Source organism: Streptomyces sp. NBC_01116 (genome assembly GCF_041435495.1).
Taxonomy (GTDB): domain Bacteria; phylum Actinomycetota; class Actinomycetes; order Streptomycetales; family Streptomycetaceae; genus Streptomyces.
This window is the reverse complement of record NZ_CP108644.1, coordinates 1,662,699-1,720,099: the sequence shown is the minus strand read 5'-3', so window position 1 is coordinate 1,720,099 and position 57,401 is coordinate 1,662,699. Positions and strand designations below refer to the sequence as shown.

At 70.6% G+C, this 57,401-nt stretch carries 48 protein-coding genes, 3 rRNA genes and 1 pseudogene (2 of these 52 cut by a window edge); 33 read left to right on the top strand and 19 right to left on the bottom strand.

Going from position 1 to position 57,401, the window contains the following annotated elements:
- Positions 1-307, bottom strand: the 5' portion of a protein-coding gene (locus OG245_RS07405) for a DUF3099 domain-containing protein (RefSeq protein ID WP_371622737.1). Its footprint begins 71 nt before the window's first position; only the first 307 of its 378 coding nucleotides appear in the window; the start codon lies at positions 305-307; its stop codon lies off the left edge, out of view.
- 220 nt (positions 308-527) lie between these two features.
- Between OG245_RS07405 and OG245_RS07400 the strand changes: the two genes are divergently transcribed.
- Complete coding sequence (locus OG245_RS07400) at positions 528-806, top strand: GlsB/YeaQ/YmgE family stress response membrane protein (protein WP_371622736.1); 279 nt, start codon at positions 528-530, stop codon at positions 804-806.
- Between the two features lie 78 nt (positions 807-884).
- Here OG245_RS07400 and tyrS read toward each other — a convergent pair whose 3' ends face one another.
- The 3 genes from tyrS to OG245_RS07385 all read right to left on the bottom strand — a co-directional run bounded on the left by tyrS (position 885) and on the right by OG245_RS07385 (position 5,133).
- A complete protein-coding gene (gene tyrS, locus OG245_RS07395; RefSeq protein ID WP_371622735.1) occupies positions 885-2,156 on the bottom strand; it encodes a tyrosine--tRNA ligase in 1,272 nt (423 codons plus the stop codon).
- 62 nt (positions 2,157-2,218) lie between these two features.
- Positions 2,219-3,613: a metallopeptidase TldD-related protein gene (locus OG245_RS07390; protein WP_371622734.1), complete on the bottom strand. Its 1,395-nt coding sequence runs from the start codon at positions 3,611-3,613 to the stop codon at positions 2,219-2,221.
- Positions 3,610-5,133 carry a TldD/PmbA family protein gene (locus OG245_RS07385; RefSeq protein ID WP_371622733.1) on the bottom strand — a complete coding sequence of 508 codons (1,524 nt, stop codon included), beginning with the start codon at positions 5,131-5,133 and terminating at the stop codon, positions 3,610-3,612. Before OG245_RS07385 ends, OG245_RS07390 begins: the two co-directional genes overlap by 4 nt.
- Before the next feature lie 217 nt (positions 5,134-5,350).
- Between OG245_RS07385 and fabG the strand changes: the two genes are divergently transcribed.
- From fabG to OG245_RS07370, 3 genes are all read left to right on the top strand, one after another.
- Entirely contained in the window at positions 5,351-6,070 is a 720-nt protein-coding gene (gene fabG / locus OG245_RS07380; protein WP_371622732.1) for a 3-oxoacyl-[acyl-carrier-protein] reductase, read from the top strand.
- A gap of 5 nt (positions 6,071-6,075) precedes the next feature.
- Positions 6,076-6,843, top strand: coding sequence for an enoyl-ACP reductase FabI (gene fabI / locus OG245_RS07375; protein ID WP_003969986.1), 768 nt, complete (start codon positions 6,076-6,078; stop codon positions 6,841-6,843).
- Between the two features lie 187 nt (positions 6,844-7,030).
- Positions 7,031-7,402, top strand: a complete 372-nt coding sequence (locus OG245_RS07370) for a hypothetical protein (RefSeq protein ID WP_371622731.1) — start codon at positions 7,031-7,033, stop codon at positions 7,400-7,402.
- Between the two features lie 94 nt (positions 7,403-7,496).
- Here OG245_RS07370 and OG245_RS07365 read toward each other — a convergent pair whose 3' ends face one another.
- Positions 7,497-8,171, bottom strand: a complete 675-nt coding sequence (locus OG245_RS07365; RefSeq protein ID WP_371622730.1) for a FadR/GntR family transcriptional regulator — start codon at positions 8,169-8,171, stop codon at positions 7,497-7,499.
- A 160-nt stretch (positions 8,172-8,331) separates the two neighbouring features.
- Here OG245_RS07365 and OG245_RS07360 point away from each other — a divergent pair, with 160 nt between their 5' ends.
- The 4 genes from OG245_RS07360 to OG245_RS07345 all read left to right on the top strand — a co-directional run bounded on the left by OG245_RS07360 (position 8,332) and on the right by OG245_RS07345 (position 10,766).
- Positions 8,332-9,642 (top strand): CynX/NimT family MFS transporter, encoded by a 1,311-nt coding sequence (locus OG245_RS07360; RefSeq protein ID WP_371622729.1) that lies wholly within the window; start codon positions 8,332-8,334, stop codon positions 9,640-9,642.
- Between the two features lie 17 nt (positions 9,643-9,659).
- Positions 9,660-9,776: an SGM_5486 family transporter-associated protein gene (locus tag OG245_RS07355; RefSeq protein ID WP_007446146.1), complete on the top strand. Its 117-nt coding sequence runs from the start codon at positions 9,660-9,662 to the stop codon at positions 9,774-9,776.
- Positions 9,777-9,945: 169 nt separating this feature from the next.
- Positions 9,946-10,155 (top strand): hypothetical protein, encoded by a 210-nt coding sequence (locus OG245_RS07350; RefSeq protein ID WP_371622728.1) that lies wholly within the window; start codon positions 9,946-9,948, stop codon positions 10,153-10,155.
- A gap of 92 nt (positions 10,156-10,247) precedes the next feature.
- On the top strand, positions 10,248-10,766 hold the full coding sequence (locus OG245_RS07345; RefSeq protein ID WP_361867725.1) for a histidine phosphatase family protein: 519 nt from the start codon (positions 10,248-10,250) through the stop codon (positions 10,764-10,766).
- Positions 10,767-10,900: 134 nt separating this feature from the next.
- Here the strand turns inward: OG245_RS07345 and serB are convergent, their stop codons facing one another.
- Positions 10,901-12,196: a phosphoserine phosphatase SerB gene (serB, locus tag OG245_RS07340; RefSeq protein ID WP_371622727.1), complete on the bottom strand. Its 1,296-nt coding sequence runs from the start codon at positions 12,194-12,196 to the stop codon at positions 10,901-10,903.
- Positions 12,197-12,608: 412 nt separating this feature from the next.
- Here serB and OG245_RS07335 point away from each other — a divergent pair, with 412 nt between their 5' ends.
- Entirely contained in the window at positions 12,609-15,239 is a 2,631-nt protein-coding gene (locus tag OG245_RS07335) for an FHA domain-containing protein (protein ID WP_371622726.1), read from the top strand.
- A 76-nt stretch (positions 15,240-15,315) separates the two neighbouring features.
- Here the strand turns inward: OG245_RS07335 and OG245_RS07330 are convergent, their stop codons facing one another.
- The 3 genes from OG245_RS07330 to OG245_RS07320 all read right to left on the bottom strand — a co-directional run bounded on the left by OG245_RS07330 (position 15,316) and on the right by OG245_RS07320 (position 18,362).
- Positions 15,316-16,113 carry a transglycosylase SLT domain-containing protein gene (locus tag OG245_RS07330; protein ID WP_371622725.1) on the bottom strand — a complete coding sequence of 266 codons (798 nt, stop codon included), beginning with the start codon at positions 16,111-16,113 and terminating at the stop codon, positions 15,316-15,318.
- A 273-nt stretch (positions 16,114-16,386) separates the two neighbouring features.
- Complete coding sequence (locus OG245_RS07325) at positions 16,387-17,514, bottom strand: S-adenosylmethionine:tRNA ribosyltransferase-isomerase (protein ID WP_371627830.1); 1,128 nt, start codon at positions 17,512-17,514, stop codon at positions 16,387-16,389.
- Between the two features lie 113 nt (positions 17,515-17,627).
- Positions 17,628-18,362, bottom strand: coding sequence for an SDR family NAD(P)-dependent oxidoreductase (locus tag OG245_RS07320; protein ID WP_371622724.1), 735 nt, complete (start codon positions 18,360-18,362; stop codon positions 17,628-17,630).
- 242 nt (positions 18,363-18,604) lie between these two features.
- Between OG245_RS07320 and OG245_RS07315 the strand changes: the two genes are divergently transcribed.
- The 3 genes from OG245_RS07315 (at position 18,605) to OG245_RS07305 (ending at position 20,783) form a co-directional block, all read left to right on the top strand.
- Positions 18,605-19,750 (top strand): GAF domain-containing sensor histidine kinase, encoded by a 1,146-nt coding sequence (locus OG245_RS07315; RefSeq protein WP_371622723.1) that lies wholly within the window; start codon positions 18,605-18,607, stop codon positions 19,748-19,750.
- Positions 19,743-20,387 carry a response regulator gene (locus OG245_RS07310; protein ID WP_371622722.1) on the top strand — a complete coding sequence of 215 codons (645 nt, stop codon included), beginning with the start codon at positions 19,743-19,745 and terminating at the stop codon, positions 20,385-20,387. Before OG245_RS07315 ends, OG245_RS07310 begins: the two co-directional genes overlap by 8 nt.
- Before the next feature lie 144 nt (positions 20,388-20,531).
- Positions 20,532-20,783 carry a chaplin family protein gene (locus OG245_RS07305; RefSeq protein WP_371622721.1) on the top strand — a complete coding sequence of 84 codons (252 nt, stop codon included), beginning with the start codon at positions 20,532-20,534 and terminating at the stop codon, positions 20,781-20,783.
- Between the two features lie 477 nt (positions 20,784-21,260).
- On the opposite strand, the gene OG245_RS07300 is transcribed toward OG245_RS07305, so the two are convergent.
- Positions 21,261-22,046, bottom strand: coding sequence for a hypothetical protein (locus tag OG245_RS07300; protein ID WP_371622720.1), 786 nt, complete (start codon positions 22,044-22,046; stop codon positions 21,261-21,263).
- 122 nt (positions 22,047-22,168) lie between these two features.
- Between OG245_RS07300 and OG245_RS07295 the strand changes: the two genes are divergently transcribed.
- The 4 genes from OG245_RS07295 to OG245_RS07280 all read left to right on the top strand — a co-directional run bounded on the left by OG245_RS07295 (position 22,169) and on the right by OG245_RS07280 (position 25,548).
- Positions 22,169-22,966, top strand: a complete 798-nt coding sequence (locus OG245_RS07295) for an ABC transporter ATP-binding protein (RefSeq protein WP_371622719.1) — start codon at positions 22,169-22,171, stop codon at positions 22,964-22,966.
- A gap of 133 nt (positions 22,967-23,099) precedes the next feature.
- Complete coding sequence (locus OG245_RS07290; protein WP_371622718.1) at positions 23,100-23,528, top strand: NfeD family protein; 429 nt, start codon at positions 23,100-23,102, stop codon at positions 23,526-23,528.
- 166 nt (positions 23,529-23,694) lie between these two features.
- Positions 23,695-24,696, top strand: coding sequence for an SPFH domain-containing protein (locus tag OG245_RS07285; protein ID WP_371622717.1), 1,002 nt, complete (start codon positions 23,695-23,697; stop codon positions 24,694-24,696).
- A 78-nt stretch (positions 24,697-24,774) separates the two neighbouring features.
- A complete protein-coding gene (locus OG245_RS07280) occupies positions 24,775-25,548 on the top strand; it encodes a sulfite exporter TauE/SafE family protein (protein ID WP_371622716.1) in 774 nt (257 codons plus the stop codon).
- A 70-nt stretch (positions 25,549-25,618) separates the two neighbouring features.
- Here OG245_RS07280 and OG245_RS07275 read toward each other — a convergent pair whose 3' ends face one another.
- The 4 genes and pseudogenes from OG245_RS07275 to OG245_RS07260 form a co-directional block, all read right to left on the bottom strand.
- Positions 25,619-26,131, bottom strand: coding sequence for an HNH endonuclease (locus OG245_RS07275; protein ID WP_003970007.1), 513 nt, complete (start codon positions 26,129-26,131; stop codon positions 25,619-25,621).
- Positions 26,132-26,269: 138 nt separating this feature from the next.
- Positions 26,270-26,808: pseudogene (locus tag OG245_RS07270) on the bottom strand (YbhB/YbcL family Raf kinase inhibitor-like protein).
- A 431-nt stretch (positions 26,809-27,239) separates the two neighbouring features.
- Positions 27,240-28,697 carry an NF041680 family putative transposase gene (locus tag OG245_RS07265; RefSeq protein ID WP_371622715.1) on the bottom strand — a complete coding sequence of 486 codons (1,458 nt, stop codon included), beginning with the start codon at positions 28,695-28,697 and terminating at the stop codon, positions 27,240-27,242.
- A 140-nt stretch (positions 28,698-28,837) separates the two neighbouring features.
- Entirely contained in the window at positions 28,838-29,620 is a 783-nt protein-coding gene (locus tag OG245_RS07260; protein ID WP_371622714.1) for a sporulation protein, read from the bottom strand.
- A gap of 87 nt (positions 29,621-29,707) precedes the next feature.
- On the opposite strand from OG245_RS07260, the gene OG245_RS07255 reads away from it, so the two are divergent.
- The 6 genes from OG245_RS07255 to OG245_RS07230 all read left to right on the top strand — a co-directional run bounded on the left by OG245_RS07255 (position 29,708) and on the right by OG245_RS07230 (position 38,557).
- Positions 29,708-30,361 carry a DNA-3-methyladenine glycosylase gene (locus OG245_RS07255; RefSeq protein WP_371622713.1) on the top strand — a complete coding sequence of 218 codons (654 nt, stop codon included), beginning with the start codon at positions 29,708-29,710 and terminating at the stop codon, positions 30,359-30,361.
- A 686-nt stretch (positions 30,362-31,047) separates the two neighbouring features.
- Positions 31,048-32,573: ribosomal RNA gene (locus OG245_RS07250) — 16S ribosomal RNA — on the top strand.
- Between the two features lie 305 nt (positions 32,574-32,878).
- Positions 32,879-36,002 (top strand): 23S ribosomal RNA (locus tag OG245_RS07245).
- A 111-nt stretch (positions 36,003-36,113) separates the two neighbouring features.
- Positions 36,114-36,230, top strand: a 5S ribosomal RNA gene (gene rrf, locus OG245_RS07240).
- The 16S, 23S and 5S rRNA genes sit together here, the layout of an rRNA operon.
- A gap of 213 nt (positions 36,231-36,443) precedes the next feature.
- On the top strand, positions 36,444-37,793 hold the full coding sequence (locus tag OG245_RS07235) for a hypothetical protein (RefSeq protein WP_371622712.1): 1,350 nt from the start codon (positions 36,444-36,446) through the stop codon (positions 37,791-37,793).
- Positions 37,790-38,557 (top strand): hypothetical protein, encoded by a 768-nt coding sequence (locus tag OG245_RS07230; protein WP_371622711.1) that lies wholly within the window; start codon positions 37,790-37,792, stop codon positions 38,555-38,557. The genes OG245_RS07235 and OG245_RS07230 overlap by 4 nt, the downstream gene beginning before the upstream one ends.
- 70 nt (positions 38,558-38,627) lie before the next feature.
- On the opposite strand, the gene OG245_RS07225 is transcribed toward OG245_RS07230, so the two are convergent.
- Positions 38,628-39,908 carry a DUF1015 family protein gene (locus OG245_RS07225; RefSeq protein WP_371622710.1) on the bottom strand — a complete coding sequence of 427 codons (1,281 nt, stop codon included), beginning with the start codon at positions 39,906-39,908 and terminating at the stop codon, positions 38,628-38,630.
- 70 nt (positions 39,909-39,978) lie between these two features.
- Between OG245_RS07225 and OG245_RS07220 the strand changes: the two genes are divergently transcribed.
- Positions 39,979-41,010 carry an HAD-IIA family hydrolase gene (locus OG245_RS07220; protein ID WP_371622709.1) on the top strand — a complete coding sequence of 344 codons (1,032 nt, stop codon included), beginning with the start codon at positions 39,979-39,981 and terminating at the stop codon, positions 41,008-41,010.
- A gap of 240 nt (positions 41,011-41,250) precedes the next feature.
- Complete coding sequence (locus tag OG245_RS07215; RefSeq protein WP_050362315.1) at positions 41,251-42,054, top strand: ABC transporter ATP-binding protein; 804 nt, start codon at positions 41,251-41,253, stop codon at positions 42,052-42,054.
- A 122-nt stretch (positions 42,055-42,176) separates the two neighbouring features.
- On the opposite strand, the gene OG245_RS07210 is transcribed toward OG245_RS07215, so the two are convergent.
- Positions 42,177-42,524: an SCP2 sterol-binding domain-containing protein gene (locus OG245_RS07210; protein WP_371622708.1), complete on the bottom strand. Its 348-nt coding sequence runs from the start codon at positions 42,522-42,524 to the stop codon at positions 42,177-42,179.
- A 42-nt stretch (positions 42,525-42,566) separates the two neighbouring features.
- Between OG245_RS07210 and OG245_RS07205 the strand changes: the two genes are divergently transcribed.
- The 5 genes from OG245_RS07205 (at position 42,567) to OG245_RS07185 (ending at position 47,958) form a co-directional block, all read left to right on the top strand.
- Positions 42,567-42,977, top strand: coding sequence for a hypothetical protein (locus tag OG245_RS07205; RefSeq protein WP_371622707.1), 411 nt, complete (start codon positions 42,567-42,569; stop codon positions 42,975-42,977).
- 7 nt (positions 42,978-42,984) lie between these two features.
- The gene (locus OG245_RS07200) at positions 42,985-43,800 is read left to right on the top strand and encodes a TlyA family RNA methyltransferase (protein WP_371622706.1); all 816 of its coding nucleotides are present in this window, start codon (positions 42,985-42,987) and stop codon (positions 43,798-43,800) included.
- A gap of 20 nt (positions 43,801-43,820) precedes the next feature.
- The gene (locus tag OG245_RS07195) at positions 43,821-44,726 is read left to right on the top strand and encodes an NAD kinase (protein WP_371622705.1); all 906 of its coding nucleotides are present in this window, start codon (positions 43,821-43,823) and stop codon (positions 44,724-44,726) included.
- 95 nt (positions 44,727-44,821) lie between these two features.
- Positions 44,822-46,564, top strand: coding sequence for a DNA repair protein RecN (gene recN, locus OG245_RS07190; protein WP_371622704.1), 1,743 nt, complete (start codon positions 44,822-44,824; stop codon positions 46,562-46,564).
- A 296-nt stretch (positions 46,565-46,860) separates the two neighbouring features.
- Entirely contained in the window at positions 46,861-47,958 is a 1,098-nt protein-coding gene (locus OG245_RS07185) for a glycosyltransferase family 4 protein (protein ID WP_371622703.1), read from the top strand.
- A gap of 24 nt (positions 47,959-47,982) precedes the next feature.
- On the opposite strand, the gene OG245_RS07180 is transcribed toward OG245_RS07185, so the two are convergent.
- The gene (locus OG245_RS07180; protein WP_371622702.1) at positions 47,983-49,608 is read right to left on the bottom strand and encodes a PucR family transcriptional regulator; all 1,626 of its coding nucleotides are present in this window, start codon (positions 49,606-49,608) and stop codon (positions 47,983-47,985) included.
- A 132-nt stretch (positions 49,609-49,740) separates the two neighbouring features.
- Entirely contained in the window at positions 49,741-50,085 is a 345-nt protein-coding gene (locus tag OG245_RS07175; protein ID WP_371622701.1) for a MerR family transcriptional regulator, read from the bottom strand.
- A gap of 60 nt (positions 50,086-50,145) precedes the next feature.
- Between OG245_RS07175 and OG245_RS07170 the strand changes: the two genes are divergently transcribed.
- Positions 50,146-50,952, top strand: coding sequence for an aminotransferase class IV family protein (locus tag OG245_RS07170; RefSeq protein WP_371622700.1), 807 nt, complete (start codon positions 50,146-50,148; stop codon positions 50,950-50,952).
- A 65-nt stretch (positions 50,953-51,017) separates the two neighbouring features.
- On the opposite strand, the gene OG245_RS07165 is transcribed toward OG245_RS07170, so the two are convergent.
- Entirely contained in the window at positions 51,018-52,820 is a 1,803-nt protein-coding gene (locus OG245_RS07165; RefSeq protein WP_371627829.1) for a glycoside hydrolase family 15 protein, read from the bottom strand.
- Between the two features lie 442 nt (positions 52,821-53,262).
- Here OG245_RS07165 and OG245_RS07160 point away from each other — a divergent pair, with 442 nt between their 5' ends.
- The 3 genes from OG245_RS07160 to OG245_RS07150 form a co-directional block, all read left to right on the top strand.
- The gene (locus tag OG245_RS07160; protein ID WP_371622699.1) at positions 53,263-54,930 is read left to right on the top strand and encodes a CTP synthase; all 1,668 of its coding nucleotides are present in this window, start codon (positions 53,263-53,265) and stop codon (positions 54,928-54,930) included.
- 88 nt (positions 54,931-55,018) lie between these two features.
- On the top strand, positions 55,019-55,645 hold the full coding sequence (locus OG245_RS07155; RefSeq protein ID WP_371622698.1) for an NUDIX domain-containing protein: 627 nt from the start codon (positions 55,019-55,021) through the stop codon (positions 55,643-55,645).
- Positions 55,646-55,855: 210 nt separating this feature from the next.
- Positions 55,856-57,401, top strand: partial view of a tetratricopeptide repeat protein gene (locus OG245_RS07150; RefSeq protein ID WP_371622697.1) — the 5' portion only. It continues 587 nt past the right edge of the window; 1,546 of the gene's 2,133 nt are visible here — the first part of the coding sequence; it begins with the start codon at positions 55,856-55,858; its stop codon lies beyond the right edge, outside the window.

The window sequence follows — 57,401 nt, the reverse complement described above, 5'->3', positions numbered from 1 at the left end:
GCACCGGAGCGGCCTCCACCTCGGGCCGCAGCGGCATCTGCACGAACGTCGTCGGCAGCGAAGTCACGTTCTCCCGGCCCGCGTTGGCGATGACCACCGCCACATACGGCAGCAGCACCCCCAGCACCAGCGCCACGATCGCCACATGCCGCTCCACGTTCCACAGCACCGCGGCCAGCACCACCGACACCGTGCGCACCGACATCGAGATCACATAGCGTCGCTGTCGGCCGCGGACGTCGTCCGTCAGCCCCTGACGGGCGCCCGTGATCCGGATGACCTCCGTACCCGCGCTCTTCCGCAGCATGCTCCACCACCAGATCTCGTCGCCGGACGCTCCCGGACCGGGCCGCGTCCACGGTACGCCCGGCACCGGCCGGGCAGGAGACCGGGGCACGCCGTACGAGGGGCCGGGCGGTCCGCGGCGGGCGGGCCGGGTCCCCCGGACGGCCCAACCGGGCATGCGTCGCCGGGCCGGCGGGCCGAGACTGAGCGGACGCGCACTCCGCGCCGCACGAGGAGGCGAAATGAGCTGGTTGTGGGCAATCATCGTCGGACTGGTGCTCGGTGTGATCGCCAGAGCGATCCTGCCGGGCAAGCAGGACATCCCGCTCTGGCTGACGGCCGTGTTCGGCATTCTCGGCAGCATCCTCGGCAACGCCGTGGCCGGCTGGATCGGTGTGGAGGACACCAAGGGCATCGACTGGATCCGCCATCTGCTGCAACTGGCGGGCGCCGTGGCCGTCGTCGCCCTCGGCGACATGGCCTGGCAGTCCTTCCGCGGCAGCCGTAGACAACGAACCTGACCTCGCCGGGTCGCACAGCGCCGCGGCCGGACACGCCTTCCTCGCGTGTCCGGCCGCGGCACTGTGCTGCGTGGGAGGTCAGCCGACCGGGCCGACCTCCACCGCCGCCAGGTTCTTCTTGCCCCGGCGCAGCACCAGCCAGCGCCCGTGCAGCAGCTCCCCGGCGGACGGTGCGACCTCGCCGTCGACGACCTTCACGTTGTTCACGTAGGCGCCGCCCTCCTTCACCGTGCGGCGCGCCCCCGACTTGCTGGGCGCCAGACCGACCTCCACCAGCAGGTCCACCAGCGGACCCAGCTCGGAGACGGTGGCGCCCGGAACCTCGGACAGGGCCGCGCTCAGCGTCGCCTCGTCCAGCTCGGCCAGGTCGCCCTGCCCGAACAGCGCCTTCGACGCCGCGATGACCGCGGCGCACTGCGCACCGCCGTGCACCAGCGTGGTCAGTTCCTCGGCCAGCGCGCGCTGCGCGGAGCGGGCCTGCGGCCGCTCCTCGGTCAGCTGCTCCAGCTCCTCCAGCTCCGCACGGCTCTTGAAACTGAGGATGCGCAGGTAGCGCGAGACGTCCCGGTCGTCCACGTTCAGCCAGAACTGGTAGAACGCGTACGGCGTCGTCATCTCCGGGTCGAGCCAGACGGCGCCGCTCTCGGACTTGCCGAACTTCGTCCCGTCCGCCTTCGTCATCAGCGGCGTCGCGAGCGCGTGCACGACCGCGCCCGGCTCCAGCCGGTGGATCAGGTCGATGCCCGCGGTGAGGTTGCCCCACTGGTCGCTGCCGCCCTGCTGAAGGGTGCAGCCGTGCCGGCGGTACAGCTCCAGGAAGTCCATGCCCTGGAGCAGCTGGTAGCTGAACTCCGTGTAGCTGATGCCCTCCTGCGACTCCAGCCGCCGGGCGACCGAGTCCTTGGTGAGCATCTTGTTGACCCGGAAGTGCTTGCCGATGTCCCGCAGGAACTCGATCGCGGACATGCCCGCGGTCCAGTCCAGGTTGTTGACCATCGTCGCCGCGTTCGGGCCCTCGAAGGTGAGGAAGGGCTCGATCTGCCCGCGCAGCCGCTGCACCCAGGCGGCGATGGTCTCCGGGTCGTTCAGCGTGCGCTCGGCGGTGGGCCGGGGGTCACCGATCTGACCCGTCGCGCCCCCCACCAGGGCGAGCGGCTTCAGCCCGGCCTGCTGGAGCCGCCGCATGGTGAGCACCTGCACCAGGTGCCCCACATGCAGGCTGGCCGCGGTCGGGTCGAAGCCGCAATAGAAGGTGACGGGACCGTCCGCGAGAGCCTTGCGCAGTGCGTCCTCGTCAGTGGACTGGGCGAACAGCCCGCGCCACTTCAGCTCGTCGACGATGTCCGTCACGGTTCCGGTGCTCCTTATGACTGGCAGAGACGCTGATAGATGTACGGGTCAGTCTAGGCGGGTCACACCCCCGGGCTGACCGAGCTCATGTTGAAGTCCGGGACGCGCAGCGCGGGCATCGCGGCCCGGGTGAACCAGTCGCCCCACTCGCGCGGCAGCGTCCTCTCCGTACGCCCCGCCTCCGAGGCCCGGGACAGCAGGTCCACCGGCGACTCGTTGAACCGGAAGTTGTTCACCTCGCCGACCACCTCGCCGTCCTCGACCAGATAGACGCCGTCCCGGGTCAGCCCGGTCAGCAGCAGCGTCGCCGGGTCCACCTCGCGGATGTACCAGAGGCAGGTCAGCAGCAGCGCCCGCCCGGACGTCGCGGCGACCATCTCCTCCAGCGACCGTCCGCCGCCGCCCTCCAGCAGCAGGTTGTCGATGGCCGGGGCGACCGGCAGCCCGGTCAGGCCCGCCGTGTGCCGGGTCGTCGTCAGCCGCTCCAGCTTCCCTTCCCGGACCCAGTCCGTCGGGGCCAGCGGCAGCCCGTTGTCGAAGACGGAACCGCTGTCGCCGGAGGAGTGCGCGATCACGAACGGCGCCGACTCCAGACCCGGAGCGTGCGGGTCGCTGCGCAGGGTGAGCGGAAGCGGGGCGAGCCTCTCGCCGAGCCGTGTGCCGCCGCCCGGGGTGGAGAACACCGTACGGCCCTCCGCGGCGTCCCGCGCGGTCGACGACCAGAGCTGGTAGATCAGCAGGTCCGCGACCGCGGACGGCGGCAGCAGCGTCTCGTACCGGCCGGCGGGCAGCTCGACGCGCCGCTCCGCCCAGCGCAGCCGCTGTGCCAGCTCCGCGTCCATCGCCCCCGGGTCGACGTCCTTGAAGTCCCGGGTGGCCCGGCCCGCCCACGCGGAGCGCGTACGGTCCGGCGACTTCGCGTTCAGCTCCAGCGTCCCGTTCGGCTGGTCGTGACGCAGCCGCAGCCCCGTCGACGTCCCCAGGTAGGTGGAGGTCAGCTCGTGGTTCGCGAACCCGTACAGCTCGCGGCCCCCGGCCCGGGCGCGCGCGAAGGCGTCGCCGAGCGCCGGGGCGAAGTCGGCGAAGACCTCCGAGCCGGTCTCGGCGGGCGCGTCCGTGAAGTCGGGCGAGGAGGGCCCCCCGCTCACCAGCGGCTGCGCGTCCTCCGCCGGATCCGCGCCCCGTGCGGCGGCCTCGGCGGCCCGCACCAGCGGCTCCAGGTCCTCCGTGGTCACCGCGGACCGGGAGACGACGCCGGAGGCCGTCCCCTTCGCCCCGTCCACGGTCGCGATGACCGTCAGGGTCCGCCCCCGGGTCACCCCGTTCGTGGTGAGCGCGTTGCCCGCCCAGCGCAGGTTCGCGGACGACTGCTCGTCGGCGATGACCACCAGACCGTCCGTGGTGGACAGCCCCAGGGCCCGCTCGACGATCTCGTACGGCTTGCTGACGCGGCTCATCGTCCGGCCTCCTGCGTCGTGTTGAGGATGTTGACGCCCCGGAAGAGGGCGGAGGGGCAGCCGTGCGAGACCGCCGCGACCTGGCCCGGCTGGGCCTTGCCGCAGTTGAACGCGCCGCCCAGGACGTAACTCTGGGGGCCGCCGACCTTCTCCATCGAGCCCCAGAAGTCCGTGGTCGTCGCCTGGTACGCCACATCGCGCAGCTGCCCGGCCAGCCGGCCGTTCTCGATGCGGAAGAACCGCTGCCCGGTGAACTGGAAGTTGTGGCGCTGCATGTCGATCGACCAGGACCGGTCGCCGACCACGTAGATCCCGCGCTCCACCCCGCCGATCAGGTCCTCCGTCGACAGCCCGCCCGGATCCGGCTTCAGGGACACGTTCGCCATGCGCTGCACCGGGACATGGCCCGGCGAGTCCGCGTACGCGCAGCCGTTGGAACGGCCGAGGCCCGTCAGCTTCGCGATGCGGCGGTCCAGCTGGTAGCCGACCAGCGTGCCGTCCTTCACCAGGTCCCACGACTGCGCCTCGACGCCCTCGTCGTCGTACCCGATCGTCGCGAGCCCGTGCTCGGCCGTGCGGTCACCGGTCACGTTCATCACGGGGGAGCCGTACGCCAGCTTGCCCAGCTGGTCGAAGGTGGCGAACGAGGTCCCGGCGTACGCCGCCTCGTACCCCAGCGCCCGGTCCAGCTCGGTGGCGTGGCCGATCGACTCGTGGATGGTCAGCCACAGGTTCGACGGATCGACGACCAGGTCGTACGTCCCCGCCTCGACGCCCGGCGCGCGCATCTTCTCCGCGAGCAGCCCGGGGATCCGCTCCAGCTCGTCGTTCCAGTCCCAGCCGGTCCCGGTCAGGTACTCCCAGCCCCGGCCCGCCGGCGGCGCGATGGTCCGCATCGAGTCGAACCCACCGCTCGTGCCGTCCACCGCGACGGCGGTGAACTGCGGGTGGATCCGCACCCGTTGCTGGGTGGTGACGGTGCCCGCCGTGTCCGCGTAGAACTTGTTCTCGTGCACGGCCATCAGGGACGCGTCCACATGCGCGACGCCCTCCGCGCCCAGCAGGCGCCCGCTCCACTCGGCGAGCAGGGCCGCCTTCTCCTCGTCCGGTACGGAGAAGGGGTCGACGTCGTACGCCGAGACCCAGGTCCGCTCGCCGTGCACCGGCTCGTCCGCCAGCTCCACCCGCTCGTCGGAACCGGCGGCCGCGATCACCTTCGCCGACAGCTTCGCCATGGCGACGGCCTGCGAGGCCACCTTCGCGGCGGCGTCCATCGTCAGGTCGACGCCCGAGGCGAACCCCCAGGCACCGCCGTGCACCACCCGCACCGCGTACCCGAGGTCCGTGCTGTCCGACGCGCCGGCCGGCCGGGCGTCCCGCAGCCGCCAGGAGGCGCTGCGTACCCGCTCCAGCCGGAAGTCCGCGTGGGTCGCGCCCAGCGCCCGCGCCCGGGCGAGCGCCGCGTCGGCCAGCGCGCGCGACGGCAGGGCCAGGAATGACTGATCTACCTCGTGGGGCACAGGGAGTTCCCTTCTCGATACATCACGGCAGTGAACCATGCCGGAGGGTGACCGCACCGGGGGATATCGAGGACGCGTGGGCCGACCACGTACGCGCGCGCACTGTAGGAACCCGACAGCACCCCGGACAAGCCACTGTCAGGGCCCGATTCTCCGATCGGCGCACGGTACCGATAGGTTTTTCGATGTACCACACCGCCAAGGAAAGGGTGATCCGTTGAGCCGCTCGGTTCTCGTCACCGGAGGAAACCGGGGCATCGGCCTCGCCATCGCCCGCGCCTTCGCCGACAACGGCGACCAGGTCGCGATCACCTACCGTTCCGGAGAGCCGCCCCAGGTGCTCACCGAAGCCGGTGTCCTCGCGGTGCGCTGCGACATCACGGACGCCGAGCAGGTGGAGCAGGCCTACAAGGAGATCGAGGAGAAGCACGGTCCCGTGGAGGTGCTGGTCGCCAACGCCGGCATCACCAAGGACCAGTTGCTGATGCGGATGTCGGAGGAGGACTTCACCTCCGTCCTCGACACCAACCTCACGGGGACCTTCCGGGTCGTCAAGCGCGCCAATCGCGGCATGCTGCGCGCGAAGAAGGGCCGTGTCGTCCTGATCTCCTCCGTCGTCGGCCTCCTCGGTTCGGCCGGTCAGGCCAACTACGCCGCCTCCAAGGCCGGGCTCGTCGGCTTCGCCCGGTCGCTGGCCCGTGAACTCGGTTCGCGGAACATCACCTTCAACGTCGTCGCCCCCGGTTTTGTCGACACCGACATGACCCAGGCGCTCACCGAGGAGCAGCGCAAGGGCATCGTGTCCCAGGTGCCGCTCGGCCGCTACGCGCGGCCCGAGGAGATCGCCGCCGCGGTGCGCTTCCTCGCCTCCGACGACGCGTCGTACATCACTGGAGCCGTCATTCCCGTTGACGGCGGATTGGGCATGGGTCACTGATCACCATGAGCGGAATTCTCGACGGCAAGCGCATCCTGATCACCGGGGTGCTGATGGAGTCGTCCATCGCGTTCCACGCCGCGAAGGTGGCCCAGGAGCAGGGTGCCGAGGTCATCCTGACGGCCTTCCCCCGCCCCACCCTGACCGAGCGCATCGCCAGGAAGCTGCCGAAGCCTGCCAAGGTCATCGAGCTGGACGTGACCAACCAGGAGCACCTGGACCGGCTCGCCGGCCTGGTGCGCGAGGAGCTCGGCTCCCTGGACGGCGTCGTCCACTCCATCGGCTTCGCGCCGCAGGACGCGCTCGGCGGCAACTTCCTCAACACGCCGTTCGAGTCCGTCGCCACCGCGATGCACGTCTCGGCGTTCTCCCTGAAGTCGCTGGCCATGGCCTGCAAGCCGCTGATGAGCGAGGGCGGCTCTATCGTCGGCCTCACCTTCGACGCCCAGTACGCCTGGCCGCAGTACGACTGGATGGGCCCGGCGAAGGCCGCGCTGGAGGCCACCTCCCGCTACCTCGCCCGTGACCTGGGCAAGGACGGGCTGCGGTGCAACCTGATCTCGGCCGGACCGCTCCGCTCCATGGCCGCCAAGTCCATCCCGGGCTTCGAGGAGCTGGCCGACGTCTGGAACACCCGCGCCCCGCTGGCCTGGGACATGAACGACCCGGAGCCGGCCGGCCGCAGCATCGTCGCCCTGCTCTCCGACTTCTTCCCGCGCACCACGGGCGAGATCATCCATGTCGACAGCGGCGTGCACATGATGGGCGCCTGACCCGCGAACCACCCCGCCGACGGCCCCCGGCCGCGTACCTCCTCCCGGTCCTCCGGAGGCGGTACGCGGCCGGGGGCCGTCTCGCACCCCGTGGCCTCCCGCTGCCGCTCCGGTCGAAAAGTCGGCCGATCCACCGCAGAATGAGGAGGAACCGGACTTCTTGTCAGGCTGCGGGAGGGAGATCGCCGTGCGTCCCACGCGCCGCCGAACCCATCTCCTGCTGGCCGCCCCGGTGGTCGTCGCCGCACTCGCCGTGCCTCTGGGAGTCCACGCCGCCAGAGGAGCCGACTCCGGCACGCGGGCGGAGCCCCCGAAGCCCGAACCGGCCGGCTCGGAGTGCCGTACGTCCGTCGAGGGCTCCCGGGTCGTCGCCTACTGCCACAACCCCTACCCCTCCACCGACCTGGTCCGGCTGCACACCGAATGCGACCGCTGGTGGGACGTCGACGCGGACGGCACGGCGGTCGCGGTGGAGCCCGGCCGGACCGTACGCCTGGAGGACCGCTGCTGGAAGGAGATCGCCACGGCCTGGGTCAGCCACCGCCCCGCCCCTGTCTGATCCGCTGATCCGAGCGGTGCCGCGCTCTCTCCCCTTGCCGTACGCGGCCCGGCGCGCCGCCGCGGTCCGCCAGGCAGGTCGGTGCGCCGCGCCGCTACACCCGGTCCGTCAGGCAGGTCAGCGCGTGGCTCGCCGCCTCGGCCGCCGCCGTCTCCGCGTCCCCGGACCGGATCGCCTCGACCAGCCGCCCGTGGTCCATGTGGTTCTCCGGCCGCAGCTCGGGACCCACGTCGCCGCGCAGGTAGTCGCGCAGCAGGTCCCCCAGGTCGGCGTAGAGCTCGGTCAGGACGTCGTTGTGCGAGGCCGCGACCACCGCCAGGTGCAGCGTCGCGTCCGCGGCCACGAACGCCTCCGCGCTCCCCGACGCCCAGGCCTCCTCGCGGCGAGCCATCAACGTGTCCAGCTGCCGCAGATCCCGCTCGGTGCGCCGGGCCGCCGCCAGCCGGGCCGCCGACGACTCCAGCGTCGAGCGCAGCTCCGCGATGTGCCGCGGATCGGCCGCGGCGAACCTGCGGTGCATCACCCCGGCCAGCTCGCTGGTGGCGACCACATACGTGCCGGAGCCCTGCCGGATGTCCAGCAGCCCGTTGTGCGCGAGGGCCCGCACGGCCTCGCGGACGGTGTTACGGGCCACGCCCAGCTGCTCGACCAGCTCGGGTTCGGTCGGAATCCGCGAGCCGACCGGCCACTCGCCCGAGGTGATCTGATTCCTCAGCTGGGCGATCACCTGGTCGGCGAGTGCCGAACGCCGCGGAGACGTCAACGCCATGGTGCTCCTTGCTCGTGGGCCGACCCGTGGAGAGCGCCGGGTCGATGAGGGTGTCGGGGCCGGATTCTCCCAGGAAACAGGAGAACGGTCGGACGCCGGAGAGGTCGGGGGAGGGAACGGATTGGACAATCAATCATCCCATGATTCTATGATGGTCCTTATGCCGGACGACGAGACCCAGACCCCGACCCTGAACCGCGGCCCCGCCGCGCGCACCTCCCGCGAACTCCACGCCCAGCGGCTCCCCGGCGCGGGCGAGGCCCCCGCGCCCTGGCTGCTGCGCCTCATCGCCGTGGGACTCGTCCTCGCCGCACTGAACCTCCGCCCCGCCATCACCAGCCTCGGCGCCCTCCTCGAAGAGGTCCGCGACGGGCTGCACATGAGCGGGAGCGTGGCCGGGGTCCTCACCTCCGTACCACCGCTCTGCTTCGCGGTCTTCGGGGTGATGGCACCGCGTCTGGCCCGCCGCTTCGGCGCGGGCGCCGTGGTCTGCGCGGGCATGGCCGCCATCGCCGCGGGCCTGGTCATCCGCCCGTACATCGGCTCCACCGCCGGGTTCCTGGCCGCCAGCGCCCTGGCCCTGATGGGCATCGCCGTCAGCAACATCCTGATGCCGGTGATCGTCAAGCGCTGGTTCCCGGACCGCGTCGGCACCATGACCGGCCTCTACTCCATGGCCCTGGCCCTCGGCACCGCCCTGGCCGCCGCCGTCACCGTCCCGGTCACCGGGGCGCTCGGCGGAGACTGGCGGACGGGCCTGGCCGTCTGGGCCGTGCTCGCCGCCGTCGCCGTACTGCCCTGGATCGTCCTCGTACGCGACCGCACCCCCGCCCCCGGCCAGCCGGTCCCCGCCCCGGCCGCCTCCGGTGCGCCGGCCGCGGAGGCGCCGGCCCTCCGGATCACCCGCAGCCGCACCGCGTGGGCCCTCGCCTGCTTCTTCGGGCTCCAGGCGACCGCCGCCTACATCACCATGGGCTGGATGCCGCAGATCTTCCGGGACGCCGGGGTCTCCGCCGGCACGGCCGGACTCCTGCTCGCGGTCACCATGGCGATGGGCGTCCCGCTCGCCTTCGTCATCCCCCGGGTCGCCTCCCGGCTCAAGCAGCAGGGCCCCATCGTCGTCGCCCTCGGCCTGTGCGGCCTGATCGGCTACGGCGGGCTCTACCTCGCCCCCGCCGCCGGAGCCTGGGCCTGGGCCGTGCTCCTCGGGGTGGCCAACTGCGCCTTCCCCCTCGCCCTCACGATGATCGGCATGCGGGCCCGGTCCGGCGCGGGCGTGGTCCGGCTCTCCGCCTTCGCCCAGTCGACCGGCTACCTGCTCTCGATCCCCGGCCCGCTGCTCGTCGGCGTGCTCTACCAGCACAGCGGTGGCTGGGGGCTGCCGATCGCGCTGATGGCGGGCCTCATGATTCCCCAGATGGTGGCCGGGATCCTCGCGGGCCGGGACCGGACGATCGAGGACGAATGCTGAGATGCGACACTGACTCCATGCCAGTGCTCGATCCGAATCCCCAGAACGGCCAGAAGAAGCTTCTCCTCGTGTTCGGGGCGATGCTCCTCATCACCGTCGTCATCGGTGTGATCGCCACGATCGCCTCGCCCTGACGCCCGAGGACCCGCCGCCCGAGACCCTGAAGACCCCGAGGGGTGGGGCCGGCCCCCCTACCCCTAGGGGGCCAGGGTCAGGGTGAAGTGGGTGGGTCACCGGATGGGGCCCGCCGCCTCCGGTCCGTAAGTTGTCCGGTGACGACCCGATGACCTGACGGAGGCGGACATGTTGACACCGACGCACACCAGGGCCCACCGGCCGGCCGCGGACGGTGTCGAGATCCGGCTGCCCTGGTGGGCCGTCGCCCTGCCCGCCGTCGCCTTCGCCGCCCTGCTGCTGATGATCCTCAGCCCCGGACAGGCCCAGGCCGCCGCCACCGGCGACCCCGCACTCGGACGGCTGATCGAGCGGACCCTCCAGCTGCTGTCCCGGTGAGGCGAAGCAGCCCCGGACCAGCGCGCCAACTCCTCGGACGAGCACGTCAACACCCTGCGCCGGAGGCCGCGTTTCATGCGAAGCTGAGGTGTATGAGCGTCGAGACACCTCGCAGGATCGTCCTTCTCCGGCATGCCAAGGCGGAATGGTCACAGGCTTCCGATCATGAGCGCCCGCTGGCCGAGCGCGGCCGCAAGGACGCGCCCGTGGCCGGCCGCAGGCTCGCCGATTCCGGCATCGATTTCGACCTGGCCCTCTGCTCCAGCGCCGCCAGGACACGGGAGACCTGGAAGCTGGCGGTCCATGAATTCTCCCAGCGCCCCCGGACCGTCTACGAGGAGAGGCTGTACGAGGCCTCCCTCGGTGAACTGATCGCCCTGTTCAACGAGACCCCGGACGAGGTGCGCAACCTCCTGGTCATCGGCCACAACCCCGGGATGCACGGGGCCGCCGATGCCCTCTCGGGATCGGCCGAGGGCGACACCCTGGCCCGGATGACCCGGGACGGCTTCCCCACGGCCGCCTATGCCGTGGTCGAGTTCCCCGGCTCCTGGAAGAGCGTGGAACACGGAGCCGGCAAGCTCACCGAGTACTGGACGCCGAACGACTGAGCGCTGTACACGGGAAAGATCAGGGCCCCGGCACAGATCCCGTGCCGGGCCCTTCCGCGTACGGCCGTCTGGGGCCGCGTACGACCACGTGGGACGGAGACGTGTACGGCTCCGGGCCCGGCGGCCCGGGGCCGTCAGTCGACGAGACCGTCCGCCGCCTCGACCTCTTCACGGGTGATGCCGAGCAGATAGAGCACGGTGTCCAGGAACGGCACGTTCACCGCGGTGTGCGCAGCCTCGCGGACCATCGGCTTCGCGTTGAACGCGACGCCGAGCCCGGCGGTGTTCAGCATGTCGAGGTCGTTCGCCCCGTCCCCGATCGCCACCGTCTGGGCCAGCGGCACCCCCGCCTGCTCGGCGAAGCTCCGCAGCAGCCGGGCCTTGCCCGCCCGGTCCACCACGTCGCCGACGACCCGGCCGGTGAACCTGCCGTCCACCACCTCCAGGGTGTTGGCCGAGGCGAAGTCGAGGCCGAGCCGTTCCTTCAGGTCGTCGGTGACCTGGGTGAAACCGCCGGAGACGACGCCGACCTGATAGCCGAGTCGCTTGAGCGTACGGATCAGGGTGCGGGCGCCGGGGGTGAGCCGTACCTCGGTGCGGACCTTGTCCACCACCGAGGCGTCCAGACCGGCCAGCAGCGCGACCCGGGCGTGCAGCGACTGCTCGAAGTCCAGCTCGCCGCGCATCGCCTGCTCGGTCACCCGGGCGACCTCTTCCTCACAGCCCGCGTGCGCCGCGAAGAGCTCGATCACCTCGTCCTGGATCAGCGTGGAGTCGACGTCCATGACCACCAGCCGCTGGGCCCGGCGGCTCAGCCCGGCCGAGACCACCGCGACATCCACGCCGATCTCCGCGGCCTCGGTCGCCAGCGCGGTCCGCAGCCGCTCGGTCCCGGTCCCCGACACCGCGAACTCGACGGCGGTGACCGGGTACTTCGCCAGCCGGAAGATACGGTCGATGTTCCCGCCGGTCGAGGTGATGGCGGCCGCTATGGCGGCGGTCGACTCCGCGGTCAGAGGATGGCCCAGCACCGTCACATGGGAACGGCCGTCACCGCGCGGGCGGTTGTCGCCGATGCCGGAGATGATCTCGGCCTGGAGCTTCAGTGATTCGGCCCAGCTGTGCACGGTCGCCCGCAGATCGCCCTCGGTGGTCCCGCCCGCGGTGGGGGAGGTGACCAGAGCGCACAGCACGATGCGGCCCCGCGTGACGACCTGCTCGATGTCCACGACGTCGACCGCGTACGCGGCGAGGGTGTCGAAGAGGCCGGCGGTGATGCCGGGACGGTCCTTGCCGAAGATCTTGACGAGAAGCGTGGGTGCGTCGCTGCCCGGAGGAGGCCCGTCGCCGGTGCCGTCGGCCCGACGGGACTCAGGGGGCTCAGGGGGCTCAGAGGAGGAGAGGGGCTGAGGTGGCTGAGATGCGCTCATGGTGCTCCCACCGTATCGGTCCCGCCGTCTCCTCCGGCCGCCCGTCCCGAGTGCCGGACGGAATCACCCCGCTCCCGTCCGCGGAGCCCGGCGGCGCTCTCGACGGTCTCGGGCCGGAGGGCGCGGGGGCGTCGTGGATCTGGCCGGTACGGGTCTTGCGCCCGGGCGCGCCGGGTGTCTTGTATCTGCCGTTATCCCGTCGATGCGTGTTCTCTGTGCGGTAACCGGACCTTCATCCGGACTTCGTTCGTTCCCTGCCGGTTTCGCCCCCCCGGTACCGGGGCGTTCGCACAGGTCTCCGCGCGCTCTTCACCCGCCCGGCTTTCGGATCCGGGACTGCTCCTGGAATAGTTCCCCACGATGTTCAGCATCCCTAGACTCCCTGCGACGGGGGTAACACGGGGGACAACTAGTGGGGCGCGGAGTGCCGGAACTCGTACTGGAATTGAATGGCAACACCTGGACGCTCGATCCGTCCAGGTCGTACACCCTTGGCCGTGATCCGCAGGGCGACCTGGCGGTCGACGACGCCAGGGTGTCGTGGCGGCATGCCACGATCAGCTGGAGCGGCCGTAGTTGGTTCATCGAGGACCACGGCAGCACCAACGGCACCTATGTGCGGGGTCAGCGGATCCAGCAGGTGGAAATCGGCCCCGGCTCGGTGCTGCACCTGGGCAACGCCACCGACGGGCCCCGGGTGAGCCTCCGCGCCGCCGCGGGCGCCGGCGCCGCCGCCGGGCACGCGGTCGGCGCTCAGCAGGCACCCGTGCAGCAGCAGCCCCATCAGCAGCCGCAGGGTGGCGGCGCGGGCTGGCCCGGCCAGCAGGCGGCCGCGCACCAGGCCCCCGCCCAGCACCAGGCCCCTGCCCAGCAGCCCCACCAGCAGCAGGCCTGGCAGCAGCAGCCACAGGCGCCGCAGCAGCAGGTCCCGCAGCAGCAGCCCTCGCACCAGAAGGTGCCGCACCAGCAGGGCCCCGGACATCCGGCCGGACCGGGACAGGGCGGTGCCGCGGGGGCGCCGCCGGTCTACGGCGACCGGAGCCCGACCACGTTCCACCAGCTGGCCCTCGGCCGGGTCATGCGCATCGGTCGTGCGCTGGAGAACGAGCTGGTCGTCTCCGACCTCCAGGTCTCCCGCCACCACGCCGAGTTCCACGCGACGCCCGACGGCCGCTTCGAGATCCGCGACCTCGGCTCGCACAACGGCACGTACGTCAACGGTCTGCCGCTCCACAAGTCGGGCTCCGCGCTCATCGGCGCGAACGACATCGTCGGCGTCGGCCACTCGACGTTCCGGCTGGTCGGCGACCGGCTGGAAGAGTTCGTCGACACCGGTGAGGTCTCCTTCTCCGCCCGCCACCTCACGGTGACGGTCGACGGAGGGAAGCAGATCCTCAAGGACGTCTCCTTCGGCGTCCCCGAGAAGTCGCTGATCGCGGTCATCGGCCCGTCCGGTTCCGGAAAGTCCACCCTGCTCAAGGCGCTCACCGGCTACCGGCCCGCCAACCAGGGTGACGTCCTCTACGACAACCGGAACCTGTACAAGCAGTTCGCCGAGCTGCGCCAGCGCATCGGTCTGGTCCCGCAGGACGACATCCTGCACAAGGAGCTGACCGTGACCAAGGCCCTGAAGTACGCGGCCAAACTGCGCTTCCCCGCGGACACCACCGAGGCCGAGCGCCAGTCCCGGATCACCGAGGTCCTCGCCGAGCTCAAGCTCGACATCCACAAGGACAAGAAGATCACCTCGCTCTCCGGTGGCCAGCGCAAGCGCGTCTCGGTCGCCCTGGAGCTGCTCACCAAGCCCTCGCTGATCTTCCTGGACGAGCCGACCTCCGGCCTCGACCCGGGCATGGACCGCGACGTCATGCAGTTGCTGCGCGGCCTCGCCGACGACGGCCGCACCGTGCTCGTCGTCACGCACTCGGTCGCCGAGCTGGCGATCTGCGACAAACTCCTCGTGATGGCCCCCGGCGGTTCCGTCGCCTACTTCGGCCCGCCGGAGGAAGCGCTGAACTTCTTCGGCTACACCAGCTGGGCCGACGTCTTCTCCGCCTTCGAGAACTACCGCGACTACGACTGGGCGGGCCGCTGGCGCGGGTCGCAGCACTACCAGATGTACGCCGCCGACATCGACGCGGTCGCGGCCCAGCCGGTCAGCATGCCGCCCCCGCAGCAGATGCGCCCGCCGAAGCCGCAGGGCTGGATGGCGCAGCTGTGGACGCTGATCCGGAGATACTCCTCCGTCATCGCGTCCGACAAGGGCTTCATGGGCCTCATGCTGATCCTGCCCGCCGTGCTGGGCGTGGTCAGCGTGGTCATCCCGGCGGAATTCGGTCTCGCCGAGCCCGACCCGCCGTCCCGGTTCAACGGCAAGGCCGGAACGATCATGCTGATCCTCGCGGTCGGCATGTGCTTCTCCGGCGCCGCCAACTCCGTACGCGAGCTGATCAAGGAACGGGTCATCTACGAACGGGAGCGGGCCACCGGCCTGTCCCGCTCCGCCTACCTGATGTCCAAGGTGATCGTCCTCGGTGTGATCACCGCCTTCCAGGGCGTGATCATCTGCGGCATCGGCTTCGCCACCCGCGATCTTCCCGCGGAGGGCCTGATCATGCCGCCGGCCGTCGAGATCTGCCTCTCGATCATCGCGCTGGGCTTCACCTCGATGATGTTCGGCCTGGTCATCTCCTCGCTGGTGAAGACCGCCGAGAAGACCATGCCGCTGCTGGTCATGTTCGCGATCATCCAGGTCGTCTTCACCGGCGTGCTCTTCCAGGTGTACGGGTCGCCCGGCCTGGAGCAGTTCGCCTGGCTGATGCCGTCCCGCTGGGCGATGGCCGCGGCCGGCACCACGCTGGACCTGGCGCACCTGATGCCGCCGTGGGACCCGAAGAACCCCACCGACCTCGACCCGCTGTGGGAGCACACGGCGAGCCAGTGGGGCATCAACATCGCCGTGCTGCTCGCGCTGGGCGTGATCTGCGGCATCGCGGTCGCGCGCCTGCTGCGCCGCCACGAGCCCGAGGTCATGCGCAAGTAGGGACCCGCCGGTACGCGACGACGCCGGAGGCCGGCACCCCGAGGGGTGCCGGCCTCCGGCGTGTGTACGGCTGGGCTCAGTACGCGCTGTCGACGTTGTCCATGGTGCCGTAGCGGTCGGCCGCGTAGTTGCAGGCGGCGACGATGTTGGCGACCGGGTCGTACAGGTCCTTCTTGGTGCCCGCCACGTGGTAGCGGTCGAAGGTCGGCTGGATCACCTGGAGCAGGCCCTTGGAGGGGATGCCGTTCTGGGCGTTGATGTCCCAGTTGTTGATGGCCCAGCGGTTACCGCTGGACTCGCGGATGATGTTGCGGTGGATCCCCTCGTAGGAGCCGGGGATGCCTTCCTTCTTCATGATCGCCATGGCCTCGCGGATCCAGCCGTCCAGGTTGTTCGCGTAGACGGGCTTGCGCGGGGTGGAGCGGTTCGCGGCCTCGGTGCCGCGCTTCTTCGCGTCCTCCTTGGCCTTGGCGGCCTTGTCCTTCGCGTCGTCGGCGGCCTTCGCCTTCGCCTTGGCGTCCGCGGCGGCCTTGGCCTTCGCCTCGGACGCGGCCTTCGCCTTCGCGGCGGCGGCCTTGGTCTCGGCGGCGGCCTTCGCCTTGGCGGCGTCGGCGGCCTTCACCAGCTGCTCGGCGGTGGAGTGCTGCTCGAGCATGCTGTTCTGCACGGTCTTGGCCTGGGCGGAGCCCGCGGCGTTGGTGAACGCCACCGGCGCGGCGGCAGCCGCTGCCTGCGGGGCGATCTCGGCCTCGGCGTTCGACGGGACGAGCGAGAAGGTCAGGGCGGCGACGCCCAGGGCCGACACACCGGCCACGGAGATCTTCTGGACCTTGTTCAGACGACGGACACGGCTGGGTATGCGAGTCGCAGACATGTAGGGCTACCTCTTCGAATGCTCAGGGTGTCCTCACGGAGGACGAGACCGGAGGCGGTGATGCGTACCTCCGTCGGGGACGAGAGCAATTCTTAGCGGCAGCAAAATGCTGTGGCAAAGGTGTGACGTACGAAGCTGAGTAGTGGAACAGGGTCCTGTTCGTCCGAATTGACCCCTGCCCATGCCTGCTCAAATCGCCCTTATGTGCCCACTAGGTACGTTCGTAAGTGACGTAGACCCTATGCCTGGGCTCACATCGGCGACGTAACGGTCTCACCACTCGTTGCTGGAGCAATTCGGAGCGTCACGTTCCTCGTCCGGCAGGATGAGGTGGACGTCCCCGAACTCATGCCAGAGGTAGCGCTCGCGCAGCGCCGCCTCGTACCCATGGCGCAGCGCCTCGCGCCCCGCCACCGCCTCCAGCATCAGCAGATGCGAGGCCTCCGGCTCGTGCAGCCCGGTCAGCAGCCCGTCGACCACCCGCACGCCCCGCCGCGGCGTCACCACCAGATCCGTCCACCCCCCGGCCGGCCGGACCACCCCGTCGTCCCCGGCCGCCGACTCCAGCGCCCGTACGGCCGTCGTCCCCACCGCGATCACCCGCCCGCCCGCCGCACGGTCCCCGCCCCGCGCCGCCCGCACCGCGTTCACCAGCCACGCCGTCGCCGCCGGCACCGCGAACCGCTCCGGGTACGGCGGTTCGTGCGCCTCCGCCGAAGCCACCCCCGTATGCAGGGACAGCGGAGCGAACAGCACCCCCCGACGCACCAGCTCCGCCACCAGCGCGACCGTGAAGGGGCGCGCGGCACTCGGCATCTCCGCCGAGCCGCTCCCGTCGGGCGAGGGTGCCGCGAACACCGTCCGATACGCCGACAGCGGCTGATCCCGCTCCGTGTACCCGTACCGGATCGGCCGCCCGTACCGCCGCAACAGCTCCGGCACCTGCTCCGGAGCCCGCGCCCACCACAGCCGGGCCCCCGCCGCGGGCCCCAGCGGCTCCTCCAGCACCAGGGCCCGTCCGCCGGGCAGCCGCACCACCGCGCCCGCGGGGCCGCCCGGGCGAGGCCCGGTGACCCCCGCCCCGCCGGGGGCCCGCAGCTCCACCGCCCACCGCCCGTCGGCACCCCGCGTCGAGAAGTGCACGACGACCCGTTCCCCGCCCACCCGCCCGTTCACGGCGGCGGGCAGCGTCAGGGACGTGTTCACCACCAGCACGTCCCCGGCCCGCAACTGCCCGGGCAGCTCCCGGAACGCATGGTGCGACACCGCGCACCCGCGCGACACGAGCAGCCGTACGTCGTCACGCCCCGAACCCCGCTGCTCGGCCGGAACCCGGGCCGACAGCGCGGCGGGCACCCGCCACGCCACCGGGCCCCCCGGCCCGCCGCCCCCGGCCCACAGCCGCGCGGCCCCGTCGGCCGGGCCCCCGTCCGGGCCGGGTGCGGCCGCGCCCACCCCGTCCGGGACCGGCGCGGCAGCCCTCACCCCTCCTCCCCGGCACCGCTCCCGCGCGCTCACCGCGGGCCCCCGCCCTGCCCGGCCGGTCCGCCCCGCCCCTCCAGCAGGGCCGGAGCGGCGAACCGCCCGCTGGCCGGCCGCTCCCGCACCAGCCGCAGGAAGGCGGGCGCCACGCTCTCCGGCGTCGGCCGCGCCTCGTCCGCCTCCTCCGGGACCGCCGCGGCGTACAGGTCCGTCGCCATGTCACCCGGGTCGACGGCCCAGACCCGCAGCCCCGGCTCCTCCTCGCCCAGCACCGCCGCCAGCTGGTCCAGCGCCGCCTTCGACGCCCCGTAACCGCCCCACGTCGGGTACGGCTCCGCCGCCGCGTCCGAACTGATCACCACCACCGCCCCCGCCGGAGCGGCTCGCAGCGACGGCAACGCCTCCTGTACGAGACCGAGCGCCGCCACCACATTCGTCTCCAGCGCCCGCCGCAGCCCCTCCAGCGGCTGCGCGTCCAGCCGGACCAGCGGTTCCGCGCCCAGGACGCTCGCGTTGCTCACCAGCAGGTCGAGACCGCCCAGCGCCCCGGCGGCCGCCACCAGGTCCGCCCGGTGCGCCGCGTCCGTGACGTCCCCCGGCACCGCCACCACCCGCGTCGCGAACCGCCCGCGCAGCTCTTGCGCCGTGTCCTCCAGCACCTCGGCGGTCCGGGCGTCCAGCACCAGGTCCCACCCCTGCCCGGCCAGCGCCGCCGCCAACGCGCGCCCCAGTCCCTTCGAACCACCCGTGATCATCGCGACCGGCATGGTGACCGTCCCCTTCGCACCCTCGGCGTCCGCCGGGAAGCCCCGGCGAATCCACCGTAGGAAGCCCCGGCCGCACCGCGCCTCGCCCGGGAGCCGCAGGCGCCCCCGGTACTTCGGCGTAGGTCCCTGGCAGTCCTACGACCTCCGGCCGAGGGCCCGTCGCCCGGACCTAGGCCCCCCGCGCACCGACCACCGACCGCGGCCCGATACGACCGCGCGGCCCCCGCCGGTACGGTGATCCCATGAGCCATCGCCCACCGTCGGGCCTCGCCGCGGTGAGTGCCGCGCTTCTCGCCATGAGCCGGCACCTCGAAGTGGGCGACGTCCTCAAGACGATCGTCGCCTCCGCCCGCGAACTGCTCGACGCCCAGTACGCGGCCCTCGGCGTCCCGGACGACCACGGCGGCTTCGCCCAGTTCGTGGTCGACGGCGTCAGCGACGAACAGTGGAAGGCCATCGGCCCGCTGCCCCGCCAGCACGGCATCCTCGCCGCGATGCTCCACCAGGCGAAGCCCGAACGGCTCGCCGACGTCCGCAAGGACCCCCGCTTCGAGGGCTGGCCCGACGCCCACCCCGACATGTCCGACTTCCTCGGTCTGCCCATCACGGACGGCGACGAGATCATCGGAGCGCTGTTCCTCGCCAACAAGCTGTGCCCCAAGCCCGAGGGCGGCTGCGGCTTCACCGCCGAGGACGAGGAACTGCTCCAGATCCTCGCCCAGCACGCCGCCATCGCGCTCACCAACGCCCGCCTCTACGAGCGCAGCCGCGAGCTGACCATCGCCGAGGAACGCTCCCGGCTGGCCCACGAACTGCACGACGCGGTCAGCCAGAAGCTGTTCTCGCTCCGCCTCACCGCCCAGGCCGCCACCGCGCTCGTCGACCGCGACCCGGCCCGCGCCAAGGGGGAGCTCCAGCAGGTCGCCGCCCTCGCCGCCGAGGCGGTCGACGAGCTGCGGGCCGCCGTCGTGGAGCTGCGGCCCGCCGCACTCGACGAGGACGGGCTCATCGCCACCCTCCGCACCCAGATCCAGGTCCTGGACCGGGCGCACGCCGCCGAGGTCGCCTTCGAGAGCTGCGGAGTGCGCGCGCTGCCCGCGGCCCAGGAGGAAGCGCTCCTCCGGGTCGCGCAGGAGGCCCTCCACAACGCCCTGCGCCACTCCGGTGCGGAGCGTGTGAGCGTCAGCCTCGCCCGGCGCGGCGCCGACACCGTCCTGCGCGTCACCGACGACGGGAGCGGCTTCGACCCCACCGCCGTCCGGCGGGCGGGGCGCCACCTCGGCCTCGTCTCCATGCGCCACCGGGCGAACAGTGTCGGCGGCCGGCTCACCGTTGCCTCGGAGCCCGGCAAGGGCGCCACGATCGAGATGGAGGTCCCCGGTGGCTGACAAGATCATCAGGGTGCTGCTGGTCGACGACCACCAGGTGGTCCGCCGCGGGCTGCGTACGTTCCTGGAGGTCCAGGAGGACATAGAGGTCGTCGGTGAGGCGTCCGACGGCGCCGAGGGCGTGGCCCGGACCGAGGAGCTCCGCCCCGACGTCGTACTGATGGACATCAAGATGCCCGGCACCGACGGCATCGAGGCCCTGCGCCGCCTCCGGGAGCTCGACAACCCCGCCAAGGTCCTCATCGTCACCAGCTTCACCGAACAGCGCACGGTGGTCCCCGCCCTGCGCGCGGGAGCCTCCGGCTACGTCTACAAGGACGTCGACCCGGACGCTCTGGCCGGGGCGATCCGCTCGGTGCACGCCGGACACGTCCTGCTCCAGCCGGAGGTCGCGGGAGCGCTGCTGGCCCAGGACGACGCGGGCACCGGCACGGGCCGGGGGAGCACGCTCACCGAGCGGGAACGCGAAGTGCTCGGACTCATCGCGGACGGGCGTTCGAACCGTGAGATCGCGCGTGCGTTCGTCCTGTCGGAGAAGACGGTCAAGACGCACGTGTCGAACATCCTGATGAAGCTCGACGTCGCCGACCGGACCCAGGCGGCGCTGTGGGCGGTACGCAACGGGGCGGCGGGCTGACGTCCCCGCGGCCGGGTTCCCTTCCGGACCGAGATTCATACTGTCGGGTGTATGTCACCCGAACGGCGCATCCTCACGGGCCGCACGGCGTTCTCCAGGGCGTGCTGCGACGGCTTGTCGCAGCCTCTCTAGGAGGATCCTGAAGTGAAGAACCTGAAGAAGGCCGCCGCCGTCACCATGATCGCGGGCGGGCTCATCGCCGCCGGCGCCGGAGCCGCCTCCGCCACCGGCCACAGCGGCGCCGACGCCCACGGCGTGGCCACCCACTCCCCGGGCGTCGCCAGCGGCAACCTCGTGCAGGTTCCCGTCGCCGTCCCGGTGAACGTGGTCGGCAACACGGTGAACGTGGTGGGCCTGCTCAACCCGGCCTTCGGCAACCTCGGCCTCAACCACTGACCCAAGCCCCTCCCGAAAGCCGGACGCCCCTGCATCCCCCAAGGGCCCGTCCGGCTTTCGCCGTCCCACTCCAGCCGGCCCGGAACACCACTCCGGCCGCCCCGACACCCCACTCCAGCGGGCGCCGCGCACCACTCCAGCTGCCCCGGAACACCACTCCAGCGGGCCCCGGCACCTCACTCCGGCTGCCCCGGCACTCCACTCCAGCGGGCGCCGCGCACCACTCCAGCCGCTCGGGAACACCACTCCAGCGGGCCTCCCGCACCACTCCAGCCCGTCCGGCGCTTGAGGACGGAACCCTCGTGACGGAGTCCCCGAGCGCAAAGGGCGGCACGCACAGGGGCCCCCGAATCAGCCCGCCCGGCGCTTGAGGGCGGAACCCCGAGCCGCCCCGAGCCGGGGGCCCCGAGGCCAGGACGACCCGCCCGAGGGGCCCGAACCAGCCCGTCCGGCGCTTGAGGACAAGGGCCCGCGGCCCTACCGCCGAACCTCCCCGCCCTCCACATACGCGTTGTACGCCGCCACCAGAGCCCGCCGAGCCACCCGCTCCACCGGCCGCAACGCCTCCCCCCGCGCCGCGATCTCCGACGCGCTCACCGCACCGCCGTGCCCGTTCTCGTACGCCACCGAGACCAGCAGCCCCACCCGCTGCGCCATCTCCAGCACCCGCACCGCCCGCGGCGGATACCCGGGCGCCAGCACATCGCGCCCCCGCTCCACCCGCGCCCGGTACGCGTCCACCGCGGCCTCCGCCACCGGCCCGGAACCGGCCACGTCCAGCCGCGACAGCACCGCCGTCGCGTCCCGCAACGCCTCCGCCAGCTCCCGCTCCGCCTCGCCCAGCGACGGCACGTCCGCGGGCGGTGCCTCCCGCACCGGCAGCACCCGCCACACCACCTCCACATGCAGATCACCGGCCGGCCCCGCCTCGGTGACCTCAGGCACCAGCCCGTACGGCACCCCGTACGCGACCACCGCCTCCTGTGCCTCCAGCGCCCGCGCGTTGAAATCGGGCGGCCCGCTCAGCCCCAGCGGATGCCCCGGAACCGGCAACGCGACCCGGAACCCGGTCGCCCCCAACCCCCTCAGCCGGCCGAGCGCCAGCGTGAGCCCGACCGGCCCCGCCTCACCCGGCAGTCCGTCGACGCGGTGCACCGCGTCCTCCCCGACAATCGCGAGGGCCGCCTCGTCCGGCGAGACGAGTCCCGCCAGAAGCGCGTTTCCCCAAGCGGCCAACAACCCTGAACGTGGTTCGACAAGCATGCCGACAGCCTAGGGAACGGCCCTCACGCCTGAAGCACTCGCGCGGTGGCGTAGGTTTTCCCTGGGAGCCGTGCCCACCGGCACGCGACGATCGACGAGACTGCATGGGGAGACAACGCGCCATGAGCGATGTACTGGAGCTGGTGGACGTATCCGTGGTCCGCGACGGACGCGCTCTGGTGGACGATGTCTCCTGGTCGGTCAAGGAGGGGGAGCGCTGGGTCATCCTGGGCCCCAACGGCGCCGGCAAGACGACCCTCCTCAACCTCGCCTCCAGCTACCTTTTCCCGAGCACGGGAACGGCCACCATCCTCGGCGAACAGCTCGGCGGCATCGGCACCGACGTCTTCGAGCTCCGCCCCCGGATCGGCATGGCGGGCGTGGCGATGGCCGACAAGCTGCCCAAGCGCCAGACGGTGCTGCAGACGGTCCTCACCGCCGCGTACGGCATGACCGCCACCTGGCACGAGAGCTACGAGGCCGTCGACGAGGAGCGCGCCCGCGCCTTCCTCGACCGCCTCGGCATGACCGAGTACCTGGACCGCAGGTTCGGCACGCTCTCCGAAGGAGAGCGCAAGCGCACGCTGATCGCCCGCGCCATGATGACCGACCCCGAACTGCTGCTCCTGGACGAGCCCGCCGCCGGGCTCGACCTCGGCGGGCGCGAGGACCTCGTACGCCGCCTCGGCCGCCTCGCCCGCGACCCCTTCGCCCCCTCCATGATCATGGTCACCCACCATGTCGAGGAGATCGCGCCCGGGTTCACCCACGTCCTGATGATCCGCCAGGGCAAGATCCTCGCGGCCGGCCCCATGGAGACCGAGCTCAGCTCCCGCAACCTCTCCCTCTGCTTCGGCCTGCCGCTCATCGTCGAGCACACCGGCGACCGCTACACCGCCCACGGCCTCCCGCTCTCCTGACCCCGGCCCGGCCGCGTACGGCCCTCTCCACCGGGCGCAAACGGGCCTTCGAGCCGCGATCGGCGGGCCGTGCACCGTAGTTGACCACCCGTGCGCCCTGTCGGTGACGCACCGACAGTCCTACGATGACCATGTGGACATCGACGCATGGGTGTGGTGGCTGATCGGCGCTGTGGGACTGGGCATCCCCCTCGTCCTGACCGCGATGCCCGAATTCGGGATGTTCGCCGTCGGGGCGGTGGCCGCATCGGCCGTCGCCGCCCTGGGCGGCGGAATCGTCGCCCAGGTTCTGGTCTTCGTCCTGGTCTCGATCGCGCTGATCGCCGTCGTGCGCCCGATCGCCGCCAGACACCGGACCGGACAGACCGGGCACGCCAGCGGCATCGACGCCCTGAGGGGACGTCAAGCGGTCGTGCTGGAACGGGTATCGGCCTCCGACGGCCGCATCAAGCTCGCCGGTGAGGTCTGGTCGGCCCGCACACTCGACGCCGACCAGGTCTTCGAACCCGGCAGCCAGGTCGATGTCGTGGACATCGACGGCGCGACGGCCGTCGTCATGTGACCGAAGCGTGCACGGGGCGGGCCCAGGTCTGCCAGACTCGAAGTCGATCATGTCGATCATCGTGAGAACCTGGACCGGCCCCGCAACGTACGGATCACCGGCTCCACATGAGAACCGACCCCGATAACCGCGATCCACCGGCCAACCGAAGGGCACGAAAGACACCATGAATGCGATCGTCATCGTCCTGATCATTCTGGTGGTGCTCGTCTTCATCGCCCTGATCAAGACGATTCAGGTCATCCCGCAGGCCAGTGCCGCCATCGTGGAGCGGTTCGGCCGCTACACCCGCACCCTGAACGCGGGCCTGAACATCGTCGTCCCGTTCATCGACTCGATCCGCAACCGGATCGACCTCCGTGAACAGGTGGTGCCCTTCCCGCCGCAGCCGGTGATCACCCAGGACAACCTGGTCGTCAACATCGACACCGTCATCTACTACCAGGTCACCGACGCCCGCGCCGCGACCTACGAAGTCGCCAGTTACATCCAGGCGATCGAGCAGCTCACGGTCACCACCCTCCGCAACATCATCGGCGGCATGGACCTGGAGCGGACCCTCACCTCCCGTGAGGAGATCAACGCGGCCCTGCGCGGAGTCCTCGACGAGGCGACGGGCAAGTGGGGCATCCGCGTCAACCGCGTCGAGCTCAAGGCGATCGAGCCGCCGACCTCCATCCAGGACTCGATGGAGAAGCAGATGCGCGCCGACCGCGACAAGCGCGCGGCGATCCTCACCGCCGAGGGCATCAGGCAGTCCCAGATCCTCACCGCCGAGGGCGAGAAGCAGTCCGCGATCCTGCGCGCCGAGGGCGAGGCCAAGGCCGCCGCCCTGCGCGCCGAGGGCGAGGCCCAGGCCGTCCGCACGGTCTTCGAGGCCATCCACGCCGGAGACCCGGACCAGAAGCTCCTCTCGTACCAGTACCTCCAGATGCTTCCGAAGATCGCCGAGGGCGACGCCAACAAGCTCTGGATCGTGCCCAGCGAGATCGGCGACGCCCTCAAGGGCCTCAGCGGCGCCTTCGGGAACCTCGGCGGCGGCATGCCCGGCTTCAACACCGGCGGCAACGGTGGAAATGGCGGCAACGGCGGCAACGGCGGAGGAAGCGGTCACGGCACCATCCCCGCCCCGGCGGTGGAACGACGCGAGGAACCCCCGGTCTCCTGACCCGAAAGCCCTTTCGTGCATGATCAGTGAGGCCCCTCGACCTTCATGGCGGGGAGGCGTCACTGACCAACGAAGGAGATGGCCTTGTCCATCTGGGAAATACTCGCCGTCTTCGCGGCCGGCGTCGGAGCGGGCACGATCAACACGATCGTCGGCTCGGGCACTCTGATCACCTTCCCCGTCCTGCTCGCCACCGGGCTCCCGCCGGTCACCGCGACCGTCTCCAACGCACTGGGCCTCATCCCCGGCTCCATCAGCGGGGCCATCGGCTACCGCAAGGAGCTCGCCGGACAGCGCCGACGCATCCTCAAGCTGGGCGTCGGCGCGGCGATCGGCGGCCTCTGCGGGGCGACCCTGCTCCTCGCCCTGCCCTCCACCGCCTTCGAGACGATCGTTCCGGTCCTGGTCGCCCTGGCCCTGGTCCTGGTGATCCTGCAACCACGCATCAGCAAAGCCGTCCAGCGCCGCAGGGAACACACCGGGGCCACGCCCCGCACCGACGGCGGCCCGCTCCTGTTCACCGGCCTGATGCTCGCCAGCGTCTACGGCGGCTACTTCACCGCCGCCCAGGGGATCATCTACCTGTCGTTGATGGGCATGCTGCTCGATGACACGATGCAGCGCCTCAACGCCGTCAAGAACGTCCTGGCGGCCGTGGTCAACACCATCGCCGCGCTGTTCTTCCTCTTCGTCGCCGACTTCGACTGGACGGCCGTCGTCCTCATCGCGGTCGGCTCGGCCATCGGCGGCCAGATAGGCGCCAAGGTCGGCCGCCGCCTGAGCCCCACCGTCCTGCGCGCCCTCATCGTGGCAGTCGGCACGATGGCCATCGTCCAACTACTGCTCCGCTGACACACGGGGGCCCGCCCCCTCACAGGGACGGGCCCACCGATGCACCATCCGACGTACACCGACTACGTCCTTACGCCGCCGCCGCTGCCCGGTCCAGCCACTCGGGCAGCGCCGAGCGGTCGCCGGCCCCCATCGCCAGCAGCATCGCCTCGGCGGGGGAGGGGACGAAGGGCTGCTTCAGCAGGGGCATCCCCGCCTGATCCGGTGTCCGGGCGGCCTTGCGGTGGTTGTCCTCGGCACAGGAGGCCACCGTGTTCAGCCAGGTGTCCTGCCCGCCCTGGGCACGCGGCACCACATGGTCGACGGTGGACGCCCGCCGCCCGCAGTACGCGCACCGGTGCTGGTCCCGGATCAGCACGCCCCTTCTGGACCACGGCGCCTGTCTTCGGAACGGCACCCGTACGTACCGGCAGAGCCGGATCACCCGGGGCGCCGGAATATCCACGGCGGCACCACGCATACGGAGCTCGGGATGCGACTGCTCGACGACGGCCTTGTCCGTCAGGATCAGGACCACCGCACGGTTGAGCGTCACTGTCGACAGCGGCTCGAAGCTCGCGTTGAGAACCAGCGTGTCACGCATCCTGCCCACCTCCCGTGTGCCGCCCGCCCCCTGGCAGGCCCGGATCAACTCTGGCTGGGCAGGCCGCGATGGACAACGCAATAAAAAATGCCCTGCTCTGATCTCTCCAAGACCGGAGCAGGGCAAACAGCGAACGAACTAATCGCCGGAGGGAGCCTCGTACTCACCGATCAGCTGAGCACGCCCCAGCGTGTGGAACCGGAGATTGAACCCGGCCACCGCGGGAGACGCGTCGCTGTCGATCCCGAGCTTCTCGGTGTCCACCGCGTACACGGTGAACACATAGCGGTGGTTCTCCCCGGGCGGCGGCGCGGCGCCCCCGAAGTCCTTGGAGCCGTAGTCGTTACGGGCCTGGACGGCCCCTTCGGGCAGCCCCTCGAACGTTCCGCTGCCCGCGCCGGCCGGAAGCTCCGTCACCGAGACCGGGACGTCGAAGAGCACCCAGTGCCAGAACCCGCTGCCCGTCGGGGCGTCCGGGTCGAAGCACGTCACGGCGAAACTCTTGGTCCCCTCGGGGAAACCCTCCCACCGCAACTGCGGCGAAGTGTTCCCACCCGCAAGCACCTGCGCATCGCCCAGCACGGCCCCCGGCGCCAGATCGTCGCTCACCACGGTGAACGCCGCCACCTCCGGATGGAAGTCGTGCGGCAGCGGGGCCCTCTCTTCGGCTCGGTCACGTCTCGCACCTCTCCTGATCGGTTCGTCAGCCTTCCCACCCGACCCTAGGCCCTGTCGTCGAGCTGCCGCCTGCCCCGCCGCGCCATGCACGTGCTCTCGCCGCACCGGGCGCAGGCCCCAGTACGGTCCCGTACGAGGACCCCGCCCCCGGCACACCGGGAGCACGCACCTGACCCCGCAGGGCCGCCCTTCGGGCGACGACGGCAGTTCGACGACAGGACCCAGGGGGCGGTGCCCTCCCCTAGGGCGTGTTTCGAAAGTAGCGCCGTCCGCCCGGAGGGCGGGCTCGGCGGCGTCTGGTGCGTGCGATCGCAAGGCGGAGGGTCGCCCCGATACTGGATGTATCGGGGTGATCCCGACAACGCGGCGAGCGTGCGTGCCAGACGCCGCCGAGCAGGCGGGACTTTCGAAACACGCCCTAGCTTGATCTTTAACCTGTGCGGCGGGGGCGAGGAGTTGTTGACTTCTTGGTTCGTTGTTTCGCGGAGCCTGGTTTGCCGACTGTGTGCACGTCGTGGCGTGGGGTGGGTCGGGTGTTCTTGCTTCCAAGTGGCCGCCCTGGGCCGGGGCGGGAAGATTTGGGTACTTCGGCTGGGCAGGCGGCCTTCGGCCGGAGGTGCCGAAAGTCGCGGCGGACTCGTGCTGGGGTGAGCCTGTCGGGCGGGGACGGCTTCTCCCACGGCCGCCGGAGGTCGGCCGCCAGTGGGCGGGCGAGCCGGAGCTGGGTGAAGACGACGACGATCAGCCAGGTCCAGCGGTCGGCAGCCTCGGGGCTGCGGATCTTCGGGCAGGTCCAGCCCAAAGTCTGCTTGAACAGGCGGAAGGTGTGCTCGATGTCGAAGCGCCGCAGGAACGCCTGCCACAGACGGTCGACGTCGTCTGTGGTGGCGTCGGCGCCCGACCACCACAGCCAGACCGGCTTCGGTGTAGCGCCGCTGGGCAGGTGCTCGACCTGCAGGCGGATCACAGTGCCCTCGATGACCGGCAGGGCACCCAGCTCGGCTGTCCAGGCCGAGCAGTGGGTCAGTCTCGGATGGAGCCGGTCCCAGGAGCGGGCGGCGGCGGTGCCATAGAGACGGGTCTCGGTCACCGTCTGGGTGTCGGGTGTGTTCCAGGTGGCCGGGTCACCGAAGACGAATTCGCCTCCATGACGAGGTGGGCGGCCCCGGACACCCCTCTCGCGGGGCGGTGCCGCCCGGCGCAGGACACGGTCCGACCGCATCCGGCCCAGTACCTGCACCGGCAGATCCTTCAGCAGGAAGGCCAGGCGGGGCACGTCGTAGCCGGCATCCACCACGATCAAGATCTCTGGATCTCCGTCCTTCCACTGCCCGGCCCCGATCAGCCGCTCGATGAGCTCCCGCATCTGCCGGGCCGTGACGGTGGCGGCATCGTCACCCGGTGCCAGACGCAGCGCGTCCAGCGGCGCGGTCCAGGAGCTTCGACCTGATTCCAGTGCGCAGATCACCGAGTACGGCCAGCCGGGAACGGGAATGTGCTGGTCCTTGCCCCGGCCGTAGGTGTGGCACAGGATCCGCTGCGGTGAGGTGTGAGCGTTGGGCCGCAGCCAGCAGGTGAGGTCGACGGCCAGGACCAGCCGGCCATCCGCTGATCGCGGCAGAGGCACCGCGGCCAGGGCCCGTCGCAGCCGGACGATATCGACCTGGCCTGCGGACAGGGCGTCGTAGAGCCCGCCGTGTCCACGACGGTGTTCGCCGACCAGCGACAGCTCCACCAGGGACCGGACCGGCCCATCGGCGCACAACACCGCGTCCGCGAGTTCGAACAACGCGTCCGCACGCCTGGTCAGACAGGAGTAGAACTCGCCCCGGAAGCGTGACAGTCCCGCAAACGGATCCTGCCGGACAACATGATGCGCCAGACTCATCCCCACGGCCTTCGTGCTGAGCGTTGTGTGTTCCTTGGTCGGATCACATGCTCAGCCGAAGGCCGCCCGCACGTAGGGCAGTTACCGGTCCGAGTGATCAAGTACGAGGACGCGTTCGGGCTCCGAGGTTAAAGATCAAGCTAGAGCCAGTTGCGCTGTCCGCCGACCTGGGCGAGCCACTGGTTGAGGTACGCGGCCCAGTCGGTCTGCTGGTAGTCCTGCAGCCCCACCTTGAACGCGCGGTAGGAGTCGCTGCCCTCGCTGAACAGCCCCGGCTTCTTGTCCATCTCCAGGACGACGTCCATCTCGCGGTCGTCGGCGACGAACGTCAGCTCCACCTGGTGCAGCCCGCGGTACTGCGCCGGCGGCACGAACTCGATCTCCTGGTAGAACGGCAGCCGCTGACGCGTACCGCGGATGTGACCGCGCTCCATGTCGGCGCTGCGGAAGCCGAAGCCCAGCTGCCGGAAGGCGTCCAGGATGGCCTCCTGTGCCGGCAGCGGGTGCACGTTGATCGGGTCCAGGTCACCGGAGTCCAGCGCGCGGGCGATCTCCAGCTCGGTGGTCACCCCGATGTTCATCCCGCGCAGCTGCTGGCCGCCGAACATGGTGATCGGCGTCTCCCACGGGATCTCCAGGCCGAACGGCACCACGTGCACCGCGCCCGCCTGCACCTCGAAGGCGCCCCCGAGGCTCAGCTTGGTGAACTCGATGTCCTGCTTGGTCTCCTGGTCCCCGCCCTCGACCTCGACCCGCGCCTGGAGGCCGACGGAGAGCCCCTCGATCTGCTGGGCGACCGAACCGCCCTGGATCCGCACCTCACCCTGGACGACCCCACCGGGGACGACATTCACCTCGGTGAGCTCGGTCTCCACCGAGGCACCGCCGGCACCCATGCTCGCGAGCAGCCGCTTGAAGCCCATAGTCACTCCTTCTAGGTTCTGACCCCTACATACGCGCCACGACCGTAGCCGGTTCCCGTCCGCGTGATCCCAGTACCCTCGGTCGCCATGACCACGAGCCCGGACCGCGCCCCACTGACACGAGAGTTCTTCGACCGTTCCGTACTGGAAGTGGCCCCCGATCTCCTGGGCCGCACGCTCGTCCGCCGCAGCGCGGCGGGCACGATCGAGCTGCGCCTCACCGAGGTGGAGGCGTACGCGGGCGAGGTCGACCCCGGATCGCACGCCTTCCGGGGCCGCACCGCGCGCAACAGCGTGATGTTCGGCCCGCCCGGTCACACGTACGTCTACTTCACGTACGGGATGTGGCACTGCCTCAACCTGGTCTGCGGCCCGGAAGGCCGTGCGAGCGGGGTTCTGCTCCGGGCGGGCGAGATCGACGTCGGCGCCGGTCTGGCCCGCGACCGACGCGTCTCGGCCCGCAACGACAAGGAACTGGCCAAAGGCCCGGCCCGCCTCGCCACCGCCCTCGATGTCGACCGCGACCTGAACGGCAGCGATCTCTTCGGCGGCCCGGCCCCGGCCCTGTCCGTACTGCACGGCACCCCGCCGCCGCGTGACCTCGTACGCAGCGGCCCCCGCACAGGGGTGGGCGGTGACGGAGCCCACCAGCCGTGGCGCTTCTGGATCGAGGGAGACCCCACGGTGAGCCCGTACCGCGCCCACGCACCGCGCCGCCGACCGAGCAGCAAGGCAACTTGACGCGCCCTCGGCAGACGCCTAATGTAGTCCGAGCCGCTTGACACAGGTACAGCTCTCGGCACAGTCCATCGGACCGGACCGAGCCACTCGAAGCGGCCACACCACTACCTACGACTCACCCTGGCGGGTGCGAATTCGGCATGCCCGTAATTCGCCTCATCGACTCGATTATGAGTTGCCAAGAGAATCGGCTAACGTAGTGAACACGCCGAAAGGCAAGGCCACTCCGCAGGCCACCGGAAATCGAATTCGGACCGGAAACGGGACGAAAAAGAGTCTGGTAAAGTCGGACTCGCCGGAAAGGGAGAACGCGAAAGCGAAGGACCTGGAAGGCGGGATGCGAGACCCGCTTCGACCGGGAATCGGACACGAAAGAGTCTGATAGAGTCGGAAACGCAAGACAGCGAGACAAAAGAAGTAAACGAAGGGAAGCGCCCGGAGGGCCCCGGTGATACGGGACCGAAGGAAGCGTCCGTTCCTTGAGAACTCAACAGCGTGCCAAAAGTCAACGCCAGATATGTTGATACCCCGGCCTGCTTCGGCAGGTTGGTGGTTCCTTTGAAAGTCCTGCGGGTCCACTTCGGTGGCCGGCAGGCAATTACACAGCGAGGACGCTGTGAACAACGGGTCTTATTCCGACCGGTTGTTCCGCTCTCGTGATGTGTGCACCCGATTACGGGTAAACATTCACGGAGAGTTTGATCCTGGCTCAGGACGAACGCTGGCGGCGTGCTTAACACATGCAAGTCGAACGATGAAGCCTTTCGGGGTGGATTAGTGGCGAACGGGTGAGTAACACGTGGGCAATCTGCCCTTCACTCTGGGACAAGCCCTGGAAACGGGGTCTAATACCGGATAACACTCTGTCCCGCATGGGACGGGGTTAAAAGCTCCGGCGGTGAAGGATGAGCCCGCGGCCTATCAGCTTGTTGGTGGGGTAATGGCCTACCAAGGCGACGACGGGTAGCCGGCCTGAGAGGGCGACCGGCCACACTGGGACTGAGACACGGCCCAGACTCCTACGGGAGGCAGCAGTGGGGAATATTGCACAATGGGCGAAAGCCTGATGCAGCGACGCCGCGTGAGGGATGACGGCCTTCGGGTTGTAAACCTCTTTCAGCAGGGAAGAAGCGAAAGTGACGGTACCTGCAGAAGAAGCGCCGGCTAACTACGTGCCAGCAGCCGCGGTAATACGTAGGGCGCAAGCGTTGTCCGGAATTATTGGGCGTAAAGAGCTCGTAGGCGGCTTGTCACGTCGGATGTGAAAGCCCGGGGCTTAACCCCGGGTCTGCATTCGATACGGGCTAGCTAGAGTGTGGTAGGGGAGATCGGAATTCCTGGTGTAGCGGTGAAATGCGCAGATATCAGGAGGAACACCGGTGGCGAAGGCGGATCTCTGGGCCATTACTGACGCTGAGGAGCGAAAGCGTGGGGAGCGAACAGGATTAGATACCCTGGTAGTCCACGCCGTAAACGTTGGGAACTAGGTGTTGGCGACATTCCACGTCGTCGGTGCCGCAGCTAACGCATTAAGTTCCCCGCCTGGGGAGTACGGCCGCAAGGCTAAAACTCAAAGGAATTGACGGGGGCCCGCACAAGCAGCGGAGCATGTGGCTTAATTCGACGCAACGCGAAGAACCTTACCAAGGCTTGACATATACCGGAAAGCATCAGAGATGGTGCCCCCCTTGTGGTCGGTATACAGGTGGTGCATGGCTGTCGTCAGCTCGTGTCGTGAGATGTTGGGTTAAGTCCCGCAACGAGCGCAACCCTTGTTCTGTGTTGCCAGCATGCCCTTCGGGGTGATGGGGACTCACAGGAGACTGCCGGGGTCAACTCGGAGGAAGGTGGGGACGACGTCAAGTCATCATGCCCCTTATGTCTTGGGCTGCACACGTGCTACAATGGCCGGTACAATGAGCTGCGATGCCGCGAGGCGGAGCGAATCTCAAAAAGCCGGTCTCAGTTCGGATTGGGGTCTGCAACTCGACCCCATGAAGTCGGAGTTGCTAGTAATCGCAGATCAGCATTGCTGCGGTGAATACGTTCCCGGGCCTTGTACACACCGCCCGTCACGTCACGAAAGTCGGTAACACCCGAAGCCGGTGGCCCAACCCCTTGTGGGAGGGAGCTGTCGAAGGTGGGACTGGCGATTGGGACGAAGTCGTAACAAGGTAGCCGTACCGGAAGGTGCGGCTGGATCACCTCCTTTCTAAGGAGCATCTAGATTCCGCAAGGAATCCAGAGCCACTACGTCGACAAATGTTCGACGGTGGTCAGCTCATGGGTGGAACGTTGACTATTCAGTACCTGGTGGTTCAGCCGGGACGCGAGTACTGCTCCTCGGAGCGTGGAAAGCGAACCGAACGAATTCCGGGTACTGGGCGCGCTGTTGGGTGTCTGAAGGTACGGCCGAAAGGCTGCCTTCGACGCCGGCCCCAGTGAACTCGTCCTCAGGACGGGGTGATGGGTGGCTGGTCGTTGCTTGAGAACTGCACAGTGGACGCGAGCATCTGTGGCCAAGTTTTTAAGGGCGCACGGTGGATGCCTTGGCACCAGGAACCGATGAAGGACGTGGGAGGCCACGATAGTCCCCGGGGAGCTGTCAACCAAGCTTTGATCCGGGGGTTTCCGAATGGGGAAACCCGGCAGTCGTCATGGGCTGTCACCCGCTGCTGAACACATAGGCAGTGTGGAGGGAACGAGGGGAAGTGAAACATCTCAGTACCCTCAGGAAGAGAAAACAACCGTGATTCCGGGAGTAGTGGCGAGCGAAACTGGATGAGGCCAAACCGTATGCGTGTGATACCCGGCAGGGGTTGCGCATGCGGGGTTGTGGGATCTCTCTTTCACAGTCTGCCGGCTGTGGGACGAGTCAGAAACCGTTGATGTAGGCGAAGGACATGCGAAAGGTCCGGCGTAGAGGGTAAGACCCCCGTAGCTGAAACATCAACGGCTCGTTTGAGAGACACCCAAGTAGCACGGGGCCCGAGAAATCCCGTGTGAATCTGGCGGGACCACCCGCTAAGCCTAAATATTCCCTGGTGACCGATAGCGGATAGTACCGTGAGGGAATGGTGAAAAGTACCGCGGGAGCGGAGTGAAATAGTACCTGAAACCGTGTGCCTACAAGCCGTGGGAGCGTCGCTGTATGTGCTTGCACATGCAGTCGTGACTGCGTGCCTTTTGAAGAATGAGCCTGCGAGTTAGCGGTGTGTAGCGAGGTTAACCCGTGTGGGGAAGCCGTAGCGAAAGCGAGTCCGAACAGGGCGATTGAGTTGCACGCTCTAGACCCGAAGCGGAGTGATCTAGCCATGGGCAGGTTGAAGCGGAGGTAAGACTTCGTGGAGGACCGAACCCACCAGGGTTGAAAACCTGGGGGATGACCTGTGGTTAGGGGTGAAAGGCCAATCAAACTCCGTGATAGCTGGTTCTCCCCGAAATGCATTTAGGTGCAGCGTCGTGTGTTTCTTGCCGGAGGTAGAGCACTGGATAGGCGATGGGCCCTACCGGGTTACTGACCTTAGCCAAACTCCGAATGCCGGTAAGTGAGAGCGCGGCAGTGAGACTGTGGGGGATAAGCTCCATGGTCGAGAGGGAAACAGCCCAGAGCATCGACTAAGGCCCCTAAGCGTACGCTAAGTGGGAAAGGATGTGGAGTCGCAGAGACAACCAGGAGGTTGGCTTAGAAGCAGCCACCCTTGAAAGAGTGCGTAATAGCTCACTGGTCAAGTGATTCCGCGCCGACAATGTAGCGGGGCTCAAGCGTACCGCCGAAGTCGTGTCATTCGTACATATATCCCCAACGGGAGTACGGATGGGTAGGGGAGCGTCGTGTGCCGGGTGAAGCAGCCGCGGAAGCGAGTTGTGGACGGTTCACGAGTGAGAATGCAGGCATGAGTAGCGATACACACGTGAGAAACGTGTGCGCCGATTGACTAAGGGTTCCTGGGTCAAGCTGATCTGCCCAGGGTAAGTCGGGACCTAAGGCGAGGCCGACAGGCGTAGTCGATGGACAACCGGTTGATATTCCGGTACCCGCTTTGAAACGCCCAGTACTGAATCAGGCGATGCTAAGTCCGTGAAGCCGGCCCGATCTCTTCGGAGTTGAGGGTAGTGGTGGAGCCGATGAACCAGACTTGTAGTAGGTAAGCGATGGGGTGACGCAGGAAGGTAGTCCAGCCCGGGCGGTGGTTGTCCCGGGGTAAGGGTGTAGCCCGTGTGGTAGGCAAATCCGTCACACGTTAAGGGTGAGACCTGATGCCGAGCCGATTGTGGTGAAGTGGATGATCCTATGCTGTCGAGAAAAGCCTCTAGCGAGTTTCATGGCGGCCCGTACCCTAAACCGACTCAGGTGGTCAGGTAGAGAATACCGAGGCGTTCGGGTGAACTATGGTTAAGGAACTCGGCAAAATGCCCCCGTAACTTCGGGAGAAGGGGGCCATCACTGGTGATAGCACTTGCTGCTTGAGCTGGGGGTGGCCGCAGAGACCAGCGAGAAGCGACTGTTTACTAAAAACACAGGTCCGTGCGAAGCCGTAAGGCGATGTATACGGACTGACGCCTGCCCGGTGCTGGAACGTTAAGGGGACCGGTTAGCTGCCTTTCGGGGTGGCGAAGCTGAGAACTTAAGCGCCAGTAAACGGCGGTGGTAACTATAACCATCCTAAGGTAGCGAAATTCCTTGTCGGGTAAGTTCCGACCTGCACGAATGGCGTAACGACTTCTCGACTGTCTCAACCATAGGCCCGGTGAAATTGCACTACGAGTAAAGATGCTCGTTTCGCGCAGCAGGACGGAAAGACCCCGGGACCTTTACTATAGTTTGATATTGGTGTTCGGTTCGGCTTGTGTAGGATAGGTGGGAGACTTTGAAGCGGCCACGCCAGTGGTTGTGGAGTCGTCGTTGAAATACCACTCTGGTCGTGCTGGATGTCTAACCTGGGTCCGTGATCCGGATCAGGGACAGTGTCTGATGGGTAGTTTAACTGGGGCGGTTGCCTCCTAAAGAGTAACGGAGGCGCCCAAAGGTTCCCTCAGCCTGGTTGGCAATCAGGTGTTGAGTGTAAGTGCACAAGGGAGCTTGACTGTGAGACCGACGGGTCGAGCAGGGACGAAAGTCGGGACTAGTGATCCGGCAGTGGCTTGTGGAAGCGCTGTCGCTCAACGGATAAAAGGTACCCCGGGGATAACAGGCTGATCTTCCCCAAGAGTCCATATCGACGGGATGGTTTGGCACCTCGATGTCGGCTCGTCGCATCCTGGGGCTGGAGTCGGTCCCAAGGGTTGGGCTGTTCGCCCATTAAAGCGGTACGCGAGCTGGGTTTAGAACGTCGTGAGACAGTTCGGTCCCTATCCGCTGTGCGCGTAGGAATATTGAGAAGGGCTGTCCCTAGTACGAGAGGACCGGGACGGACGAACCTCTGGTGTGCCAGTTGTCCTGCCAAGGGCATGGCTGGTTGGCTACGTTCGGAAAGGATAACCGCTGAAAGCATCTAAGCGGGAAGCCTGCTTCGAGATGAGTATTCCCACCCTCTTGAAGGGTTAAGGCTCCCAGTAGACGACTGGGTTGATAGGCCAGATGTGGAAGCCCTGTAAGGGGTGGAGCTGACTGGTACTAATAGGCCGAGGGCTTGTCCTCAGTTGCTCGCGTCCACTGTGTTGTTCCCGGGTTGCGAACAGTTATCGCACCGGTTGAACAGTTTCACTACTTAATTGAAGAGTGTGCTTGTTCGCTAGAACCCGATAGGGTTTCGGTGGTCATTGCGTTAGGGAAACGCCCGGTTACATTCCGAACCCGGAAGCTAAGCCTTTCAGCGCCGATGGTACTGCAGGGGGGACCCTGTGGGAGAGTAGGACGCCGCCGAACAATCTTTCAAGGACCCCTGGTCCCAGCGTTCAACGCTGGGACCAGGGGTCCTTTTGTTTTTCCCGAAGCGCGTCGACTGGTCGGCTGCGCGAGAATGTCTGTGGTACCCGAAGACAGGAGTCACACCCATGTCCACCAACTCTCCCGACGATCGTCCGGAGCGCGAGCCGCGTCGCCGGGACGGCGGTGACAGGGGCGGTTACCGCGGTGGTCGTGACGACCGGTCCGGTTCCGGCGCACCTCGACGCGACAACGACCGCGGCGGCTTCCGTCGTGACGACAACAGGCCTTCCGGCGCCGGCAACGGTGGCGGCACAGGCGGTGGATTCCGTCGTGACGACCGTGACCGCGACCGCGGCCCGCGTCGTGACGACAGTCGGCCGACCGGCGGTGGTTTCCGCCGGGATGACAACCGTGGTGGCGGCTCCGGCGGCGGTTTCCGGCGTGACGACAGTCGGCCTTCCGGTGGTGGGTTCCGTCGCGATGACAACCGTGGTGGGGACCGTGATCGTGGGCCTCGTCGTGATGACGACCGGGGTGGGTACCGGGGCGGTCAGCAGCGTGATGACCGTGGTGGCCGTCCGAGCGGTGGCTTCGAGCGCCGTGACGACCGCCCGCGTGGTCCGCGCCGTGACGACGACCGCCCCTCCGGTGGCGGTTTCCGGCGTGACGACAACCGTGGTGGCGGCTCCGGCGGCGGTTTCCGCCGTGATGACAACCGTCCCTCCGGTGGTGGCTCCCGTCGTGATGACGACCGGGGTGGGTACCGCGGTGGTCAGCAGCGTGATGACCGTGGTGGCCGTCCGAGCGGTGGCTTCGAGCGCCGTGACGACCGCCCGCGTGGCCCGCGCCGTGACGACGACCGCCCCTCCGGCGGCGGTTTCCGGCGCGACGACAACCGTGGTGGCGGCTCCGGCGGCGGCTTCCGCCGTGATGACAACCGTCCCTCCGGTGGTGGCTCCCGTCGTGATGACGACCGGGGTGGGTACCGCGGTGGTCAGCAGCGTGATGACCGTGGTGGCCGTCCGAGCGGTGGCTTCGAGCGCCGTGACGACCGTCCCCGTGGCCCGCGCCGTGACGACGACCGCCCCTCCGGCGGCGGTTTCCGGCGCGACGACAACCGTGGTGGCGGCTCCGGCGGCGGCTTCCGCCGTGACGACAGTCGGCCTTCCGGTGGTGGGTTCCGTCGCGATGACAATCGTGGCGGGGACCGTGATCGTGGGCCTCGTCGTGATGACGACCGGGGTGGGTACCGCGGTGGTCAGCAGCGTGATGACCGAGGTGGCCGTCCGAGCGGTGGCTTCGAGCGCCGTGACGACCGTCCCCGTGGCCCGCGCCGTGACGACGACCGCCCCTCCGGCGGCGGCTACCGCCGCGACGATAACCGGGGCGGCGACCGGGACCGGGGTGGATACCGCGGTGGCCAGCGCGACGACCGCGACCGCGGGGGCTTCCGGGGCCGCGACGACCGGGACCGTGACCGCGAGCCGATCAAGCGGCTGCCGATTCCGGACGACGTCACGGGCGACGAGATCGACAAGGACGTGCGCCAGGAGCTCATGAGCCTGCCGAAGACCCTTGCCGAGGACGTCGCGCGCAACCTGGTCATGGTGGCCCGACTGATCGACGAGGACCCCGAGGAGGCGTACGCGTACGCCCGTATCGCCCTTCGGCTCGCGTCCCGTGTCGCGGCGGTGCGTGAGGCGGCAGGGTTCGCGGCGTACGCGACGCAGAAGTACGCCGAGGCGCTCGCCGAGTTCCGGGCGTCCCGGCGGATGACCGGGTCCGTGGACCTGTGGCCCGTCATGGCGGACTGCGAGCGCGGGCTCGGGCGTCCCGAGCGGGCGATGGCCATGGCCGGCGAGCCCGAGGTGCAGAAGCTGGACAAGGCCGGACAGGTCGAGATGCGGCTGGTGGCCGCCGGGGCACGGCGTGACATGGGCCAGATCGACGCCGCCATCGTGACGCTCCAGAGCCCCGAGCTCGCGTCCAACTCCGTGCAGTCATGGACGCCGCGACTCCGCTACGCGTACGCGGACGCCCTGCTGGAGGCGGGGCGCGAGGACGAGGCGCGGGAGTGGTTCGGGAAGGCGCTGGAGGCCGACAAGGACGGTTCCACGGACGCGTCGGACCGGCTCGCCGCGCTCGACGGCGTCGAGTTCGTCGACGTCCTCGGTGACGACGAGTCGGCCGAGGCGGACGCGGCCGACGCGGCCGCGCCCGGAGGTCCCGACCGCGAGAACGACGTGCGTGATGACGCCGACCTCGACGACGGGGAGGACGAGGACGACCAGGACGGTTCCTCGGACGGTTCGGTCAAGGCCTAGCAGTTGGTGAAGAGGGGCGGCACTCCGGTCGGAGTGCCGCCCCTCTTCGCGTTCCGCGCGGGTCCGCCGATCAGTCCATGGCGAGGCTCCGCATGACCAGGCCCGTGGCCGGCTTCGGGCCGAACGACGTCGACTTGCGGGGCATGGTGACGCCCTGCCGGGCCAGGTCCCGGACGACTTCCTCGCGTACGGGATGCATCAGGACCGCTGTGCAGCCGAGGCGCTCCGCCTGCTCGACGGCTGCCGCGGTGTCGTGGATGTAGCCGATGTGCTCCGGCGCGTCCGGGATCCGCCACACGTCGTCGAGCAGCGCGGAGTGCAGGACCGTCGCGTCCAGGGTGCGCCAGGCGTCGGGGCGGTCCGTCCGAATGGTGCGGGCCAGCAGGGCCGGGTCGGGGCGGTCCACCAGGTGGAAGCCGCCGTCGCCGGCGAGGAGGAACGCGTTGCCCCCGGCCGCCGCTTCGGTCAGCGCGTCCAGAGCCCGGGGGAGCGGCCCCTCGACCGGCCGGACCCGGAAGAGACCGGTCAGCGCCGCCAGGGCCCGGGGCACCGGGAGCCCGCGCAGCAGCCGGTGGATGGCGCGGACCTGGAGCGGGTGGCGTGCCGTGTCGACGAGGAGGACGAGGCCGTGGTCCCACGGCCCGGGGGCGGTCTGTTCCCGCTGGAGCCGGAGGTAGGTGGCCCAGCGGTGGTGCCCGTCCGCGATGAGCGCCTGGTGCCGGGCGAGGTCCGACGCGATCTCGCTCCGCTCGGCCGGGTCCGTCACGGCCCAGAGGCGGTGCCGGAAGCCGTCCTCCGTCGTGGTGGCGAGCAGCGGTTCCCGCAGGACCGTGCGCTCGATCACCGCTGCCGCCCCGGCCGGCGCGCCCGTCCCGCCTCGGTAGGTCAGCAGGAGCGGCTCCAGATGGGCGCCTGTCGTCCGCATCAGCTCCGCGCGGTCCGCGACGACGTCGTCCATGACGTCCTCGTGCGGCAGCACGATGCCCTCGGAGGCGGGGGAGAGGGCCAGGGCGCCGATCAGGCCCCGCTGGAGGATCTCGTCGTTGCGCTGCTCGTAGACGTACAGAACGGGGTCCGCGTCCGGGGCGATGACGCCCTCGGCCAGCCAGCGGTCCAGTGTGGCGGCCGCCTGCCGGTGCCGGTCCCGGGCCGTGTCGGCCTGAGGGAGGATGAGGCGCACGATGTTGTGCGGATCCGCGGACTCCAGGTGGTGCAGCCCGTCGGGCCGGACGACCACGTCGTACGGGGGCGAGGTCACGGCGGCAAGACTGCCGACCCGCTCGGGGACGTAACGCAGTCCGCGGAACGGGAAAAGCCGCAGCCCCTGGTCGACGGGACCTGAAGTGTTCATCAGGGCATCGTATGTGTGCAGAGGGCATACGCGAAGATCGGGGCAGAAGCGTGGAAGAGGAGCCAGCCATATGAGCCACCAGCAGGACAGGTCCCGACCGTCGGGGAGCGGCACGGCGCTGAGCGAGGCGTACGACACAGCTCTCCTCGACCTCGACGGGGTCGTGTACGCGGGCGGGGAGGCCATCGGCCACGCCGTGGAGTCGCTGGCGCGGGCCCGGGCCGGAGGCATGCACCTCGCGTACGTCACCAACAACGCGCTGCGGACGCCGGACGCGGTGGCCGAGCACCTGACGGAGCTGGGGGTGCCCGCCGAACCCTCCGACGTGATCACCTCCGCACAGGCCGTCGCCCGGCTGGTCTCCGATCAGCTGCCCCCCGGGGCCCGGGTGCTGGCGATCGGCGGCGAAGGGCTGCGGGTCGCGCTGCGCGAGCGCGGGCTGGTGCCGGTGGAGTCGGCGGACGACGACCCGGCGGCGGTGGTCCAGGGCTACGGCGGGCCGGACATGGCGTGGGGGCGGTTCGCCGAGGCGAGCTACGCGATCCGGCGCGGGCTGCCGTGGTTCGCGTCCAACACCGACCTGACCATTCCGGGCGCCCGGGGCATCGCGCCCGGTAACGGGGCCGCGGTCGAGGTCGTCCGCATCGCCACCGGGGCCGAGCCCCAGGTCGCCGGTAAGCCGTTGCCGCCGATGCACCGCGAGACCGTGCTGCGCACCGGGGCGAAGCGGCCGATCGTCGTCGGGGACCGGCTGGACACGGACATCGAGGGCGCGTTCAACGGAGGCGTGGACTCGTTGCTGGTGCTGACCGGGGTGACCGACGCGGCGCAGTTGCCGGCCGCTCCGCCGCAGCACCGGCCGACCTATGTGGACCGGGACCTGCGGGGGCTGCTGACCGGGCAGCCCGAGGTGACGCCGGCCGGTGAGGCCTACCGGTGCGGGGGCTGGACGGCTGCTGTGCGCGGGGGCGAGCTGGTGGTGGAGGGCGAGGGCGAGGCCCTCGACGGGCTGCGGGCGCTCTGCGCGGCGGCCTGGACCTTCGCCGGTCCGGGTGTGTGCGGGCTGGACACGGGGAAGGCCCTGGCCGGGCTCGGGCTCTGAACCGGTCTCCGGCGCCGCCCGAGGAACCGGTCATCGGCGCCGCCGGGCGAACAGGTCTCCGGCATCGCCGCTCGACGCCCTTGGCACGCGGCGGTGTTGGGGGTGTCGGGGGTGCGGTGCGGCGGCCCCGGACCAGTGGCGTGAAGAGGAAGATAGGCTAACCTAACCTGGTGCTGCTCGGTGGTCTGCCCGTGCCCCGCGCCGTGCCCGCTCCACCTCACCGACTCCGGGAGTACGACCATGCAGCGCCTCACCGCAGAATCGGTGACCCTCGGTTACGACCAGCGGGTCATCACCGAGAACCTCTCGGTGGAGATTCCCGACAACTCCTTCACCGTGATCGTCGGTCCCAACGCCTGCGGCAAGTCGACCCTGCTGCGCGCCCTCGCCCGGATGCTGAAGCCGAGCCGGGGCCAGGTGCTGCTGGACGGGCAGACCATCCACCAGCTGCCCGCGAAGAAGGTCGCCCGGACGCTGGGGCTGCTGCCGCAGTCCTCCATAGCCCCCGACGGGATCACCGTCGCCGACCTCGTCGCCCGCGGCCGCTACCCCCATCAGGGGCTGCTGCGGCAGTGGTCGCCGGAGGACGAGCGGGTCGTCGACGAGTCCATGGAGTCCACCGGCGTCGCCGAGCTGGCCGATCGCTATGTCGACGAACTGTCCGGTGGTCAGCGCCAGCGGGTGTGGATCGCCATGGCGCTGGCCCAGCAGACGCCGCTGCTGCTGCTCGACGAGCCGACGACGTACCTTGACATCCAGCACCAGATCGATGTCCTCGACCTGTGTGCGGAGCTGCACGAGACGCAGGGCCGCACGCTGGTCGCGGTGCTCCACGACCTGAATCACGCCGCGCGGTACGCCACGCATCTCATCGCGATGCGGGACGGGGACATCGTCGCGGAGGGACCGCCCTCGGAGGTGGTCGACGCGGCGCTGGTGGAGCGGGTGTTCGGGATGCGCTGCCAGGTGATCGACGATCCGGAGACGGGGACGCCGCTGGTGGTGCCGGCCGCCCGCAAGGCTCGGAAGGTCGCCGCCGCCTAGGTGATGGGCCGGGGGTACGGCGGGGTGCGCCCCGTGGGTGCTCGGTCCTCAATCGCCGGACGGGCATCACCCGTGGCCGCTCGTCCTTGACCGCGCGGCTGGGACAGGCATGAAGGTGCGGCCTACAGCAGCGATCTCAGTTTCAGCAGGTCGCGGAAGCCCGCCTCCAGGCGTACGCGGCCCGAGCCCCACGCCTTCGCGAAGTTCAGGTCCCCGTCCACCAGCGCCACCAGGTCGTCGCCCGTCATCGCGAGCCTGATCTCGGCCTTCTCCCGGGGCGGCCCCTCGACCGTGTCCCGTACCTCGATCCGGCCCTCGGCCAGCCGCCCGGTGAACGTGACGTCGAGGTCCTTGACGTGACAGCTCAGCGAGCGGTCGAGGGCGGCTGCGCCGCGCACGTCGCCCTCGGCGGTCGCGAGGTTGTCGGAAAGTCTTGTCAGTGCGCTGCGGCACTCAGCCATGGTCGCCATCGTGCTCGACGGTACACCGGCCCGTCCATGTAGCGTTTCGGCATGAGCGACTGGACGCCGGAGGCGGGGACACCGCCCGTGAGCACGACCGACGAGCCGGACCCGGCGGTGGACGGACCGGCGGACGGACCGGCGGTGGACGTGCCCGGAGCCGGGGGCGCCGGCCTCGGCGTGCCCTCCTTCGAGCCCGCCGCGCCCGCGCCCCTGGGGGTCGTGCGGACCCCCACCGGCCTCGGAGCGGTGGACGCCCGGCTGGAGCGCCTGGCCGATGCGGACCACCTCCCGGCGGACGGACACATCGAGGTGTACGAGGATGTACACCGCGGGCTGCGGTCGGAGCTGACCTCGCTGGACGCCCGTCCGGCCGCCGTACCCGGCCCCGGGCCCGTACCCACGCCTTCGCACCGACCGCACGACACGCAGCACGACACGCACCACGACAACAGGAGCTGAACCGAACGTGGCAGGAGTGGCACGTCGCCGCCTCGACGCCGAGCTGGTACGCCGCAAGCTCGCCCGCTCGCGCGAGCACGCGAGCCAGCTGATCGCCGCGGGGCGCGTCACCGTGGGCCGCACCACCGCGACCAAACCCGCCACCCAGGTCGAGACGGCCGCCGCGATCGTCGTCACCAAGGACGACGGCGACCCGGACTACGTCTCGCGCGGCGGCCACAAGCTGGCCGGGGCCCTCGCTGCCTTCGTGCCGCTCGGGCTGACCGTCCAGGGGCGGCGGGCGCTGGACGCCGGGGCGTCGACCGGCGGGTTCACCGATGTGCTGCTGCGGGCCGGGGCCCGGCAGGTCGTCGCCGTCGACGTCGGTTACGGGCAGCTCGCATGGTCGCTGCGGTCCGATGAACGGGTCGTCGTCAAGGACCGTACCAACGTACGGGAGTTGACCTTGGAGGCCATCGACGGGGAGCCGGTCGACCTGGTGGTGGGGGACCTGTCCTTCATCCCGCTGGGCCTCGTGTTGCCCGCCCTCGCCCGGTGCGCCGGGCCCGACGCGGACCTGGTCCTCATGGTCAAGCCGCAGTTCGAGGTGGGCAAGGAGCGGCTCGGCAGCGGCGGAGTGGTGCGGAGCCCGGAGCTGCGCGCCGAAGCCGTGCGCGAAGTGGCGCGGCGGGCCTGGGGGCTGGGCCTCGGCGTGCGGGGGGTGACGGCCAGTCCGCTGCCCGGCCCGTCGGGGAACGTCGAGTACTTTCTTTGGCTGCGGGCCGGCGCACCTGAGCTGGATCCCGCGGATGTCGACCGTGCAGTGGCGGAGGGGCCTCGTTGACGACGAATGTGACCACGACTGTGACCACGAATGCGGCACGAACAGTCTTCCTTCTGGCGCACACCGGCCGGCCGGCCGCGATCCGCAGCGCGGAGCTCGTCGTGCAGGGTCTGCTGCGCAACGGGCTCGGCGTGCGGGTCTCGGCGACCGAGGCGGCCGATCTGCCGCTGCCGGACGCCGTGGAGACGGTCACCGACACCAGCCCCTCCGCGGTGGACGGCTGCGAGCTGCTGATCGTCCTCGGAGGTGACGGCACCCTGTTGCGCGGCGCGGAGTTCTCCCGCGCCTCCGGGGTGCCGATGCTCGGCGTCAACCTCGGACGCGTCGGCTTCCTCGCCGAGGCCGAGCGCGACGACCTCGACAAGGTGGTCTCCCGGGTCGTCACCCGCGACTACGAGGTCGAGGAACGGATGACGATCGATGTCCTCGTGCACAGCAACGGCGAGGTGGTGCACTCCGACTGGGCGCTCAACGAGGCGGCCGTGCAGAAGGTGTCGCCCGAGCGGATGCTCGAAGTGGTCCTGGAGATCGACGGCCGTCCGGTCACCGGGTTCGGCTGCGACGGGATCGTCTGCGCGACCCCGACCGGTTCGACCGCGTACGCCTTCTCGGCGGGCGGGCCCGTCGTCTGGCCCGAGGTCGAGGCGCTGCTCATGGTCCCGATCAGCGCCCACGCGCTGTTCGCCAAGCCGCTGGTGACCTCGCCCACGTCCGTGCTCGCGGTCGAGGTCCAGCCGCACACCCCGCACGGGGTGCTGTGGTGCGACGGGCGGCGGACCGTGGAGCTGCCCGCCGGGGCGCGGGTCGAGGTGCGGCGCGGCGCGGTGCCCGTACGGCTGGCGCGGCTGCACCAGGCCTCGTTCACCGACCGGCTGGTGGCGAAGTTCGCGCTGCCCGTTTCGGGGTGGCGGGGCGCTCCCCACTGACGGTGACGAGGGCGCCCCGCGGCCCCCGCGACCCTCGGGAGAGTGAATCCTGGAGCGGGGGCCGTCGCGCGCCCGGCCCGGGACCTCGTAAGGTCATGTCCGTGTTGGAGGAGATGCGGATACGGTCGCTCGGAGTCATCGACGACGCGGTGGTGGAGCTGTCACCCGGTTTCACCGCGGTCACGGGTGAGACCGGCGCGGGCAAGACCATGGTCGTCACGAGCCTCGGGCTGCTGCTCGGCGGGCGCGCGGACCCCGCCCTCGTACGGGTCGGGGCCAAGGCCGCGGTCGTCGAGGGCAGGATCACGGTGTCCGAGGGCGACGCGGCGGCGCTGCGGGCCGAGGAGGCCGGGGCGGAACTCGACGACGGCGCGCTGCTGATCAGCCGCACGGTCTCGGCGGAAGGACGCTCACGGGCCCATCTCGGCGGCAGATCCGTGCCGGTGGGGGTCCTGACCGAGCTGGCGGACGAACTCGTCGCCGTGCACGGCCAGACCGATCAGCAGGGCCTGCTCAAGCCCGCGCGGCAGCGGGGGGCGCTCGACCGGTACGCCGGGGACGGCGTGGCGGTCCCGCACGCCGCGTACACGGCGGCCTACCGGCGGCTGCGGACCGTCGCCGCGACCTTGGAGGAGCTGACCACCCGGGCCCGGGAGCGGGCCCAGGAGGCGGACCACCTGCGTTTCGGTCTGAACGAGGTCGCCGCCGTCGAGCCGTTGCCGGGTGAGGACGTCGAGCTGGCCGCCGAGGCGGAGCGCCTCGGGCACGCCGAGGCGCTCGCCTCCGCGGCCTCCCTCGCGCACACCGCGCTCGCGGGGAACCCGGAGGATCCGGAGGGCGTCGACGCGACGACGGTCGTCGCCGCCGCCGGGCAGGCCCTGGACGGGGTCCGGGCCCATGACCCGGCGCTGGCCGCGCTGGCCGACCGGATCGGGGAGATCTCCATCCTGATCGCCGACGTCTCCGGCGAGCTGGCCGGGTACGCCGACCAGCTGGAGGCCGATCCGCTGCGGCTGGCCGCCGTGGAGGAGCGCCGGGCCGCGCTGACCACCCTGACCCGGAAGTACGGCACGGACATCACGGCCGTGCTCGCCTGGGCCCAGGAGGGCGCCGGGCGGCTCACCGAGCTGGAGGGCGACGACGAGCGCATCGGTGAGCTGACCGTCGAGCGCGACGGGCTGCGGGCCGAACTCTCCGTGCTCGGACAGGCGTTGACCGACGCGCGCACGGAGGCGGCCGCCCGGTTCGCCGAGGCGGTGACGGACGAGCTGGCCTCGCTCGCCATGCCGCACGCCCGGGTCTCCTTCGCCATCCGGCAGACCGAGGCGGCGGACGAGGCGTCCGGCATCGACATCGGCGGGCGCAGCGTCGCCTACGGGCCCTCCGGCGCGGACGAGGTCGAGCTGCTGCTCGCCCCGCACCCGGGAGCCCAGCCCCGGCCGATCGCCAAGGGCGCTTCGGGCGGCGAGCTGTCCCGGGTGATGCTCGCGGTCGAGGTCGTCTTCGCGGGCTCCGACCCCGTACCGACGTATCTCTTCGACGAGGTCGACGCGGGCGTCGGCGGCAAGGCGGCCGTCGAGGTCGGCCGGCGGCTCGCCAAGCTCGCCCGGTCCGCGCAGGTGGTGGTCGTGACCCACCTGCCGCAGGTGGCGGCCTTCGCCGACCGGCAGCTGCTGGTGGAGAAGACCGTGGACGGCTCGGTGACCCGCAGCGGCGTCACCGTCCTGGAGGGCGAGGACCGGGTCCGGGAGCTGTCCCGGATGCTCGCGGGCCAGGAGGACTCCGAGACGGCCCGCGCCCACGCCGAGGAGCTGCTGGCCACGGCACGCGCCGAGTAGGGGCTCCTGCAGCCGTTCATGGAGCCGTTCACGGCGGTCGTACGGATACGGGCGGGGGGATTCCTCCCGCCCGTACGTGCTTTCCGCCCGTACGTGCTTCCGGCCCGTACGTGCTTCCGGCGGGCGGATGTCGACAACATCGCGCCTCTATATTCACCCGTGAGGGTGGCGCGGTGCGGTCGGTTGTCGCCATGAGTGCGGCAGCAACGTTACGCCGGTCCCGGAACGTGCGTACGGGCTGGCATCCTTGGCGCTGTCCTTTCCGCCGACTCCGGAGCCCCGGGGAGCCAATCAACGTGTCACAACTGCGTACGGTCCAAGTCCTGGGCGGCGGCAGTGCGGGCAGCAGCGCGCACGTCGGTTCGCTGGCCGCCGGGCTGGTGGCGCGCGGGGTGCGGGTGACCGTCTGCGCCCCGTCCGCGGTGGACCGCGCCTACGACTTCACGGCGACCGGGGCCCGGTTCCTTCCGGTGCCCCGGCGCAGCGACCCGGCCGCCGTCGCCGCGCTGCGGGCCGCCTGCGCGGGTGCGGACGTCGTCCACGCCCATGGGCTCCACGCGGCCGCCCGCACCGCCCTCGCGCTGAGCGGCCGGGCCGTGCCGCTGGTGATGACCTGGCACTCGCGGCGGTACGCGGAAGGCGCCCGTCGCCAGATCCTGCACCTGCTGGAACGGCGCGCCGCACGGGCGGCGGCCGTGGTCCTCGCCCCCTCGTCCGACCTGGTGGACCGGGCCCGCGAGCGGGGCGCCCGCGACGCCCGCTTCGCAGCCGTGGCCGTTCCACCCCCGCGCCCGGCCGACGCCGACGACGCGAGCAAGGCGCGGGCCGAACTGGGTGCGGTGGGGCGGCCGTTGCTGTTGGCCGTGGGCAGTCTCGTGCCGCATCACGGCTTCGACGTCCTGCTGGACGCGGCCCGCGCCTGGCGGCGTCTGGACCCCGTGCCGCTGCTCGTCGTCGCGGGGGAGGGGCGGGAGCGGGGCGCTCTGCAACGGCGGATCACGGACGAGGAGTTGCCCGTCACGCTCATCGGATGCCGGGACCGTGCGGGGGAGTTGCTCGCCGCCGCCGATCTGGCCCTGCTGCCGAGCCGGTGGGAGGGCCGCTCCCCGCTGGCGCAGGAGGCGCTGCGGGCCGGGGTGCCGCTCGTCGCCACCGCTGTCGGCGGCGTGCCCGAACTGGTCGGCGAGGCTGCCGCACTGGTGCCCTACGGCAATGCCGAGGCCCTCGCCCGTGCGGTCGTGAGGCTCCTCGGGGACCCGGCGGAGCGCGCCCGGCTCGCCGCGGCCGGGCGGATGCAGGCGGCGGGCTGGCCCACCGAGGACGACACGATCGCCCATGTGCTCAGCGTCTACGACGAGTTGGCGCAGCCGCTGGCGACGGGCCGGACGCGCTGACGGGACGGGCTCCCGGGCCCGCTCTCACGTCGTGTGGCGGCGGGCCCGCAGCGCCAGACTCAGCGCCAGCACCGTCTGCGGGTCGTCCAGGTCCGTGCCCAGCAGCTCCCCGATCCGGGCCAGCCGGTTGTAGAGCGTCTGGCGGTTGAGGTGCAGCTCGCGGGCGGTCTCCGCCTTGCGGCCCGCGTGCGCCAGATACGCCTGGAGCGTCGGGAGCAGCGGCGGGCGCGAGGTGCGGTCGTGCTCGCGCAGCGGACCGATCGCCCGGTTCACGAACGCCGCCAGGTCCGGATGGTCCCGCAGCCGCCACAGCAGCAGGTCGATGTCGAGGCGCCGGGCGTCGTACCAGGGCCGGTCGTCCAGGCCCTGCGCGGCCGTCGCCGTCTCCGACGCGTGCCGCAGCCCCGCGCCCGCCGCGGCCCAGCCGCCCGCCACGCCGACCACGACCACCGGCGGCTGCGATCCGGCGCGGTCGAGGCCCGCCCGCTCCACCCCGGCCCGCAGCGCCGCCGCCACCCGGTCGGCGACCGCGGTGCGCTCGCCCTCCGAACGCAGCCCCACCAGCAGCGGAACCCGCCCCTCCACCGGCCGCACGCCTAGCAGCACCGGCACCCCGACCGAGGCCAGTTCCTCCAGGACCGCACGGGCCAGCACCGCCCAGTTGCCCGACGGGGACAGCTCCGGGGCCAGCCGCATCACCACCGGGAGCAGCGAGGTGTCACCGGGCCGGAAGCCGAGCACCCGGGCCTGGGCGGGGGCGTCCTCGGGGGCGATCCGGCCCTCCGCGAGGTCGGTGAGGAAGTCGCCCCGGCCCCGGGCCGCCAGCTCCTCCTCCTGCCGCGCCTGCATCAGCACGACGGCGAGGAGGCCCGCCGCGCGCTCCGCCGCCATCCGGTGCACGGTCGCCAGCGGACCGGCCACCGCGAGCAGCACCAGCCGGGCCCGCACCGCACCGGTCTCGGGCCCGCCGCCGGGCACGTCCACCAGCACCGCGCCGGCCGGCGGGCTCTCCCGGGCCGCCCGGTCGCCGCGCATGCCCTCCCAGACCTGGAGCGGGTCCGCGCCCACCGGGCCGGTCCCGGTGGACGCCGCGTACAGGAGCCGGCCGTCGGGCGTCTCCAGGAAGACCGGGTTGGCGGTGAAGTCGGCGAGGATCCCGAGGACCTGCGGCACCCCGCCCCCGTCGAGCAGCGCCCGGGTGGCGCGCCGGTGCACCTCCTCCGCCTGCTGGAGCAGCGCGTAGTGCCCGTTGACGATCTCGGTGTGGACCTCCTCGGTCACCACGACGAACGGCACCTCGCGGTGCAGCTGCACCAGCGGCAGCCCGGCCGCGCGGGCGGCGTCCACGATGGAGGCGGGCAGCCGGCCGAAGCGCGGGCCGAGCTCCACCACCAGGGCGGCGATGCCCCGGTCGGCGAGACGGCGGACGAACGCGCGCTGTTCGGCGGGGCGGGCGCCCAGGCCCAGGCCGGTGGTCAGAAGCAGCTCGCCGCCCTTGAGGAGGGAGGCGATGTTCGGGACCTCGCCCGCGTGCACCCAGCGCACCGTACGGTTCAGCCGGTCGGCGCCGGCCACCACCTCCGGGAGCCCGGCGCGCAGCCCCGGCAGCTCCAGCGCCCGCTGCACGGTGATTCCGCTGTGGCTCTCCACGTACCGGCCCGCTTCCCTTGTGCCCTGCCCGTCGATCGGGCGGTCGTCCTGTTCAGGACGCTACCGCCCGGGTGCCGGGACGCGCATCGCAGGGGAGGAGAGCTGTCGCACCGCCGCACCGGGCCGGGCCGGTCAGGGCTTCGTCAGCAACCCCGCGAGCGCTCCCCGGCTCAGCCGCAGCGCCTCGATCCGGTCGTCCATCACCGCCAGTTCCCCGCCGAGGATCTCCCGCAGCTCCGCGCACCAGTCGAACGCGGGCCCCTCGCCCCGGGCACACGGCAGCACCTGGGCGATCACCTCGGTGGTCAGGCCCGCCCGCAGCAGCGCGCGGATCTGCGTGACGGTCACCACCGCCTCCTCGGCGTAGGTGCGATAGCCGTTCGCGCCCCGCCCGGCCGGCAGCAGCCCCTGCGCCTCGTAGTACCGCAGCGACCGCGCGCTGACGCCCGTCCGCCGGGACAACTCCCCGATCAGCATGTGCCCGTGCCTCGTTCCCTCTTGACCTTGTCACCGGTGTCAGGCCCTAACGTCCGGACCATGAACCAGGATTCCCCGTACATCGTGCAGCTGAACGGCCGGACGACCACCGCCGGCGACCTCGCGCCGCTCGCCTTCGCGGGCCACGCCCACTTCACCGCCGTACAGGTCCGCGGAGGCCGGGTCCGCGGCCTCGACCTCCACCTGGAGCGGCTCAGGTCCGCCTCGGCGGAGCTGTTCGGCCGGGCTCTGCCCGAGGAGGTGGTGCGCTCGCGTCTGCGTACGGCGCTCCGCGACGGACCGGCCGACCTCTCGCTGACGGCCACGGTCCACTCCCCGGCGGGCGAGTTCACCGCGGCCGACGCCGAACCCGCGCTCCTGGTGCGCACCGGCCCGGCGTCGTCCGGCCCCGGAGGGCCGCTCGCCCTGGCGGCGGTCCGGCACGACCGGTTCCTGCCGCACATCAAGCACGTCGGCGAGCCGGCCAAGACGCGGCTGCTCCGCGGGGCCGTCGCCGACGGTTTCGACGACGCCGCCTTCCTGGACGAGGAGGGCCGCTTCAGCGAGGCGACGATCTGGAACCTGGCCTTCTGGGACGGCGCGTCGGTGCTGTGGCCCCGGGCCGGGCTGCTGACCGGGACGACGATGGGCATCGTCCGGCGGCAGCTGGACCGGCTCGGGATCGGACAGCGGACCGTCGCGATCACCCCCGAGGACCTGCCCGCCCTCGCCGGGGCGGTCGTCATGAACTCCTGGACGCCGGGCGTGGCCGTCCACCGGATCGGCGCGGTCGAGCTGCCGGCCGCCCCGCCGTTCCTGGAGCTGCTCCACCGGGCGTACGAGGCCGAACCGCTCACCGCCCCCTGAGAACCCCGACAACGCGCGACGGCCGCCCCGGAGAGCCCGGGGCGGCCGTCCTCACCGTCGGCGGCTCAGCCGACGTACGCGCCGCTCGCCGTCAGCCGCAGGGCCGTGTCGATCAGCGGGACATGGCTGAACGCCTGCGGGAAGTTCCCCACCTGACGCTGGAGGCCCGAGTCCCACTCCTCGGCCAGCAGGCCCAGGTCGTTGCGGAGCGACAGCAGCTTCTCGAACAGCTGGCGCGCCTCGTCGACCCGGCCGATCATCGCGAGGTCGTCGGCCATCCAGAACGAACAGGCCAGGAACGCGCCCTCGTCGCCCGCCAGACCGTCGACGCCCGCTTCCTCGCCCTCCGTCGGGTAGCGCAGGATGAAGCCGTCCTCCGTGGACAGCTCCCGCTGGATCGCCTCGATCGTGCCGATGACCCGCTTGTCGTCCGGCGGCAGGAAGCCCATCTGCGGAATGAGCAGCAGGGAGGCGTCCAGCTCCTTCGACCCGTAGGACTGGGTGAAGGTGTTGCGCTCCTTGTCGTAGCCGCGCTCGCAGACATCGCGGTGGATGTCGTCACGGAGCTGGTGCCACCGCTCCAGCGGACCCTCGACGTCCCCGGACTCGACCAGCTTGATCGTCCGGTCGACCGCGACCCACGCCATCACCTTCGAGTGCACGAAGTGCCGGCGCGGCCCGCGCACCTCCCAGATGCCCTCGTCGGGCTCCTCCCAGTGCTTCTCCAGATACTCGATCAGCTTGAGCTGGAGGCCCATGGCGTAGTCGTTGCGGGTCAGCCCCGTCATGTGCGCCAGGTGCAGCGCCTCGGTGACCTCGCCGTACACATCGAGCTGGAGCTGGTTGGCCGCGCCGTTGCCGACCCGGACCGGACCGGAGTTCTCGTAACCGGGCAGCCAGTCCAGCTCCGCCTCGCCGAGCTCGCGCTCGCCGGCGATGCCGTACATGATCTGGAGGTTCTCCGGGTCGCCCGCCACCGCCCGCAGCAGCCACTCGCGCCAGGCGCGGGCCTCCTCCCGGTATCCGGTGCGCAGCAGCGAGGAGAGGGTGATCGCGGCGTCCCGCAGCCAGGTGTAGCGGTAGTCCCAGTTCCGTACGCCGCCGATCTCCTCGGGCAGCGAGGTGGTCGGGGCCGCGACGATGCCGCCGGTCGGCGCGTACGTGAGGGCCTTCAGCGTGATCAGGGAGCGGACGACCGCCTCCCGATAGGGCCCGTGGTACGTGCATTGATCGACCCATTCGCGCCAGAACAGCTCGGTCGCCTCCAGCGAGCCCTCGGGCTCGGGGAGGGCGGGCGGCCCGTGGTGCGAGGGCTGCCAGCTGATCGTGAACGCCACCCGTTCGCCGGGGCCGACGGTGAAGTCGGAGTAGGTGGTCAGGTTCTTGCCGTACGTCTCCGCCTCGGTGTCCAGCCAGACGGAGTCCGGGCCGGCGACGGCGACCGTGCGGTTGTCGACCTTGTGCACCCAGGGTGTCACCCGGCCGTAGCTGAACCGCATCCGCAGTTCCGAGCGCATCGGCACCCGGCCGCTGACGCCCTCCACGATCCGGATGAGCTGGGGGGCGCCGTCACGCGGCGGCATGAAGTCGGTCACCCGCACGGTGCCGCGCGGCGTGTCCCACTCCGACTCCAGGACGAGGGAGTCGCCGCGATAGCGCCGCCGGTCGGCGAAGGCCGGTTCTGCTCCTTCCGCTCTCGCGGGGCCCAGGCGCCAGAACCCGTGTTCCTCGGTGCCCAGAAGCCCCGCGAACACGGCGTGCGAGTCGAAGCGGGGCAGGCACAACCAGTCCGCTGTGCCGTCCCGGCAGACCAGGGCTGCGGTCTGCATGTCTCCGATGAGTGCGTAATCCTCGATGCGCCCGGCCACGTGCGTCTCCAGTCGAACGGCCATGTCGCCCTGTTGAAGGGCGCTTACTGCGGGTCAAGGGGGTCGTAGGGTCTTTCACCCGGGAAGATCCGACGAGTCCTGTACCGGAGGGCGGCCTGGATGGTGCCGCCGCCCGGCCGTCTCGGCAGCGAGTGTTTGAGCAGGATACGACGCAGCACGAAGATCCGCGCGACGGTCTCCGCAACATCTCTGAGCTGATCGAGTGGGACGTGAAGTGGCTGGGGTGAAGGTGTGACGCCGCTGTGCAGGGTGTGGCCGGAAGCAGCCTCCCGCCGTCGCTGTTACCCTGGTAGCCCGTGGACCGGTGGTCGTTCGCGACAGCGCACGAGGCCCCCGAACCGCAGCGACGGCGCCCCCGGAATCTCCGGTTGGGCGGCCGGTACGCACCTCAGAATCGCGACCACGGGAGCCCCCTTTGGCTATGCAGCCCACATCCACGACGACCAAGCACATCTTCGTCACCGGGGGTGTCGCCTCCTCCCTCGGCAAGGGTCTGACTGCCTCCAGCCTGGGTGCCCTGCTCAAGGCGCGGGGCCTGCGGGTCACCATGCAGAAGCTCGACCCCTACCTCAACGTCGACCCGGGCACGATGAACCCCTTCCAGCACGGTGAGGTGTTCGTCACCAACGACGGCGCCGAGACCGACCTGGACATCGGCCACTACGAGCGCTTCCTCGACGTCGACCTCGACGGCTCCGCCAACGTGACGACCGGCCAGGTCTACTCGCAGGTCATCGCCAAGGAGCGGCGCGGCGAGTACCTGGGCGACACCGTCCAGGTCATCCCGCACATCACCAACGAGATCAAGCACCGCATCCGCCGCATGGCCGCCGACGACGTGGACGTCGTCATCACCGAGGTCGGCGGCACGGTCGGCGACATCGAGTCGCTGCCGTTCCTGGAGACCGTCCGCCAGGTCCGCCACGAGGTCGGCCGGGACAACGTCTTCGTGGTCCACATCTCGCTGCTGCCCTACATCGGCCCCTCCGGCGAGCTGAAGACCAAGCCCACCCAGCACTCGGTGGCCGCCCTGCGCAACATCGGCATCCAGCCGGACGCCATCGTGCTGCGCGCCGACCGCGAGGTCCCCACCGCCATCAAGCGCAAGATCTCGCTGATGTGCGACGTCGACGAGACCGCCGTGGTGGCCTGCCCGGACGCCCGGTCGATCTACGACATCCCCAAGGTGCTGCACACCGAGGGTCTGGACGCCTACGTCGTGCGCAAGCTCGACCTGCCGTTCCGGGACGTCGACTGGACCACCTGGGACGACCTGCTGGACCGGGTCCACAACCCCGACCACGAGGTCACCGTCGCGCTGGTCGGCAAGTACATCGACCTGCCCGACGCCTATCTCTCGGTCACCGAGGCGATCCGCGCCGGCGGCTTCGCCAACAAGGCCCGGGTCAAGGTCAAGTGGGTCACCTCCGACGACTGCCGGACCGCGGCGGGCGCCGCCGAGCACCTCGGCGACGTCGACGCGGTCTGCATCCCGGGCGGCTTCGGCGAGCGCGGGGTCGACGGCAAGGTCGGCGCCATCCGCTACGCCCGCGAGAACAAGGTCCCGCTGCTCGGCCTCTGCCTCGGCCTCCAGTGCATCGTGATCGAGGCGGCCCGCTCGCTCGCCGAGATCCCCGACGCCAACTCCACCGAGTTCGACGCCGCCACCTCCCACCCCGTCATCTCGACGATGGAGGAGCAGCTCGCCTACGTCGAGGGCGCGGGCGACCTGGGCGGCACCATGCGGCTCGGTCTCTACCCGGCGAAGCTCGCCGAGGGCTCCCTGGTGCGCGAGGCGTACGCGGGCGAGCCGTACGTCGAGGAGCGCCACCGCCACCGCTACGAGGTCAACAACGCCTACCGCGGTGAGCTGGAGAAGAAGGCCGGACTGGTCTTCTCCGGCACCTCCCCGGACAACAAGCTCGTCGAGTACGTCGAGTACCCGCGCGAGGTCCACCCCTACCTGGTCGCCACCCAGGCGCACCCGGAGCTGCGCTCCCGCCCGACCCGCCCGCACCCGCTCTTCGCGGGTCTGGTGAAGGCCGCCGTCGCGCGCAAGGTCGCCGCCGCGAAGGGCGCGGACGCGTAACACCGAGGCATTACGGTTGACCGGGGTACGGATCCTGCGCGGATCGGTGCCCCGGTTTCCGTTGGTTCGTGGGAGGACGTGGACGTACATGGGTATCCAGGACAAGCCCGAGGAGTGGCAGGTCACCGCGACCGCGACCCCCTTCACCGGCAACAAGACCAGCGTCCGCACCGACCAGGTGGTGATGCCCGACGGCTCCGTCCACGGCCGTGACTACCAGGTCCACCCCGGCTCCGTCGCCGTCCTCGCGCTCGACGCCGAGGACCGCGTCATCGTGCTGCGCCAGTACCGCCACCCGGTGCGCCACCGGCTCTGGGAGATCCCGGCCGGACTGCTCGACGTCCCCGGCGAGAACCCCCTGCACGCCGCCCAGCGCGAGCTGTACGAGGAGGCGCACATCAAGGCCGAGGACTGGCGGGTGCTGACCGACGTCTACACCACGCCCGGCGGCTGCGACGAGGCCGTGCGCATCTTCCTCGCCCGCGATCTCTCCGAGGCGGAGGGCGAGCGGTACGCGGTCTCCGAGGAGGAGGCCGACATGGAGCACGCCCGGGTGCCGCTGCCCGAGCTGGTCCGCTCGGTGATCGCGGGGGACGTGCACAACAACTGCCTGGTCGTCGGGGCGCTCGCGCTCTCCGCCGTACGCGCGGGCGACGGCGTCGACTCCCTGCGCCCCGCCGACGCGCCTTGGCCGGCCCGGCCCTTCGAGGCCTGACGGACCGTCTGCCGCCGCGCGTCGCGCCCCCGCTCGGACGATCGCGGGGGCTGGCGGTCGTAAGAAATGAAGAAATGCTGATCCGATCGGGGGATGTTCCTCGTGCTCCGCTCCACTCCGCAGTGATCGTCGTCACCGCTGAACTACGCTCGAAACGCACCCGACCGGAGTTCCGGCGGGCACCGCGTGCAGCGAAGTGGAGCGTGGCTCGTGACCGATCAGGCGGTGGACACCAGCGGCCCGGCGAAGGCCCCGGGGGCCGAGGAGTCGTCCGGCGCCGCCCCGCCCCGATTCCTCGGCCGCGAACGTGAGTTGAAGGCGTTGCGGGCGGACATCGAGCGCGCCGGCCTCGACACCCTGGCCGGCCGCAAGGCCCCCCGCGCCCGGGTCCTGCTCATCGCGGGCCGACCCGGCTCCGGCCGCAGCGCGCTCGCCGAGGAGCTGGCCGGGGCGCTCACCGGAACCGACGCCGCCGGGGCCGCCGCCACCGCCACGGGCGCACTGCCCTGGGCCGTTCCCGGTACGGGCTCCGGCGACTACCCCGACGGGGTGCTCCGGGTCGGCCTCACCGACCCCGGCGGCGGACGTGTCCCCACCGAACGCACCGCGGGCGAGATCCTCGGCCTCCTCGGGGTGGCGGTCCCGCCCGGCGCCGACCAGGACGAGCTGTCCGAAATGGTCCGCGAGGCCCTCGCCGTCCGCCGGTCCGTCCTGCTGCTCGACGACGCGGCCGACGCCGAACAGGTCGACCCGCTCCTCCCGGAGAACCCGGACTGCCTGGTCCTCGCCACCGCGACCGGACCGCTGACCGGCATCCCCGACGTACGGCCCTGCACCCTCGGCGGACTGGAGGCCGGCGCCGCGGTGGGGCTGCTCGCCCGCGTCATCGGACAGGTCCGCATCACCGTCGACCCCCGCACCGCGGAGAGTCTGGCCGAGGAGTGCGGGGGCCAGCCCGCGGCGCTCGCCCTGATGGGCGGCCTGCTCGCCGCGCACCCCATGGCCTCGGTCGCCGACGTCGCCAAGCAGTTGCACGAGCTGCCCGACCCCGGCGAGCACCTGCCCACCGGGGCACGCCCGCTGGCCCGAGCCTTCCGGCTCGTCCACGACTCCCTGCCGCAGACGGCCGCCCGGATACTGCGTCTGCTGGCCCTCGCCCCCGCCGGGCTCGCCGACGCCCACACGGCCTCCGCGCTGGCCGGCTGCTCGGTCTCCGCCGCCCGCTCCACCCTCGACGACTTCGTGAAGCTCGGGCTGCTGCGGACGGACGGCGCGGCCCACCCCCAGTACGCGGTGCCCGGCTGCCTCGCCCCGATGCTGCTGGCCCTCCTGGAGGAGCGGGACCGGCCGGCCGAGATCCAGCTCGCCCGCGCCCGGATGCTGGAGCGGACCGTGCGCCGGCTCCAGTCCTGCCGGGCGGTCACCGAGCCGGAGGGCTCCGTCGCCCGCCGCAAGCTCGCCGGACTGCCCCGCTCGCTGCGCTTCCCGAGCGCGGACGAGGCGGGCGCGTGGCTGCGGGTCCGCCAGCCCGCCCTGCTCGCGTCGGCCCGGCTCGCCGTGGCGGACGGCGAGCTCGACACCCTGGCGCGGCGGCTGGTGGCGGCCCTGGTGCGGGCGCTGGCCGCGCACCGGGGGACGGAGGAGGCCGCTCCCGAGCTGTACGGGCTGCACGGCCTCGTCCTGGACGTGGCGCTCCGCCGTGAGCTGCCCCGCGAGCAGGCGGCCGCCCTGCTGAACCTCGCGGACCTGGACGCCC

Bases quoted from the DNA above. Each gene is read 5' to 3' on its own strand.
- serB (WP_371622727.1), bottom strand. From the start codon at position 12,196: ATGAGCGCATCTCAGCCACCTCAGCCCCTCTCCTCCTCTGAGCCCCCT.
- OG245_RS07350 (WP_371622728.1), top strand. From the start codon at position 9,946: ATGTTGACACCGACGCACACCAGGGCCCACCGGCCGGCCGCGGACGGT.
- OG245_RS07400 (WP_371622736.1), top strand. From the start codon at position 528: ATGAGCTGGTTGTGGGCAATCATCGTCGGACTGGTGCTCGGTGTGATC.
- OG245_RS07360 (WP_371622729.1), top strand. From the start codon at position 8,332: ATGCCGGACGACGAGACCCAGACCCCGACCCTGAACCGCGGCCCCGCC.
- OG245_RS07230 (WP_371622711.1), top strand. From the start codon at position 37,790: ATGAGCCTGCCGAAGACCCTTGCCGAGGACGTCGCGCGCAACCTGGTC.
- OG245_RS07345 (WP_361867725.1), top strand. From the start codon at position 10,248: ATGAGCGTCGAGACACCTCGCAGGATCGTCCTTCTCCGGCATGCCAAG.
- OG245_RS07295 (WP_371622719.1), top strand. From the start codon at position 22,169: ATGAGCGATGTACTGGAGCTGGTGGACGTATCCGTGGTCCGCGACGGA.
- recN (WP_371622704.1), top strand. From the start codon at position 44,822: ATGTCCGTGTTGGAGGAGATGCGGATACGGTCGCTCGGAGTCATCGAC.
- OG245_RS07355 (WP_007446146.1), top strand. From the start codon at position 9,660: ATGCCAGTGCTCGATCCGAATCCCCAGAACGGCCAGAAGAAGCTTCTC.
- OG245_RS07280 (WP_371622716.1), top strand. From the start codon at position 24,775: ATGGCCTTGTCCATCTGGGAAATACTCGCCGTCTTCGCGGCCGGCGTC.
- fabI (WP_003969986.1), top strand. From the start codon at position 6,076: ATGAGCGGAATTCTCGACGGCAAGCGCATCCTGATCACCGGGGTGCTG.
- OG245_RS07330 (WP_371622725.1), bottom strand. From the start codon at position 16,113: ATGTCTGCGACTCGCATACCCAGCCGTGTCCGTCGTCTGAACAAGGTC.
- OG245_RS07175 (WP_371622701.1), bottom strand. From the start codon at position 50,085: ATGCTGATCGGGGAGTTGTCCCGGCGGACGGGCGTCAGCGCGCGGTCG.
- OG245_RS07265 (WP_371622715.1), bottom strand. From the start codon at position 28,697: ATGAGTCTGGCGCATCATGTTGTCCGGCAGGATCCGTTTGCGGGACTG.
- OG245_RS07315 (WP_371622723.1), top strand. From the start codon at position 18,605: ATGAGCCATCGCCCACCGTCGGGCCTCGCCGCGGTGAGTGCCGCGCTT.
- OG245_RS07260 (WP_371622714.1), bottom strand. From the start codon at position 29,620: ATGGGCTTCAAGCGGCTGCTCGCGAGCATGGGTGCCGGCGGTGCCTCG.
- OG245_RS07275 (WP_003970007.1), bottom strand. From the start codon at position 26,131: ATGCGTGACACGCTGGTTCTCAACGCGAGCTTCGAGCCGCTGTCGACA.
- OG245_RS07225 (WP_371622710.1), bottom strand. From the start codon at position 39,908: ATGAACACTTCAGGTCCCGTCGACCAGGGGCTGCGGCTTTTCCCGTTC.
- OG245_RS07255 (WP_371622713.1), top strand. From the start codon at position 29,708: ATGACCACGAGCCCGGACCGCGCCCCACTGACACGAGAGTTCTTCGAC.
- OG245_RS07205 (WP_371622707.1), top strand. From the start codon at position 42,567: ATGAGCGACTGGACGCCGGAGGCGGGGACACCGCCCGTGAGCACGACC.
- OG245_RS07390 (WP_371622734.1), bottom strand. From the start codon at position 3,613: ATGAGCCGCGTCAGCAAGCCGTACGAGATCGTCGAGCGGGCCCTGGGG.
- OG245_RS07320 (WP_371622724.1), bottom strand. From the start codon at position 18,362: ATGCCGGTCGCGATGATCACGGGTGGTTCGAAGGGACTGGGGCGCGCG.
- OG245_RS07215 (WP_050362315.1), top strand. From the start codon at position 41,251: ATGCAGCGCCTCACCGCAGAATCGGTGACCCTCGGTTACGACCAGCGG.
- OG245_RS07220 (WP_371622709.1), top strand. From the start codon at position 39,979: ATGAGCCACCAGCAGGACAGGTCCCGACCGTCGGGGAGCGGCACGGCG.
- OG245_RS07285 (WP_371622717.1), top strand. From the start codon at position 23,695: ATGAATGCGATCGTCATCGTCCTGATCATTCTGGTGGTGCTCGTCTTC.
- OG245_RS07300 (WP_371622720.1), bottom strand. From the start codon at position 22,046: ATGCTTGTCGAACCACGTTCAGGGTTGTTGGCCGCTTGGGGAAACGCG.
- OG245_RS07170 (WP_371622700.1), top strand. From the start codon at position 50,146: ATGAACCAGGATTCCCCGTACATCGTGCAGCTGAACGGCCGGACGACC.
- OG245_RS07155 (WP_371622698.1), top strand. From the start codon at position 55,019: ATGGGTATCCAGGACAAGCCCGAGGAGTGGCAGGTCACCGCGACCGCG.
- OG245_RS07160 (WP_371622699.1), top strand. From the start codon at position 53,263: ATGCAGCCCACATCCACGACGACCAAGCACATCTTCGTCACCGGGGGT.
- OG245_RS07365 (WP_371622730.1), bottom strand. From the start codon at position 8,171: ATGGCGTTGACGTCTCCGCGGCGTTCGGCACTCGCCGACCAGGTGATC.
- OG245_RS07210 (WP_371622708.1), bottom strand. From the start codon at position 42,524: ATGGCGACCATGGCTGAGTGCCGCAGCGCACTGACAAGACTTTCCGAC.